The following is a 56,770-nucleotide window of genomic DNA, read 5'->3' as shown; positions in this document are numbered from 1 at the left end:
CCGCGAAATCGGTGTTTCCCGCTTTCCACCCTGATAAATGGCTCCCCCATAGACGCGTTTCAACTGACGTTCGCGTTCGAGTTCCTCTAAGTAGCGTCGTACCGTTTCTCCCGAGACGTCGAGACGTTCGATCAAATCCTTCGTCATGACTTTCCCTTCTTCTTCTAGCCATTCCATGATGCGTGATTTCCGCTCTTCTCCTAACAACGACACGTGCGCTTCCCCCTTTACAGACAAGTCCTATTTCTAGTGTAGCGAACGTCTGTAAAGGTCTTGTAAATCCGATGTAAATAAACGTGTAGTTCCTATGAAATGTCGTTGAATTCGTCCGTTATCCGACTTTTTAGGCAAATGAAAGACGCTCCTGACATCCTGTTAGAGGACACAGTAGCGTCTACGTGATTCATTCTGACGGTTTCTTTGCAAAGAGTGGAATCTTGGACTCTGTTCCTTGGCGAATCCGCTGGATATTATCGCGGTGTTTGAAAATGACGAACAGGGCAAGAACCGTAAAGAATGTCGGTACGATCCAGTCGTTCGTCAAGACACCGATCGTAATGGAAACGACGATTCCGACGCTTGCTGCCACGATCGAACTGAGCGACACCATTCGGCTCAGACGCAGTGTCGTCAAAAAGGATACGAGCAGAAAGACGAACAGGACCGGGCTCGTTACGAGCAACATACCTCCGGACGTAGCGACTGCCTTGCCTCCTTTGAACTTCGCAAAAATCGGATAGATGTGTCCGACGACCGCTGCCAGTCCAGCAAAGAGCGGATGCACATCCGCGCCCATTAAAATCGGAATAAGACTCGCGACGGCTCCTTTTCCAAGATCACCGATCAGGACGATGATACCTGCCTTTTTCCCCAAGACTCGAAACGTATTCGTCGTTCCGAGATTCCCGCTGCCATGCTCACGGATGTCGATTCCGTGTCCCCACTTTCCGACGAGCAAGGCGAACGGAATCGCTCCCAGCAAATAGCCAAGAACCAAAATCCCTATGATTTCAATCATAGTCAACCTCCAACCTCTTAGTGACCGACTTTCATATATTCCTCAAGAGTCTGTCCGTTATTTTTAATTTGCGTCGCGACATCGACACCGACATAACGAATGTGCCATGGCTCATACGTGTATCCAGTCCGGGACTGGAAACCGCGGTCGTAGCGGACGATGAAGCCGTACTTCGCTGCGTTGTTCACGATCCATTTTCCTTCCTTCGTATCACCGAGAGCAGCCGTTAATCCGTTTCCGACACTCGGTGACGAAATATCAAATGTCAGACCGGTCTGGTGCTCACTGTGACCCGGGCGTGCGGAATACTGATCGGCAGCTGCCTTACCGTCACGTGCGACATAATTATTATACAATACTTTTTGGCGTGCGCCGGACCGGAATCCGCTGACGGCATTCAACGTGACTCCCTCTTTTTTCGCAGCCGCGAACATCTTCTCCATCTGTTTCGCAGCTGGTGCCCGCATGTAACTCTGCTCTAACACACCTGAATAGGAAAAGCTGACGTTCGGCACGACGAGATCCGACGGCTTGTAGTCGATTGGCAAGCTGTACTTCTTGTTGACGACGACAAGCGTCCCGAGTGATAGATCGGCTTTTGCTTCTGCTGATTTATCGACATCCGGTGTCTCACTTTCCGGTTCCGACGGTTTTTCCTGCTCCGGATCTTGGGACGAACTGTCCGGTTTATCCGCCGATTCGTCCTTTTTGTCTTCTGTTGCTGGTGTATCGTCCTTCTTCTCTGCCTCATCCGAAGATCCTTGATCCTCTTGTGTTGTCTCATCGGATGATTTGTCTTCTTGTTTTGCTTCTTCCGACGTATCATCTTTCGTTGTTTCGTCTGTTTTGTTTGTTTCTTCTTTGTTTGTATCTTTTGCTGTGTCTTCGTTTTTCGTTTGTTCGTCTGATTTAGATGTCTCATCTGATTTCTGTTCTGTTTTTGTCGTATCGTCTGCTTGCTGATCTCCAGGATTACAACCTGCAAGGAGAAGCGCTAACGTACTGACCGTTACGATTTTCTTCATGTTAAGACCCCTCTTCCCTTTATGCTCCTCTATGTTACCGCTAATCGCCACATCCGTCGAGTCTTCTTAAGCTGGATGGATTAGTCCATACCTTACTGTAGCTTCTTTATTTTCGCAAATGATTCCGGCTTTGTCATCGGTCATTAGTACCAAGTGCTAATTTTTCGGATGACCTGTAAGTTATAAGAAAAAGCAGAACCGATTCCAATAATCGATCCTGCTTCTCATCACGCTTCCGTTAAGAGAGCTGCGTCCGTCTCGCTCATCTTTTCATAAATGGCATGCCAGTTCGGGAATACCTTCGGCAAACGAATCGGTCGGAAGTTTTCCTTCTTGACGACGACATGGGTCGTCTTTGCAGAGACCGCAATTTTTCCGTCCGGGTGTTTGACCGTATAGCCGTAAATCGTCCGTAATCCGTCATAATGATCAATCCAGACCGTGACGATCGCCGTATCACCGTACGTCAACGACCGTTTGTAATCGAGATTGACATTCGTGACCGGGGAGACATAACCGGCATCTTCCATTTCCTTGTAATCAAGACCCAAGGACTGGATCAGTTCCGTCCGCGCCAGTTCCAAATAGACGAGATAGTTCGAATGATAGACGATGCCCATCATGTCCGTCTCGGCGTAGCGGACCGGTATTTCTATCGTATGCATGTAGCTTCCCCCTTAAAAATCCTCTTTTTCAAGATAGGACCATTCTGAACCGGACAAGCTAACTTTGTCAATTAATCGCATCGACTGTTTGGCGATTGCTTGCTCGACGATCGTAATCGCAGCCCGTGCATTTCCGTTCGGAACGACATCGATTTTCTCTGAAAGCGACTGACGGGCGTCCTCGGTCAGCTCGTATCCGAATCGTGCCGCATACCCTTCGATGATGGTAATCAATTCTTCCGGCGTATAGTTCGGGAAATGGAACGACCGCTTGAAGCGTGATTTTAACCCTGGATTACTGGCGAGCAACGCGTTCATCTGTTGCTCATACCCGGCAAGGACGACGACGAGATTATCCTGGTGTTTCGTCATCTCATCGACGAGCGTATCGATCGCTTCCTTCCCGAAGTCGTTCGCCCCGCCGTTTAAGGCATAGGCTTCATCGATGAACAAGACGCCACCCAGCGCGTCGCGGATCGCATCGCGCGTCTTTTGCGCCGTCTGTCCGACGTATCCCGAGACGAGATCCGCCCGGCTGACGATTTTTAAGTGTCCGCGTTTCAAGTAGCCGCACTGCCGTAACACATCGGCATAGAGCTGGGCGACCGTCGTTTTCCCGGTCCCGCTATTGCCGCTAAAGACAGCGTGTAATTCGACTGGCAACACTTGATAGCCCGCTTCCCGGCGACGTTTTTGCATCGATAATAACGCTTCGATCTGCTTCAGTTCGTCTTTTAGTTCAGACAAGCCGACGAGCGAAGCGATCCGTTCCTCAACCGTCGCGTCCGGTTCCTGCACCATCTCGAAATCCGCTTGCTCGAGTAAGGCAAAATCCTCGTGGCTCGCACTTTCTCCTAGACTCGCCCCTTTTTTGAAAATCGCATCGAGCACGATGTTGCGGACGGCGCGACCGTTTCCGAAACTCGCGTCGACCCGTTCTCGTTCCAAACGACCGAGCAAGGCGCGTTCTGCTTGTTCCGTCAGGACATAATCATTCGCGGTCGCGATCGAGCGTCCGATCGCAAGCAGTTCCTGATCTGTATAGTCCGCGAGCAGATAGTGATTCGATTCCGGGAAGCGGCTCCGGAGTCCCGGGTTTGCTTTCAGGAAATCGCGCATCTCTTCCGGGTAACCGGCGAGAACGACTGCAAACCGACCTGCGTACTCGCCACTCGTCATCGCGGCGACGAGCGTATCAATCGCCGCCTGACCGTAATCGTTACCGCTTTGTCCGGCACGTTTCAAAGCGTAGGCTTCGTCGATGAACAACACGCCCCCGACGGCTTCGCGCACCTTACTCATGACTTGTTCTTCCGTCTGACCGACGAAGGCGCCAACAAGCGACGAACGGTCCGTCTCGACGACTTCCGGCCGCTCTAAGAGTCCGAGCTCATGATAAATCTTTGCCATCAAACGGGCGAGCGTCGTTTTTCCGGTTCCGGGATTTCCCATGAAGATCATGTGTAAGGAAGGTTGATCACTCGAACGATAGCCATCTTCCGTCCGTTTTTGCTGATACTTCAAAAAGCGATACATGTGGTGGACGCGCTGTTTGATGTCTTCAAGCCCGATCATCGCATCGAGTTCCTCGAGCGCTGATCGTTCGACCTGTTTACTTTCGACAGGCAGTAAGGCGACGACACGCTTGAGGTCCTGGATCGTTGTTGCTTTCAATTCCGTCATCTCGCGGAATGCTTCTCGGGAGTAGAAGCGCCCTTGTAAACTATCGACGAACGTTTGTGCCGTCTGCTCAAGCGTTGCGCTCGACCGTAACAGCGCCGTCCCCGCATCGAATAACTCCGTCCAGCGTCCAGCGTCCAAACGGCGCAGACGTTCTGTCAACTCGACGACTTGATCCGTCTCCTCGACGATTTGGCTGGCTTGTAAAATCAATTCGTTCGTCGCGGAGCGTTTTGCGTTCGCATTGTCCGTTTCGCGAATCGTCGGGAACGTATGCGCGACCAGCCGTTGATATATACTTTGTAATTGTTGTTCTGTCATCAATTGCTCAAGTCGGACGGGAAGGCGTCCGTGCTGACGAATTTCTTGAATCCAGCTTTCAGAGAGTGCATCAAGGCGCCCCGTCATGATGTAGCGGTGTTCGACGAGTAACGCTAAAATACGGACGAGCGCTTCCGTCTCTTCCAGTAGTCGACTACTTTGGGCATACCGGAGGGCAAGGACCTCTTCGACCTTTGCCCCGTCCTCCCATGCCTCGATTTGTTTGAACATCTCCTCTTTCGAGAATGCTTCCATGGTGAACCTCCTACGTCTCGAAAAAACCGACTTTGCCCGCTACCGTTTCGTAGCGTCATCGCCGGTCATTTCCTTATTCTTTTTCTTTTAACCAAGACGGATCAAAGGAATCGAGCGATTCGATGCTCTTCATCTTGACGGAGTAGAACAATTTGCCGTTATTGCGCGATTCTGCACCGAGCACTTTAGATCGGTCGGACGCAACAAAATAGGTCGCCTGTTCTTGGTTGTTCTCTTTATCAAAGATTGATGGGTATTGTTTGATCCAGTCTTCCGGAACCGTGCTTGCCGGCTCCTTTTTGACATAGACGTCTGCTGCCATCCCGGCAATGTCCGCTTCCCCTTCTACCTGACCAAAGTCGCCCTTATTGATGAAGGCAAGAATTTGTTCATTGAAACCACGTGAGAGGAACGGACGCGGCGCACTGACGCTCTTAGCGGCTTTCGTCTCATTGATCAGTTTGCCTGTCGCATCGTACTCTCGGAACATCGATCCATCCCAGATCGCAAGCGAGCCTTTCGATGGACCATCGATGACTTCCGTCCGGAAATGACCTTTGTCATTAAAAACGACTTCATACGTCCGGGCTTCGAGTTCATCTTTTTTCGTCGCTAGCTTCTTCTCGACATATTGAATGCGTGTCATCGTATAAAACGGTTTGACCGTTGCGGCTTTTTCGTCGCTTGCGGTCTGCGTCTTGTTCAAGAGATAAAAATTGTAGGCAAGGAGGATCGCCATTGCCACGATTGCTACTGCAATCCACGTGCTCGTTCGTTTCGTCATGCCATGTACACCTTCCTAGCTCAAGTCTCTATTCCCTATCATCGTATCGGTTTTAAAGGGGAAATACAAAGGGTTTGTCCAAGAATTCACGATTTCTGAGTAAATTCGTCAGACTTTTGAACAAATCAGAAACTTGACGGTCGAACGAAAAAAAGACGAACCGATCAGCATCGGTTCGTCCAGTCTTATAGCCTTGGCGCTTTCGGCGTTAAGGAAACGATCAGCGAATCGTCGACCAAGTAATAGCTATGATGGGGCATTTCACGTAAATACCCCTCTTGAAAAAGTTTGGCACAATCCACCTGCATCGTCTTCGTATGCGCCTTTAGCGGCAATTTCTTAAGATGGTGCAGATACTGATCGACCGCAACCTGGACATGATCCATCTCATAGATGAGCTCGCGATCTGCTTCTTCCATGATGGCGAATGTTTCGCGGGACATGTAAAACACTTGTGTCGAGCGGGCCTTTAAATAGGACTCTAGCAACTTTAAGTCGATTCGCTGTTCCTCATCCAGAAGTACCGTCCGATTCGTTCCTTTTGGCAGTTCGGATTCAAAGGCATGCGTCGCTTGTTTGACTTCTTCAAGCGTCACATCACGCATCGGTAACGGTTGGCCCTCCTTTTGTTGAAACCATTTCTTGAATCGGTTCACCTTTTTCCTCCTCTCGTCAAAAAAAGGTGGGGTTTCCCCCACCTTTGATTAGACACCTTACGCTTGTTGGAGACGTTCACGAAGGACCATCGGTAAGATTCCACCGTGACGGTAGTAATCGATGTCGACTTCTGAATCGAAACGAGCGATTGCTTCGAATTCAGTAACTTTTCCATCTGCCGCTGTTGCCGTGACTTTGACGATGTCACGCGGACGAACAGACTCATCGATTGCGATGCTGATCGCTTCTTCACCTGTTAGACCAAGTGTTTCAGCTGTCGTGCCTGCCACGTATTGAAGTGGAAGAACACCCATCATGACGAGGTTTGAACGGTGAATCCGCTCGAAGCTCTCCGCGATGACCGCTTTGACGCCGAGCAGGTTCGTTCCTTTTGCTGCCCAGTCACGTGAAGAACCCATCCCGTAGTCTTTACCAGCGAGGATGACGAGACCTGTACCATCTTCTTTGTACTTCATCGCAGCATCGTACATCGCCATCGTTTCGCCTGTTGGCCAGTACGTCGTGAAGCCACCTTCTGTACCTGGTGCGACTTGGTTACGGATGCGGATGTTCGCGAACGTTCCGCGCATCATGATTTCGTGGTTACCACGACGTGAACCGTATGAGTTGAAGTCTTTTGGTGCAACACCTTTGTTGACGAGGTATTGACCGGCTGGTGTCGTTTTCGAGAACGAACCTGCTGGTGAAATGTGGTCCGTCGTGACCGAATCAGCGAACTTACCGAAGACACGGAGTCCGTTGAGGGCTTCGACTTGACCAGCTTCCTTCGCCAAGTTCTCGAAGAATGGTGGGTTTTGGATGTATGTCGACTCACCGTCGAAGTCATACTGATCTCCTGTTGGCACGTCCAAGTTGTTCCAGCGTTCGTTTCCTGTGAAGACGGAGTCGTATTCTGCACGGAAGCTTTCTGGTGTGACGACTGTATTGATGATCGTTTGGATCTCATCACGTGACGGCCAGATGTCAGCGAAGAAGACTTCTTGTCCGTCTTTGCCTGTTCCGAGTGACGCGTTCATGATATCGACGTCGACTGTTCCTGCAAGTGCATACGCGACGACAAGTGGCGGTGAAGCCAAGTAGTTCGCTTTGACGAGCGGGTGGACACGACCTTCGAAGTTACGGTTACCGGAGAGGACAGACGAAACGAGTAAGTCTGAACCAAGGATTGCGTCTTCGACTGCGCGGTCGAGTGGACCAGAGTTCCCGATACATGTCGTACAGCCGTAACCGACCGTGTTGAAGCCGAGTTCGTCAAGGTACGTTTGGAGTCCTGATTTCTCGAGGTAATCCGTAACGACCTTCGATCCTGGCGCAAGTGATGTCTTGACGTATTTCGGAACCGAAAGACCGAGTTCGATCGCTTTTTTCGCGACGAGTCCCGCACCGATCATGACGTATGGGTTTGATGTGTTCGTACAGCTCGTGATCGCAGCGATTGCCACGTCACCCGTACGCATTTCAACTGCTTCGTCTTCGAACTGGACGACAGCGACTTTGTCCGCTTCTTCTTTGGCAAGTCCGAATCCAGCGTTTCCTTGTGGAGCCGTCAACGCTTTTTTGAACGATGTATGGACATCCGTCAAATCGATCCGGTCTTGTGGACGTTTTGGTCCAGCAAGGGCAGGAACGATCGTCGAAAGATCGAGTTCGACTGTTTTCGTGAATGTTGGATCTTCGTTTTGTGGCGTGTAGAACAAACCGTTTGCTTTCGAGTAGTTCTCGACTTTTTCGATCAATTCTTCATCGCGACCTGTCAGACGAAGGTACGTCAATGTCTCTGTGTCGACTGGGAAGAATCCACATGTTGCACCGTATTCTGGCGCCATGTTTGCGATGGTTGCCCGGTCAGAAAGTGACATCAAGTGGAGTGATGGACCGAAGAACTCGACGAACTTACCGACGACGTTCTCTTGACGGAGCATTTCCGTTACACGAAGGGCAACGTCTGTTGCTGTCGTTCCTGGGTGCATCTCACCTGTGATGCGTACACCGATGACTTCAGGTACTGGGAAGAATGACGGCTGTCCGAGCATGCCCGCTTCCGCTTCGATCCCACCGACACCCCAACCGAGGACGCCGAGACCGTTGATCATCGTCGTGTGCGAGTCTGTTCCGACGAGTGTATCCGGGTACACATCAACTGTACCGTCTGCTGTTTCCTTTTCAAGGACGACAGATGCCAAGTACTCGAGGTTAACTTGGTGGACGATCCCTGTCGCGGGTGGTACAGCACGATAGTTATCGAATGCCGAAGTCGCCCAGCGAAGCAATTTGTAACGCTCTTCGTTACGCTCGAATTCGAGATCCATGTTTTCTGCAAGTGCACCAGCAAAACCGTAAGCATCGACTTGAACCGAGTGGTCAACGACGAGGTCTACTGGTACTTCTGGGTTGATGACCGATGGGTCTCCACCGAGATCTTGCATCGCTTTACGAAGTGACGCGAGGTCAACGACCGTTGGAACACCTGTGAAATCCTGAAGGATGACGCGTGACGGTTTGAACGGAACATCGACATCGTTCGAAACTTGAGCTGTTCCCCATTTCGCCAAGTTCTCGACGTGTTCACGTGTGATCGAACGACCATCTTGTTGACGAAGTACTGACTCGAGTAGGACACGAATCGAGTATGGAAGACGTTTGACTTCCGTCAATCCGAGTTCTTCCAATTTTTCAAGACTATAGTACTGATAATTCTTACCGTTTGCTTCAAACGAACGGCGTGCGCCAAAGACATCTTGCGACACATCTGTTTGCTTCATGGTAATTCCCCCTTTAAGTGTTCACGACATCAAGCCCCTGATACCGCTTACTTGTACAGTTCTATCATAGTATAATATGGATTCGGTTACAATTTGAAAGAACAAAAGACTTTCGATAAGTTTTACTTATTGCCGATATTAGAAAATTATTCTGTTGTCCTGTTTTTCTCATATTTCCAGTCAGGCGTTTCCATTTAGAATGTTCAGGGTACTTAAAAAGTGTAGTACGATATCCGATTCTTGTGGAGGCGTTTATTATGGCGAAATATAAAAGCGATGCAACGCACGTTATTACGACAATCATTTTTAGTGATTTAGAAAAAGCAAAAACAGGCTTTGCGATGATTAAGGATCTCGAGGCAATCAAGGAAATCGAGATGGATCAGATGGTTCTCGCAAAACGTGACGAAGCAGAGGGCTTCTCTTTCATCGATGCCATCGACTTCACGCAACAGGACCAATCCTTCAAAGGCTCATTGATCGGCATGGCGATCGGTGTCGTCGGTGGTCCGTTCGGTATGCTCGTCGGTTCCGTTGCTGGTTATTTGATCGGTGCGAACCGGGATGAGAAGAACGAGCGGGAATCGTTTGATTTATTCAACCGGACGCTGAATCAGATCAATCCTGACCATTACGGTGTCATCTTGATCAGTGAAGTCAACGAAGATTCAGAAGCCGTCAATGCGATCGCCGCTGAACTTGGCGCGACGATTCGCCGGACAGGTGAGACATTACCGGATGGAACGGTCTAATCAAATCAGCGGTGTCCTCTTTACGTTCTCGTTTTAAACGGGAACGTTTTTTGATTCGTGGATTACCTGTTTTACTGCCTCTTGTGTCGACGGCATGTCAATCGTCCCGTCAACAGTCAACCAACGTCTTTTTCCAAAACTCAAGGATTGGTCGACAATCGTGAAGTCTGTACCCATCGTGCTTGCCTTCAAGTGAAACTGATCCATCTTCAAGTGTTCATTCATATGCTTGAACAGCTTTTCATACTGAACTGGATTTAAGATGTGGTGTTTCGTTTGATTCGTCTTCTGATTCGTATGAGTAGCGGTTTTAATTTCTACTTTTTTTCTGTTCCGTCGTGACCACCTCATCCGTGCAGCCAGCGATCAAAAACACACTTGAAAACAGAATCAACGTAATCCCTTTATAGTTCATAAAATACCCTCGCCTATTGATGATCCCCTTTCATCACTTCGCCTTAAAATTGTATAGCGGTTTAATGATTTCGACGACATCGACCGTTTCTTTCGTATTGCGAATGATTTCGTCCATCGGTTTATAGACGAACGGCGACTCGTCACGTGTCGATGCGACGACTGAGCTTGACCAGACATCGGTCATCGTCTTTTCGAACGCATCCAGTTTAACTGTTTTGAATGCTTTTGACCGCGACATGATACGTCCTGCTCCGTGTGGGGCGGAGTAGTTCCAATCGGGATTTCCTTTTCCGACGACGATCAAGGAGCCGTCACGCATGTTCATCGGAATGATTGCCCGCTCGCCTGCTTTCGCAGAAATGGCACCTTTTCTTAGAATCATTGCGTCAAGATCGATGTAGTTGTGGATCGTGTCGAACTGATCCGCAATCGTCCACCCCATCGCCTCGAAAATGACCTCGGTCATTGCTTGCCGATTTAGTGCCGCGTAACGTTGCGCAATCTTAAGATCATGCAGGTAGCGTTTCATCGCTTCGCCGGAAACAGATGCTAAGTCTTTGTTGAACGTAGATCGTTGTTCTTTCAACTGCTGTAAGGTCGCCTGAATATCCGACTCGCGCCCCTGTTGCTTTAATTCCGCGATCACTTGGTCCGCGTCAAACTGGAAACGCGTCGTTTCCGCTTCTGCTTGATACTGTTCAGCAATTGTCTTACCAAGATTACGGCTACCCGAATGAATCACGAGATACAATTGCCCCGCTGCATCCTGATTCAGTTCGATGAAATGATTTCCTCCACCGAGTGTGCCAATCGATAATCGTGCTCGTGTCTCATTGAACGGTGCAAGCACTTGATCAAACGGTACCTGTTCTGATAATGGATGGGCTTGCTGGCGTACCGACATGCCACTTGGAACGAGACGCTGAATCGTCGCGTCAAGTTTCGCATAATCGATTGGTTCTTGTTCAGCAAGTCGTGTACATAACATGCCACATCCGATATCGATACCAACGAGATTCGGTACGACCTCGTCCGTCACATGCATCGTCGTTCCGATGACGGACCCTTTTCCAGCGTGACAATCCGGCATGATCCGGACACGACTGCCTGTCGCAAATTGTTTCTCTAGCATGGCTGTGACTTGCTTAATCGTCATCTCATCGACGTTATCCGTGAAAATCTTTGCTTCCCCATACGTGCCTTGAATTGTTTTCATACGATCGTTCCTTTCTATCCTATTCATTTGGTTATTCTGCTGTCTCTTGTATGATTTCAATGAATTGTTTCGTCAGTGTCGTCGGTCCCGTCTCGGTCAACCAAACGAAGGCTGTCGTACTTGATGCACCCGACAGGTATGTCTGTTGCAGTCCTGTCATATCCAGTTCCCGCAACGTACTTTCAGGTAAGACGGTTACGGCTTGTCCACTGCGGACAAGTCCGATCAGCGTCAAAACGTCGGAACAGGTCTCTTGCGATACGACACCGAGTCGTTGACTTAACGTCTGAAAGACACCAAGTCCTTCCTGACTCGGAATGATCAGATCCGCGGTCAGATGATCCGGGTGCCACACTTGATGAAACGGTTCTTCCTCCATCCATTCGATTGAGATCCCTTGCGCATCAATCGGGAGACGGACGAAAGCCGCATCAAGCGACCGCTCCTTCAACCGTTCGATGAGCGCACTCGATTCTCCTTGGTGGACTTGCAAGATGATGCCGGGATGTCGCCGCTTCATCTGTTCGATCCAGTCGACTAAACGACTGACAGATAACGTGTTGACACCAATCCGCAAAATTCCTGTTCGTCCGGCTTCAATGTCGCTCACTTCCATCCGTGTCTCTTGCTCGAACTGTAGCAAGGAAACCGCCCGTTCATATAAACGGCTGCCGCTTAGCGTAATCCGGATCCCGCGCCCTGCTCGTTCGACGAGGCGAACCCCGAGATCTTCTTCCATCCGCCGGATTTGCTGGGTTAAGGCAGGTTGTGCCATCCGTAAGCGCTCTGCCGCTCGCGTAACGGATTGTTCCTCAACGACCGCACAAAAATAACGATACTGACGTAAATCCATATTCATCATCTCTTTCATATGTTTTCATGTATAAAGATATATGAATCATAACATCAATCATATGCTATGATGCAGGAATATCTGAAGTGAAAGAAAGGAGCTTTTTCATGAAACAAACGACTTCTACCTTCCAGTGGATCATCTTTTTACTCGCGAACACGATTGCCTTACCAATCGTCGTCGCTAGTCTGTTCGACCTCTCCTCGGTCGAAACAGCTGCCCTTGTCCAACGGTCGTTCTTTGTAGGCGGGATTGCCTGTTTCCTACATGGCGCTTTCGGCCACCGGCTTCCGATCGTTTCGGGACCTGCCGGATCATGGGTCAGTATTTTCGTCGTCATCGCCGCCTTACCGGTCGATTCAAAAACAGCCTTTACGATTGCGATGGCAGCTGTCGTCATTGCTGGCGTCGTCCTCATCATCCTTGGTCTGACAGGATGGACGAAATACTTATTGCCTGTCTTCACACCGCTCGTCAGCGGAACGTTTTTGCTCTTATTATGTATTCAATTAACAGGTGTCATGCTCGGTGCCGTCCTCGCTGTTGAAGCGACTCGCGTTGCCGGCATCATCACGTTCTTACTCGTCCTCGGACTCAGTCAATTCGGCCCGAGCCGCTTGCGACCGTTTGCCTTAATGATCGGAATCATCGTCGGTTGGCTCGTCAGCCGTCCGTCGCTTCCTACGTCGTCTAATTTGTTTGCCCCACCGCAAGCGTTACCTTTCGGGTGGCCACAGTTTGATGGCAGTGCATTTCTTGTCGCGATTCCGTTCGCGATTTTGCTCGTCGTCAATTTGATTGCTGCCTTAAGTGCCGTCGAAGCGACGCTTCAAAAACAAGGACGTCTCCATCAAGGATTATCGATCGAAGGGGTCATTCACTTACTTGCCGCTACATTCTCGACGCTCGTTCCCGTGCCTTTACCGATCACGAGTGGGTTCATCGCGCAAACCGATAGCCGAAAACGTCGCCCGTTCTTGATTGCCTCACTCGTCATCGCGTTGATTGGTTTCTTCCCAAGCTTGATCGGGATCATCGCGACATTACCGCGTAGCGTCGCGAGTGCCGCATTGCTTGCGACATTGCCGCATATGTTCCTGATTGCCTGGCAGTCAGTGGAAAGTAACATGGAGAACAGTCGTCGCCGCCATGCGTTTGCAATCAGTGCCGTCATCGGCATCAGTATCTTGTTGCAATCGACCGTCATCGCGGAAGTCCTACCTTTGACGCTTCGTCCGTTCCTCAGTAATGGGTTGCTCGTCGGAACGATGCTTGTGCTCGGTTTCGAGATCATCGAAAAAGTACGTTCCCGTCGCGCAAAACAAGCGGATCGATTGGCGAGCTAAATGATATTGTACGACCGGACGATGTCATCATCCTCGCTTTCCTTAGACGGGAAGTAAACCGCGGCAACTCGCATACGTGATCCTGCCGGATCTTCCCTTGTTCTGTAGGGGTCGAGGATGAACAGATCGTCTGTTCATTTAGCTAAAAACAGCCTTTCCGAGATGATTCGGAAAGGCTGTTATTATACCTTCAAACAAAAAGCTCTCTTAACGCACTTCCCGCCACCATTTTCGTGTCGTGCTCTCGGGTGTCACACTCTCTCCGATCATGGGTGTCAGAACCGGGATCTCATCGCGTTTCGCTTCCTTGAGCAACCGTTCGACTGGTTCAAACCACGCATGAAACGCGAGAATGAAAGCGGACCAGTGAATCGGCATCAAAACGCGACCTTTGACGTCACGATGTGCTTGAACCGTCTGTTCCGGTAACATATGTGAATTCGACCACCGGACATCATACTGCCCACATTCCATCATTGTCAGGTCAAACGGACCATATTGTTCGCCAATCGATTTGAAGTGTGGACCATATCCACTATCGCCACTAAAGAAGACTTTTTGCGAGCCTTCGATGACCCATGACGCCCACAGCGTCGAAAACTGATCGAGACCATTTCGTCCTGAATAATGGCGTGACGGAGCCGCTGTCAGTTTGATACCACCGACTTGTGTCGATTCATGCCAGTCGAGTTCCGTGATTCGGTCCGCTGCTACGCCCCATCCTCTGAGACGACTGCTGACACCGAGCGGTACGATGAAGCGACCGACTCGATTTTTCAAGGCGAGAACCGACGGATAGTCGAGATGATCGTAATGATCATGCGAATAAACGACGGTATCGATGAAAGGAAGCCGTTCGAGATCAAGTGTCCGTGTCGTTTGAAAACGCCCTGCTCCGAGTTTCGGGAATGGGGACGGTGCGCGACCGAGCATTGGGTCAAAGAAAATCGTTTGCCCATCAAGTTCGAGTAAAAACGCCGAATGTCCAAACCATGTGACACGCGGCGCTTCACTATCGTCTTGCCGTCGTTGGTACGGAAGCGTCGGTAATGCTTTGGCGGGACGCAGATTCGGAATATTTCTTCCGTAGTCCTTTAAAATACTTTTCATCGAGTCCCATTCCATCTTCAACTGGAAATCCGTCTCATTTTTGAATTTCCCATCGATAAAACGGTCTGATCGCTCAAAACTCCCTCGCTCCGCTTGGCTTGGTCGTTTACCGAACACCGGGTACCGGTTGATGAACCACGCACTGGCAAGACCGATCCCTGCTAGAGCTGTCACTATTTTTTTCATGTCTTATCACCTCTTCGATGCTTTTAGTATAGCACCTTGATGATTTCCCCACTCACTTCATGCTTTTGCAATACAAAAAAAGTGAAGTGCGCCGCTTCCGACGCCTTCACTTATTGTTTCAGTCGATATCGTCCGCTTTCCATTTCGCCCGGTCACTCTTCTCAACATCCCCGTTGTGATCCGTTTCGTATGCGTTATGTCCCGGATTTTCGACTTTATTGTCATCATGCCGATGATCGTGGTCATGATTATGATTATGATGATGCTCATGGTCATGATGGTGGTCGTGATTATGATTATGATGATGCTCATGGTCATGATGGTGGTCGTGATCATGGTCGTGATCTTGATCCTTGACGAACAATGCCAGACCGCCCCGCTCGACTTCCGCGTAGTGCCGTTCTGCCTCATCATCCGAATGGCCAATCCGCTCTAATGACTCCCGGAGTGGCGGTTCATGAGAGAATTTTGATTTAATCTGATCAATCCAACTTGCACCAGATGCTTCATCTGCCGCATCGTCGCGCCCGACGACGGAAAAATCCGAATCATGATGCCCCTGTTGCTTCAATTCCTCCATTTTTCGTTCCAGACTCGATTGGTCCTGATAGACCCCAACAAACCGTTTCGCCATCACATGACACCGTCCTTTTTCATATGAATTCAAACACGCTCTTTTTTTACCCTCGTTCGCTCAGCATCAAACGAGAATTCAGGAACGAAAAACGGACCACTTCGAAAAGTAGTCCGTCAAAAACTTACAGTTGTTGCGGTGAATCGACCAATGTGATCGTTCCTTCGTTTTTCTGAACGAACCGTTCGTAGACGAAATCATTCGCGAATAACAAGACGGCATTTTCCCAGCGGTCATATACCAGAACCGTCCGTGAATCCGTCAATTGTTTGACAGCAGCGACTTCTGCCGGCTTAATCCACTTCGCAACCTGGAAGTTCGCCGCATCCTTGAGGATATCCACGCCATACTCACCTTTGAGCCGGTGCTCGAAGACTTCGAATTGGAGTTGACCGATCGCTCCAAGGATGATTTCGTTGTATTCCGTCTTGTAGACCTGGATTGCACCTTCTTGCGCGAGCTGCTCGACACCTTTTTGGAACTGTTTCGACTTGAGGGCGTTTTTCGTATAGACTTTCAAAAAGAGTTCCGGTGCGAACGTTGGGAGTGCTTCGTATTGCAATGATGGATCACCGTTTGTGATCGTATCACCGATTTGATAGTTGCCTGAATCGTACAATCCGATGACGTCACCTGCGAAGGCTTCGTTGACTGTCTCCCGCTCATCCGCCATGAATTGGGTCGATTGCGACAGTTTCATTTTCTTCCCTGTCCGTGTCAGGACGACGTCCATCCCACGGTCGAACTTACCGGTACAAATCCGGACGAACGCAATCCGGTCGCGGTGGTTCGGATTCATGTTCGCTTGAATCTTGAAGACGAAACCACTGAAGAAGTCTTGCGCCGGTTCGACCTTCCCTTTGTTCGACTCACGTGGTGTCGGCGAAGGAGACAGGTTCAAGTAATGTTCAAGGAGTGGTGTGACACCGAAATCGACGAGGGCTGATCCGAAGAAGACCGGAGTCAATTCGCCTTTTGCGATCAATTCTTCATCGTATTCGTTTCCGGCACCGTCGAGTAAGTCGACTTCATCCATCAACGTCTCGTACATTTCCGAGTTGATCGTCGTCGCGAGTTCTTCGTTCGCGAGACCTTCTTCGCCGAGTTCGATCGTTTTCCGATCGTTCTTGAAGCAATGGAATTGTCCTTTGACGCGGTCGTAGACCCCTTCGAACTGTTGACCTGATCCAGCTGGCCACGTCACAGCAACCGACGGAATGCCGAGCACTTCTTCGAGTTCTTCCATCAATTCAAGTGGATCACGTGATTGACGGTCCATCTTGTTGATAAAGGTAAAGATTGGAATACCGCGCATCCGGCAGACCTGGAACAGTTTCTTCGTTTGTGACTCGATCCCTTTCGCCGCATCGATGACCATGATCGCTGAGTCAACCGCCGTCAGGATCCGGTACGTATCTTCACCGAAGTCCGAGTGACCCGGTGTATCCATGATCGAGACGATTTTTTTGTCATATTCGAACTGCATGACGGAAGACGTAACAGAGATGCCCCGTTGTTTTTCAATTTCCATCCAGTCGGATTTCGCAAATTTCGAGTTTTTCCGTGCTTTGACGGATCCTGCCTCACGGATCGCTCCTCCGTGCAGAAGGAATTTTTCAGTTAATGTCGTTTTACCCGCATCCGGGTGGGAAATGATGCCGAAAATCCGACGTTTTTCGACTTCCGTTTGTAGAATGTTTGTCATGTATGGTAATTCCTTTCACCGATATATTCAAAAGTCCGATCAATCTTTTTCGCAACTAGTCTATCATACCGAATTTTCGGAGTCTCGTCCATTTCACATCATTGACTTAATTTTCAGATTAATAGTTGACAAATCAAGCTATTTTTCATTACGATGACTAGGAAGTTCACTATTACAGAAGGAGGAGACGTACAATGCTATTCCATCAAGCTCGGACATCTGTCCACACTGTTTTTGTATCGGTTACAACTGTACGTCACCCAATCGTTTAATTTTTAATTAAGCAGGGTGTGCGTATGCGTATACGTACATGCTGCCCTCTTATATTTGGACGGGTATGCCCATATTTGTGCGTATCCGTCTTTTCTATTGTCTAAAAACGGAAATATAAGGGGTTTTCACTATGTTTAACGCACTCAAACAGCTTGATCGCAACATCTGGATCCGGTTCGTCGGGGAAACGATCACGGGAATCATGATGTTCATGATTGCACCATTTTTAGTTTTGTATTATGCGGATCGACTCGATTCCTATTTCTTGGTTGGTGTCATCATGGCGACCGGACCGATCATGTCACTCGTCGGCGCCGTCCTCGGTGGTCACTTCGCCGATAAGTTCGGTCGAAAACCACTGATGGTCCTCTCGATCATCGGTGACGTCATCGCCTTAATCGGTTTCTCGTTCGCCGATTCCTTCTGGCCACTGCTCATCCTGAACGCGATGCTCGGTCTGTCGAGTTCCCTGTTCCATCCGGCAGCAAGCGCGATGGTCGCTGACGTCACACCACCGGAACGGTTGAACGAATCGTTCGGTCTGCTCCGGATGGGGCATAACGTCGGGGCGGCATTCGGTCCACTTCTCGGAAGTGCCGTCTTGTTCATCGACCGTTCTCTCATCTTCTATTCCGCCGCCTTCGTCTTTTTCCTATATGGTATGGTCCTTTATTTCTTCATCGAAGAGACAAAACCGGAGTATATTGAAAAGGTGGACGAAGTCAAACTGTCACCGCTGACCGTGTTGCGCAAGGATCATGTCTTCCTGATCTTCATCGGTGCGGGTGTCTTCATCTCGATGGGGTTTGCCCTCGTCGAGAGCATGTTACCGGTTTTCTTGAAGGAAGCATTACCAGGTTTACCAACGAAACAAAATCCGTTCCCTTATTTGATGGCACTGAACGGGATCATGGTCGTCTTGTTCCAGTTCCCGATCGCTGCTCGCTTATCTGGTAAGGCATTCGGAAAAGTCATGTTGCTCGGCGCTTCCATCTTTGGAATCGGGATGATTTTCCTTGCATTCGTGCCGTCTTATCTGTTCTCACTTGGAACTAACTATGTCGTGCTCGTGACGATTTTACTTGCAATCTATGCATTCTATACGCTTGGTGAGATGATCATGTCACCTGTCCAGATGACGTTCATCGCCTTGATTGCACCGGAACATCTACGAGGTACGTATAACGGGGCTGCGAGTCTGCAGTGGTTGATTGGTGGCGTCACCGCACCACTGCTCGGATCGCTGTTCCTCGATACCGGAAAAGGTGACTTCGCCTTAGCGTTCGTCGGGCTCCTCTGCTGTGTCTCGGGTGGGGTTTACCTTGCACTTGACCGTTCCATCCAGCGGGCAAAACGAATGACGAAATCCGCTTAAAAAAAGCGATGTGTAATGCTCCGACTTCCGTCAGAACGTTACACGTCGCTTTTCTCGTTAAGAAGGTAATTGGTTTGCCGCTACGAACGGACCGAACAGAACGGGTAACGGATCAAGTCGTTGCTGAATTTCTTCAATGAAGTTCGTCGAACCACTGACAAAGACGATCGGATCGTTCACCGTGATCATCGTCAGAAACTCATGCATCTGTTGCTCCCAACCTTCTTGTTGCATTTGATGAAGAATCATCCCTTTTGTCGTCAGGGACAGGACATTCGAAAGCATTCGGTCCGCCAGTTCCTCAGCCGAGACATGCAGAAGTGTCGTCTTCCGACCGCTAAGAAGTGCATGCCGGGCTTCATCGATGACGGAACCAAGATGATGATTTTCCGCAATCAACAGAATGTCCTGCTGTCGCCAATTTTCCGTATGACGGTACTTGCAAAAATGACGGCACGTATCGACGAGTTGATGGTGGACGATCGCCCACGCTTGTAACAAAGGCGAACTTTCTTCGATTGCATATTCGATCTGGATGGCTTGTAGGATTTCACGACTAATGATATCCGGGTACGTCAATAGAAACGATTTCGTCTGATCGATTTCATTTAGTAAAATCAATTTAAACAGTTCACTCGATTCATGCTGATTGGTAACCTGGTTCAATAATTGATGCAAACGTAAAATCCGGAGTTCACGACTTCCGTACTGAGCCCCCGCTTCCCGAAGCGCGCGCAGTTCTTCTTCGTACGTCGCCTCAAGCGAGTCATAGAAGCGCGTCGCGATCCGCAAACCCTTTTGCTCCATCGATGGACCGAGCTGTTGCAAGAGGTGTAATGCCTGATCGAAATGCATACTTTAACCTACCTTTCACCGTCCATTATGCGGTAATCCATCCGTAAAAACAATCCGTAAAATGCATCTTATATTTTGCACATTGATAGTTGTAAAAGCTTGCGACGCCCCCTAATATTTGTGTTAAGTAGGTGATGTAAATGCGCATGACACGTTATACGGATTATGCGATCCGGTCCCTGCTGTTCGCAGCAGCCCACCCTGATCGTTTAGTCCGAATCCAGGAAGTAGCGGATTGTTACGACATTTCTAAGAATCATTTAATGAAAGTAGTCTATCGTTTAGGTCAGAGTGGTTTGATTGATTCTGTCCGTGGTCGTGGAGGAGGGTTCCGTTTAGCAGGTCCTCCGGATGCAATTCATATCGGTGACGTCGTACAACTGTTTGAACCAACCGTTCATTTTCTCGATCCGCAAGAAGGTATTCACGAAGTTCCTTCGCTCAATCCGGCGCGAGATGCTTTCGATGATGCTATAGCAGCGTTCCATCAAGTACTCAACGGCTATACTGTAAATGATTTGCTACATCCGACAAAAGACACTCCTGTACAAATACTCGAAATGATTCCGAATCGCGATTGAGCCGATTGGAATCATTTTTTTGTGCTCCGTTCGCTCAATTGCGATTTCTCGAATCGCTCGTGGTATACTTATATAAGAAAGGAGGGGTACAGATGAACCCTCAAGAAGAACTCCATCTCTTATATCTTCGCCTGAAGGAAGAACAACCCTCCGTCACACGCGGCGAGGCCTTATGGGCCATCTTTGAGGAAACAGCTGATGATTCACTCCGCTTCCTCTCCTTATGGACGTTTTCACAAAATCAATTCGATTTGGGACATTTCCGCTCATTCCTCGTATCCTTCACCCTTTTAATGGAATGGATCCGGAAAGACGAGATGACACTGACTAAAAAACAAGAACTTGATCTGTACTGGAACTACAAGTCCTATTTGATCTATATGGCAGAACAAGAAGACGTAACGGTCTCACTGCTTGAAGAAGATCTTGACCGTTTCATCGACTTCTGTGACGCACATGGGTTTTCGCGGACGCGTGACTATATCAGCTTCATGGTCTACAGCAAACTTGGTGATGAAGAACAAGCCGATCATTATCTCTCGGAATGGGTCGATGCCCCGAGTGACGAACTGAGTGACTGCCCATCCTGTGAAGCGTTTAGTCGGATGACGTACGCGATCGAGCGTGGATTTGAAGATCGCGCATTGCTTCTCTATGCAGCACTTCGGCATGAGCGGGGTTGTTCACGGATGCCGGATCAGGCACACCCATATATCCTACCGCTATTTCTCAGTCGTAAAAAAGAACGCTTTGATTGGAGTGAACGGTTGATCGAAGAAGTCAAACGTGGCGAACCCCTCTTTACTGGCGGAGATGAACCGTATCATTTGTATGCGAAGATGTACTACGACACGAACTATACCTGGTCAATGGAAGAGAAGAAAAAACTCATTCCTTTCCTGACGGATCGCGGTTATCTGCAGTTCCTGCTCGCACACTACGCATTTGCTCACCGTCAGTCACTCGGCGAGGAGGCCTCTTACCTTGCAGCACTCCGAACGAATTTGTATGAGATCGCCCAGTCTCTCGATCTTCGAATCGAAGGTGCTTTCTACCTGAATCTTGTTGAACGTGAATTAAAGCGGATCACGCAATTCGTTGCTTGAATCTCATTCGTAAAGGAAGTGTGTCTATGTTAGATCATGTCCAGCTTGCCATGCCGAAAAACGAAGAAGAGCGTGCCCGTGCATTTTATGCCGGGCTTTTACATATGAAGGAAGTCGCTAAACCCACCGGTGTTCAAGCGAGCGGCGGTGTCTGGTTCGAAGATCATGGTGCAGCGATTCACCTTGGTATCGAGGATCCATTCTCTCCTGCTAAAAAAGCCCATCCCGGATTAACCGTCACCGCATTTGAAGCGTTAAGTGACCGTCTAAAAGCAGCAGGATACCCGGTCGAACTTGATACGCGACTTGCGCCACGTCGTCGTTTCTTCACAGCGGATCCATTCGGTAATCGTATTGAGATCATCGCTGCCCAGCTTCCGACGTTAACGCCGAAGAAGCTGACGGATGGTTCCCATGTCCGCTTAATAGCACCTGCCTCAAGCCTATCGACGGTCGAGATGAAGATCATCGATGGTGCGATCCAAACGCTCGAATCACTCGGATTACGTGTCTCGATCAGTCAACATGCGCGTGCCGTCAATCCATTCGGTTCCAGTGATCCTGAGTTACGCGTCGCGGACCTCCACGCTGCATTCGCTGATCCAAGCGTCGATGCGATTCTGTGCGTTCGTGGTGGCTTCAGTACGAATGAACTCGTCGACTTACTTGACTATGAATTGATTCGGACACATCCGAAAATCCTTTGTGGCTTCTCCGATATTACAGCACTCAGTCATGCCATTCTGACGAATACCGGATTAGTGACGTACTCTGGACCGATGTTACGCGCTTTCCGGGATCGTGATGCCTATACGATCGATTACTTTAAACAAGTCCTGTTCGGAACAGATCCCGTTACGATTAAGCCGTCCGTGCATTGGCGTGATACCGATCGTGGACACGTCATCACGTTACCGAATAAAGGACCACTTCTCTTATCGCCGGGGCAAGCAAGCGGTCGTCTGCTTGGTGGAAATCTTTGTACGTTGAACCTCCTGCAAGGCACACCGCATTTTCCGGACTTACGGGATGCGATCCTATTCCTCGAGGACGATTACGAAGTCCATCCAGCGACGTTCGCCCGTGATTTTGCCTCGTTGATGGCACAACCAGGCGCCGAAACGATTCGGGGTCTCGTCTTCGGACGGTTCCAACTCGCAACGAAAATGACGGAAGAGCATCTGCGTTATCTGATCTCGCTCTATCCATCCCTAGAGCAAGCACCCATCCTTGCGAATGTCGACTTCGGACATACGAGTCCCTTGTTTACATTCCCGATCGGTGGTCAGGTTGAACTGCATGACGAGGTCATCCGACTTCATATTTCCTGAACATCAAAAGAAGGAGACGCGGCAATCCGCATCTCCTTCTTTTTTAATAGTCGAGCAATCTCGAAGCGTCAATCTGACGTTTCGACCCGTCTGCGAACATCTCGAGTGTCGCGAGAATCTGGTCATTTGCCCATTCATAGTGAAGTAATGTGAAGTCTTCAAGCGTCGAGACCGTCTTGAACGTTTTTCCGACCGTAAACGCACGCTTCCGGCTCGCATCTTCTGCCGGAACGGTAACGAAGATGACGGTGATCGCTTCACCTTTTGTATCATAATAGAATTCAACGACCCGACCGTCCGCTGTTTCAGGTAAGACACCTTTACGGGGCTGTCCGGTTTCGTCCAATTGTACATATGGTTGCAGCATTCTTTCGCCTCACTTTCTCCGTCATTCATCATAGCACGTCCACCTGATTTATGCTAATCTATATTTGATGTGAAAGGGGGATGAGACGCGCATGGAATGGTTCATGAACGGGATTCTGCTCTGGGGCTTTATCATGATTACACTCATGGCAATCGGCGGATTTTTCATGTTCCGGAAGTTCCTCAAGAAGTTACCGAAAGAAGACGGTAAATCGATGATGGACTGGGAAGATGAGTACATCGACCAGACACGACATCTTTGGACGGATGAGACGATGGAGTTATTGAACGCACTCGTCATGCCGGTTCCATCGGCATTTCGTGATGTTGCACGCCGGAAGATCGCCGGACGGATCGGACAGTTCGCACTTGAGGAGCAGGCGTCCGAGATGACATCTGAACTGGTCGTCAAAGGATACATTTCCGCTACGCCGAAACGCGATCATAAATTTTTGAAAAAAGCACTGACGGAGCACGCCATCGACTGGCGAGACTACGCATTATATTTCCAAAACTGAAGGATGTACGAAAAAACCGCCGAAGTCGCCTTCAGCGGTTTTTTTAATGAGGTAAATGTGCGACTGGCACTGTGCCCGCCTTCACCCGTTTGTATTTCAGATACATCGCGAAGCGCCACGGAGCAATCATTCCGAAGGCGACGAGATAAAAGATTCCGCCTGTCTCGAAGATGTCAATCTGACCTCCGATGAAGAATTTTGCAACCGTCCGAATGAACAGAATACCAAATAAAACGATGAAAAATGCTTTTGAACGTTGCAGGTAAATCTGTCCTTCTGCTTCATAAAAATTGGACGTCTTGATTAAAAAGATACTGAAGATGGCTCCGACGAGCAACGCTTCGGCTACTTCCGTCCACGTCAGACGGGATGCCGGATATAAAAACTGCAGCATCCCCGTCGACATCGCAAACGGCGGAATCAAGATTTTTTTAGCATTCGTCGGTTTGGCCGATGCCTTCACACGAATGAAGCTGATCAGCAAGCCCATGACGAGCGCTACCCCAGTTGATATCCAAATCATCCGATCACTTCCTTGATTAAAATCCTGTGAATCCGACGATGTCGCTCATCCATGCCGCGAATTTGCTGAGTCCATCAAAATACAGCATGACACCGAAGACCATCATCAAAGCTCCACCGAATTTCGTTAATTTCAGACTATACTGTACGAACAAACGTGAACGACCGACGAAAAACGCCATCACCAAAAACGGAATCGAGAAGCCGAGCACATAGGCGAGCATGTAAAACATACCTTGACTCGGATTGGTCGCAGCTAATCCGATGACTCCTGCGAGAATCGGTCCTGTACACGGTGTCCAACCGGCCGCAAAACCGATGCCGACAAGCACCGTTCCGACGTACCCCCCTTTTCGTTCCCCGAGGTTCAGTTTCTTTTCACGCATCAAGAACGTCGGTTGCCATAAGCCGACGAGCACGACACCAAATACGAAGATGACGAGTGCTCCGACCATCCGCAATGTATCCCGATACGTGATGAAGACATCTGCGAACAAGGATGTCGAGAGTCCGAGGACCGCAAAGACCATCGCAAATCCAACGAGGAACGCTAACGTGTGAAACAGGGAACGTTTTTCCCGGACTCCTCGTTCCTTCAAATCCGTCACCGATACACCTGTAATGTACGAGAGAAATACAGGATACAGCGGCAACGTACACGGAGAGACGAAGGATAACAGACCGGCTCCGAACGCTAACCATAATGAGAGCTCCATATGAGCATCCCCTTTCTTTACTACTATAGAAGAAGTTCCTCCTCTATTTTGCCAAACTCCTCTGCATTTAGCACCTATTATCTCACAGAAAGTTGCAAAAGATTCGTGTCCGCCAAAATTACAAAAAAATTACATTTCATCGATTTTACTGAAATCTCGTTGCGCCTCGTAAATGGACTTGCTAGAATATGGATACGACACCAATGTAAGGGAGACTGCTATGACGACACAACAACTATTGACGTTAGCGATTGAAGCCAAACGTAGCGAACTCTATCATCAAGCCGATCAGTCCAGCTTCACCTCCCCACGTGTTCTTCAACTCAGTCATGAACTTGATATCCTACTTTTAGAATATTCACGTACGGTCCAAAACTACACGCTTCATACTTCCAATGAACCGCTTTTATCATAATTAATCATCCGGTCAGCATTCAAATGTGAGTGCTGACCTTTTTAGTGTTCTTGATTCCGATGGAGATGCTTTACGTCCGCGCTCTTCCGTTCTTAGTCAGGTTCTGTTCCTTCTATCTACTGGACGATCTCCCTTAATTATACGCCGATGAAACCGAACCGCTTGAAGATACCCTATCGATAGACGATTGAAAGTGCCGCTCAAAAGGAGTTCTTGATTCATATTGATTTGAATATCTTCCGTTTCACTTTTTCGTCACTAGACGATAGAAGGATGACATAGTTTCTATTTTTAATACTTTTTTCTGTTGAATTGTGCGAATCTTTCAGCGGAAGTAATTCAAAAGACCTATAAACGTCCGTTTTTCATAATCAGCATGTCCTATCGATGACAAAAACTGCTCTTTTGCAATCTTGTTGTCATACAAGCCCGGTTTGTAACTCGAATGACATTGACCTGTAAACGCACAGGTCAGTTTTGCCGTGTAAAGTAGGAACAGTAAACACAGCATATGTCAGGAGGACATCAATAATGAAAAAAGCAGTTTTCGCTGCCGGTCTTGCAGCAACAGCTCTATCAGTAGGATTTGCCCAAGAGACAGAGGCTGCCTCAGAAACGGTAACAGTAAATACACCAGTACTCAACGTACGCACAGCACCTACAACTGCTTCAGCAGACGTAGGCAATGTATATAAAGGTCAAACATTAAATGTCGAAGGACGTTCTGGCGCATGGATCAAAACAACAGTTAACGGTCAAAAACGTTATGTCCACGGCGCGTATACGTCTGCAGCAGGCTCATTCGACTTTAAAAAAGCGACAGTTACTACGGCAGTACTAAACGTCCGCACACAACCAACGACAAGCTCGAAAGATGTCGGTAACCTCTACAAAGGCGAAAAAGTCAACGTAGAAGGTAAAGTCGGTGCATGGATCAAAACTACAATCAACGGTAAAACACGTTACGTACACAGTGCGTATACAACACTCGGTAGCGTAGCGAAAGCACCAGCAGCACAGCCAGCTGCTAAACCAGCTGCGAAGCCAGCTCCAAAAGCAGCAGCTAAACCAGCTACTGCCACAAAACAATCAACACCTGCAAAATCAGGCACAAAAGTAACGATGAACGTCAGTGCTTACACGAACGACCCATCAAGCAACGGTAGCCAGCTTTACAACGGTCGCGCATTGACAGCAAGCGGATATGACGTTACGAACACGATCACGTACAATGGTATGCGTATCGTAGCAGCATCGTCACAATACCCAATCGGTACGCGCATGCATATCGAAGGCATCGGTGAAGCAATCGTACTCGACCGTGGTGGCGCAATCCAAGGCAACAAACTTGACCTTCTCGTTGGTTCACAACAAGAAGCACTCAACTGGGGTCGCCAAAACGTCACAGTTACAGTCTACTAATCCAAACAAACAACCTGCCGGGCGAGACCGCCTGGCAGGCTTTTTTTATGTTCATTTTTTACGAGACCGTGACATGACCGGACTGCAACTGGTACATCTTCTTATAGAGTCCGTCTTGTGCAATCAATTCCTGGTGATTTCCTTGCTCAATCACTTCCCCTTGATGGAGAACAAGAATCAAATCGGCATCTTGGATCGTCGACAGTCGATGGGCGATCGCAATCGTCGTCCGTCCTTGACGCATACGTTCGAGTGCGACCTGTACTTTTTCTTCTGTCTCCGTATCAATTGAACTGGTCGCTTCATCGAGAATCAGGATTTTCGGGTCCCGTGCCATCGTGCGCGCAAACGAGATCAACTGCCGCTCACCGGCAGAAAACGTCGCGCCCCGCTCCGCGACCGGACTATCGTATTGATGATCGAGTTGATTGATGAATCCGTCGGCTTGTACGAACTTCGCTGCCGCTTCGACCCGGTCAAAGGAGATCGAACTATCGAATAACCGAATATTGTCCGCGACCGTTCCCGTGAACAGGAATGAATCCTGCAGGACGAGTCCGACGTGTTGCCGTAGTTCTTCTTCTGATAACTGTTCGAGTGGTTGACCATCAATTAAAATCCGACCTGATTGATAGGCGTAAAAGCGCATCAGGATATTGATGATCGAACTTTTCCCGCTTCCGGTATGACCGACCAGGGCAATCGTCTGTCCTTTTTTCGCTTCAAACGAAATCCCTTTCAGGACATCCTTCTCGCCGTCATAACTAAAACGGACGTCGTCAAAGACGATATGTCCTTCCGAGACACGCGCATCCCCTTCGAGTTGTTTCGTCGGTTCTGGCTCATCCGTATCAAGGACCTTAAAGACGCGGTCTGCTGAAACGACAGCCTGTTGGAACTCAGACAGACGTTGCATGATTTGCTGGACCGGTTGGAAGATCCGCTCCATGTAACTGATGAAGGCATAGACGACACCGACTTGGACCGTTTGCGAGAACGATAAGATACCGAAATACGTCACAAGTGTCGCAATCGAGACTGCCAGTAACAATTCGATGATCGGCCGTAGCAGCCAGCTATCGAGCTTCAGGTTCTTATAGCGCCCGGTCTGGTGGGCAACGTTCGTCTCTTCAAATTCTGCCATCAACCGTTTTTCTTGGCGGAACTGCTGGATGATCGCCATCCCGTTGATCGATTCATTGAGTTGGGCATTGATTTTGGATAGTAAATCGCGGACTTCCGCGTAATATTTCGTCGAATACTTCCGGTAAATCCAAATGATGAAATAAAACAGTGGTAACAACAGTAATGCAATCGTCGCGAGTTGCGGCTCTAGTAGATAGAGGAAGATATACGTCCCGATCAACTGGACCCCACTTTGGACGAATGTCGACAGGACACCGATATAGAGTTCCTTGATCGCTTCCGTATCGTTCGTGATCCGGGAAACAAGTACCCCGGCAGGCGTCCGGTCAAAATAGGCAAGACGCAGATGCATGACGTGACGGAACACATCGATGCGTAAACGTTGAATGACTTGCAGGGCAATCTTTTGGAACTCGAATGCCTGCAGATAGTCGACGATGATCCCTGTCGTATGCAGTAACAAATACGCCGTAAACAGCAGTGCCACTTCCTGGACCGGGTATGTACCGGGTGCGACGTATTCATCAATGAAAATCTTGACGAGATACGGTCCGCCGAGTTTGGCTGCTGTCGTGATGAACAGCAGGACGAAAGCGATACTGACCTGCTTCTTAAAGGGTTTGACGAAATCAAGCAATCGTTTCAGGACGGCTTTTTCATTGATATCATGATTCATTCGGAACGCCCTCCTTGTTCGACGAGTGATTCCAGCTGTTGACGGTCGTAGGTCTCTTTGTACCAACCGTCGTGCGTGAGCAATTGCTCATGTGTTCCCCGCTCGATGATCCGACCGTCTTCAAGGACGATGATTTCATCGGTATGCGATACCGCGGACAGGCGGTGAGCTACGATGATCTGCGCCTGGTCATGATCAGCCGTGCGGAAGTGATGAATGATTGCTTCCTCGGTCTTGGCATCAACCGCAGAGAGTGCATCATCGAGTACTAAAATCGGACAGTCCGCTAATAACGCCCGAGCAATCGAAATCCGTTGTTTTTGCCCCCCGGATAACGTCACCCCACGTTCCCCGACCATCGTTGCATAACCATCCTTGAAACCGAGGATATCCTCATGGACCGCTGCGATACGCGCCGCTTCCATGATCTCTTCCATGGACGCGTCCGGTTTCGCAAAAGCAATATTATCCGCAATCGAAGCGGAGAACAAGAAATGATCCTGGGGAACGACCGCTACTTGACGGCGGACGGTCTCCCGCGTCAATTGTTTGATATCCCGTCCACCGATCGTGATCGCTCCTTGTTTCACATCGTACTCACGCGATAACAAGCGAACGAACGTTGATTTTCCGGCACCGGTCTTCCCGACGATGCCGAGCGACTTGCCGGGCTTCAACGTCACATCGATGTCTTGAAGGACCGGTTGTGTGTCATAGAAGAAACGTTCAATTCCGACATGAAGCTCTGGTGACGAAACGCTTGTCGCTGCTTCCTTTGCATCTTTGATTTCCGGTTCGATCGCAAGCATCCGCTCGATTCGGTCATAGGAAGCACGACCACGTTCGACGATGTTGAACAACCAGCCGAAAGCGAGCATCGGCCATGTCAATAAACCTAGATATGTAGTGAATGAGACGATGTCACCGATCCGGATTTCGCCTTGCTGTAACAGATACGCCCCGTATCCGACTGCGATGATGTACGATAGACCGACTAATCCGAAGATCGTCGGATCAAACAAAGCATCGATTTTGGCCACACGTCGGTTTTTTTGAACGACGTCGTCGGACAGATCCGTAAACGTCTGTACATCAGACTCGACTTCGCCTGTCGCTTTCAAAACCCGGACACCACTGATACTCTCTGCAACCTTGTCGTTCAAATCCGAGAAGGCTTCCTGCGCATCATGAAAACGCGAATGTAACATCTTACCGTAGCGTGACGTCAAATAGACCATCAGCGGCATCGGCAGAAGGGACACGAGCGTCAACTTCCAACTGATCGTCGTGACCATCGTGATGATGACGAAACTCCCCATCGTCACCGAGTCAACGAGCGTCAGAATACCGGCACCTGCTGTCATCGAGACGGCTTGTACATCGTTCGTCGCATGTGCCATTAAATCCCCGCTCCGGTATTTCTTATAGAACGATTGATCCAAATCTGAAAAATGACCATACAGTTGACTGCGTAACAAGCGACCGAGACGAATCGATGCACCAAAGATATGAAAACGCCAAAAATAACGAATGAAATACGTCGCGACCCCGATGAGTAACAACGTTCCGGCTAGACGAATCAAATCATTTTTCGTCAAGCTTCCCTCACTCAGACCATTGACTGTCGTTCCGATGATCTTCGGTGGAATGAGTTCTAACCCCGCCACAAAAATCAAACAGATGACCCCAAGACTATATGCTTTCCATTCCCGGCGGAAAAACCAACCGAGTTTCCTGAAGACTCCCATTCAAGTCTCCCCCCTTTTTTAAATCCTGCGATTATTTGAAATAGTCTCACATTTTAGATTAGTTCTCTTTCTAAAAAATAGCAAATAAAAAGGAGACCATTTGGCCCCCTTTTCGTACAGCTTATTTTTTAGGTGATTTCATTGAACCACTCATCGAACGCATCACTTGGTTGACTTTCTTTTGTGATGGCTTTTGACCCATTTGCATCATCAATGTCTTAATCATATCTTCGTTGATTGGTGGGTTTTGCTCCAAGTAGTTCATCATGTATCGACGAGCGATATAGAAACCAAGGGCGACACCTGCTACCAAGCAAAGAAGGGCAATTAAAATCCAAATCCATGTAGCCAAGTTGCTTCCTCCTCTAACTTAAAACGTCGCTTTTTACTATACTATAATTCCAATTGTTTGCATAGATGATAATAGATGAAAAACGAGTCCGTCATAAGATCGGACCCGTTTTTCCGGAACTGATTACCCGAGTTGCTTGACTGTCGCTAAAACGTTCTCAATAGACATGCCATATTCTTTCAAGAGGAAGTCTCCAGGAGCAGATGCGCCGAAGCGATCAATTCCGATGACCTGTCCTTCTGTCCCTACATATTTGTACCAACCGAGCGAAGCACCCGCTTCGATGGCTACACGTTTCGTGATGTGTTTCGGAAGAACCGATTCTTTGTACTCCGCTGACTGAGCTTCGAATACTTCCCATGATGGAAGAGAAACGACAGCTACTGATTCACCAAGCTCTTTTTGTGCTTCAACAAGAAGATGGACTTCTGAACCTGTACCGAGTAAGAGTGTATCGGCTTTCGTGACGTCACCCGCGATGACATAACCGCCTTTTTCAGCACCCTCTGTCGTCGTGCCTTCGAGTTCAGGAAGACCTTGACGCGTTAGGACGAGAAGTGTTGGTTTGTCTTTTGCTTGAACAGCTGTTTTCCATGCTGCGATCGTCTCTTTCCCGTCAGCTGGACGGTAGACCGTCACGTTCGGCATTGCACGGAAGCTCATCAAGTGCTCGACCGGCTCGTGTGTTGGACCATCTTCACCGACAGCGATCGAGTCATGCGTCAAGACAAAGATCGATGGAAGACCCATCAATGCAGCAAGACGAACTGCTGGACGGAGGTAATCCGAGAAGACGAAGAATGTCGCACCGTAAGGAATGACACCACCGTGGAGTGCCATACCATTGACAGCTGCTGCCATTGCGAATTCACGTACACCGAACCAGATGTTACGACCGCTTGGGTCGATGTCGAAGTCTGCTTCGCCTTTGAGCATCGTGTTGTTTGATCCTGCAAGGTCAGCCGAACCACCGAATAATGTCGGAACATTCTTCGCAAGACCGTTCAAGACTTCACCACTCGTTTGACGTGTCGCTTTTTTCGACGACAAGTCGTACGTCGGAAGGTCAGCTTCCCAGTTGTTTGGCAATTCGTTTGCAATCGCGCGAACGAGTTCCGCATGCAATTCTGGGTGAGCTGCTTCATATTGTTTCATTGTCTCGTTCCAAGCGTCTTCTGCAGAAGCACCACGTTGCACGATGCGCTCGTCAAACAATGATTTGACTTCTTCCGGGACGTAGAACTCTTCGTGATCCCATACGTAGCTCGCTTTCGTCAATTTGATTTCCGCTTCACCGAGTGGTGCCCCGTGAGAAGCCGACTTCCCTGATTTGTTCGGTGAACCGAAGCCGATGACGGTCTTGACTTCAATCAATGTCGGTTTTGTCGTCTCAGCTTGTGCCGCCGCGATTGCTTTCGAAATCGAATCGATATCCGTTCCGTCTTCTACGCGAATGACTTGCCAGTTGTACGCTTCGAAGCGCTTCTGGACGTTTTCAGAGAATGATTTATCGAGATCTCCGTCAAGTGAGATATCGTTTGAATCGTACAATACGACCAATTTCCCGAGACCGAGGTGACCTGCGAGTGAAGCCGCTTCTGCTGAGACACCTTCCATCAAGTCCCCGTCTCCGCAAATCCCGTATGTGAAGTGATCGACGACGTTGAGATCGTCACGGTTGTATTTTGCTTCAAGGTGACGCTCTGCCATCGCCATACCGACTGCCATCGCAATCCCTTGACCAAGTGGACCAGTCGTTGCATCGACACCAGCCGTGTGGCGGTATTCTGGGTGACCTGGTGTTTTTGATCCCCATTGACGGAATGATTTTAGATCTTCCATTGACAGATCATATCCCGATAAGTGGAGGAGTGAGTAGAGAAGCATCGAACCGTGTCCGGCTGAAAGTACAAAACGGTCACGGTTGAACCATTCTGGATTTTTAGGGTTGTGGTTCATATGATCCGCCCAAAGCGAGAATGCCATCGGCGCTGCTCCCATTGGCATACCTGGGTGACCCGAGTTCGCCTTTTGTACGGCATCAATCGATAAGGTACGAATCGTATTAATTGCTAATTGTTCTACTGTCGTCATGTTCGTCAAAACAATCATCCTCTCTCTTTTTCACAAATTCCTACTCATTTTAGCATACTCTCAAATGTGATACAACTTTTCTAAATAGTATGTCACATTAAAATGAATGCGCTATCTATAGCCGTTCCACCGACTTATACAGGATGTCTGAATCGATGAAAGGTCCCTATTAAGACGTATTGCTATCGCACAATGTCTCCTCTTCTAACCGCTCCAATAAAAAAAAGAGGTCAACCTGACGTGAGACCTCTTTCTTCTATAGAAGAAACAAATGATTATTGTTTGTTCCGTTCTTCTTCTTGTGCTTGTTTTAACTTCTCTGGTGTCACGTCCGTTCCCTCTTCATCGACGATCTTCATGCCCATGAGTTGGTTTTTGAACGATCCTCGGAATGCTTCAAGATACGCAGCACGTAATTCTTTTTGCTCCGCTGTTTCCGCTTCGGACAATGGCTCGACTTTTGATTTATTCGCTAGTGCATTGATTCGATCTAACTGTTCTTGTGATAACATGGAATCCCTCTTTCTCTATGACTCAAAACTTGAGTTGTTCAATTGTATCCTTACTGTAAAAGAGCCTACTAAAAAAAGCAAGTTAACCGCGTCAGCAGACGGGTCACTTGCTCTTAATCAGATGTAGGTGATAGTTCACGGTATTCAAGGTAACGTCGATTGACGGTGGCTTTTGAAATATCGTGCCCCATTCCCCGCAGCGTGATCGCAATATCAGAAAACGTCAATCCAAGTTCACGAAGACGAACGATTTCTTCAATCGGAACATCCTTTCGGCTCCGTCCGGCATTCTCCCCTTGCCGGTTGAGATTACGTTCCGGCCGAAATCCCTGTTCGACCGCCCGTCGCATACCACGCGCGATTTTTGCGTTATGCAGTTTCCGCTGGTATTCTTCCACGAGTGAGACGATCTCAAGGACCATCGCTTCCGCATCCGCAAGCTGATATTCACCATCGGAATCAAGCGTCATCAAGCGGACACCATGTTTTTTAAACGTATGCAAAATGGCAATTTTCGCATTTCCTCGCCCGATTCGGGTATCATCCGTCACGAGGACCGCATCGACCGCGTCACGTGTCACGTAATCAAGTACCGTTAACATCCCTTCACGATCAACATCGTATCCACTCTCTTTTTCAGAGACGATCTCTACGACATCAAATCCTTTATGCGACGCAACTTTTGAAAGTTCCATCCGTTGGCGTTCGATTGAACTATCTTGTGCTTCTTTGTCGGTCGACACCCGACAATAAATCACGACCTTCATCGTACCTCACATCCCTGTTCGTTCTTTCACAACTTTTCCATTTTGTCATTGTTGTGCGATTGGTACAACGATTTTGCTTTTTGAGATGACATGTTTTGTCTCGACATCATTATTTTTGATCAACCAATTGACGTATTCTTCATCAGACATCGAACCGTCGTTGTAAACTTCAGCAATTTGTTCGACTGTAGCGTTCTCGTCAACCGTTACGGACGCTGTCATCAGCTGTGCCACTTTTTCATCCGGACGCGGCGTGAGTAAAAAGATCACGAAGGCAATACTTAAAGCATAGAAGAGAATTGAAAAAGCATGAGTACGAATCGTATGAATCATCATGAATCCCTCCAGATATGAAATGAATGAGTTAGAATAAATGTTCGCGGAACAATTGTTCGCATAACTCATAATAAACACAGAACCCGTGTTCGGTCAACACAAAAATGTCGAACAATTGTTTGTACGCTCATTCGTTCTATGTTATAGTGAATTTAGAAACATATATTCTTACATTTCAAACTTCAATCCAGAAAGAGGTGGCAATTCGTATGCGGAAAATGTCTAAGCGCCAACAAGAGATTCTCGACTACATCGTCTCTGAAGTGAAACTGAAGGGGTATCCACCATCAGTTCGTGAAATCGGAGAAGCAGTCGGACTCGCGTCTAGCTCGACGGTACACGGTCATTTGGATCGACTCGAGAAACGGGGAATGATTCGCCGTGACCCGACGAAACCACGTGCGATTGAGATATTGCTTGATAAGCCTGAAGAAATCACGGAAGCTATCGTCCATGTTCCCGTCATCGGGAAAGTCACAGCCGGTCTTCCGATTACAGCAATCGAAAATATCGAAGAACAGTTCCCGCTTCCTGCACATTATGTAGGGAATGAAACGGTCTTCATGTTGACGATTGATGGTGAATCCATGATTAACGCAGGTATTCTTGACGGCGATCGTGTCATCGTGCGCCAACAAAACACAGCAGAAAACGGAGAAATCGTCGTGGCTATGACCGAAGATAGCGAAGCGACGGTGAAACGGTTCTTCTTAGAAGATCAACAGGTACGTCTACAGCCAGAAAACGACTCGATGGATCCGATGTATTTCGATAATGTCTCGATTCTTGGTAAGGTAATCGGCGTGTATCGGACGATTCATTGACGGAGGGACCAGTTTACGACTGGTCTTTTTTCATGCCTTCAGGAAATGTACATGATACCGTCAACACCGTTGCACTGACGGGTTACGTTGCGTATTCGGTCGCAACACAGCAAACGGACTGGTTACCGACTGCCATCGGGATTGCTGTCGGCACTCTTTGGTTGTCACCCGACCTCGATTTAAAGTCGGAACCCTACTATCGCTTCGGACCATTTCGAGTCTTATGGATGCCTTATGTCAAAATCATGCCCCACCGCTCGATCTGGTCACACGGATTGATCATCGGGGATGTCATCCGGCTTCTCTACAGTGCCGCGATTCTGATTCCTTTGCTGTTTCTCAGCCTATATTTTCAGGTTTTAGATGCTGACACGATTGACACCTGGTTCGCTTCCTTACCCGCTTTTATCGTCGGGATCATGGTAGCAAGCACGATTCATATCCTACTAGATTATTCCAGTAGCTGGTTTCGTCCTAAAAAACGAAAAAAGCGTCGCCGCTGACACCTCTTTTTCCTCACAGTAGGTAGGAAGAGGTTTTTTCTTATCCACTTTTACGTATTTTTAAACATCAAAATAAAAAATTTCCATTCCTATATTTCAATTATATGTATTGAAAACGTTCTCAATTCGGAGTAGTTTAAAGGGGAAAGGCCATTATCTGCTTTAATCCAAAGGGAGGGTTTTTGCATGAGCAACTTTGTAAGTGAATTGATTGGAACGATGATTCTCATTCTGCTTGGGGATGGTGTCGTCGCCGGTGTCGTCTTGAAAAAGACGAAATCGGAAAACAGCGGATGGATCGTCATTACGCTCGCTTGGGGTCTTGCCGTCATGACGGGTGTTTATGTGGCTGCAGCAAGTGGTGCACATTTAAACCCGGCTGTCACGATTTCTCTGGCTCTAAACTCAGCTTTACCATGGAGTGAAGTTCCGGTTTATATCGCGGCACAATTAATTGGAGCTTTCATCGGCGCCGTTCTTGTTTGGCTTCATTACATGAAACATTTTGAAGCGACTGATGATCAAGCTGCAAAACTCGGTGTATTTGCTACAGGACCAGCGATTCGCCACACGCCGTCGAACTTGATTTCCGAGATCATCGGGACATTCGTTCTCGTCTTCGGTATCTTAGCATTGGGCGCTAATCAGTTCGCAGACGGATTAAACCCACTGATCGTCGGTTTACTTGTCGTCGTCATCGGTCTCTCGCTCGGTGGTACGACAGGGTATGCGATCAACCCGGCCCGTGACCTTGGACCGCGTATCGCACACGCTATTCTTCCGATTCCGAATAAAGGAACTTCGGACTGGGGATACTCATGGATTCCTATCGTGGGTCCAATCATCGGCGGGGCAATCGCCGTGTTCCTTTACCAACTTTTATTCTAATCCGGATAAAGACATCATTCATTCAAGGGGGATTTCGAAATGGAAAACAAGTATATCCTAGCACTCGACCAAGGTACGACTAGCTCACGTGCGATCATCTTCGATCATGATGGGAAAATCGTCAACTCGGCACAACGGGAATTCAAACAGTACTTCCCGCAACCAGGCTGGGTCGAACATGATGCCAACGAAATCTGGGGTTCGATCCTCGCTGTCATGTCTGAAGCACTCGGAACAGCAGACATTAAACCTGACCAAATTGCCGGAATCGGTATTACGAACCAACGGGAAACAACTGTTGTCTGGAACAAAGAAACAGGTAAACCGGTCTATCACGCACTCGTTTGGCAATCACGCCAAACGTCAGGCATCTGTGATGATTTGAAGGAACAAGGCTTGAATCAGAAATTCCGTGATAAAACAGGACTCCTGATTGATGCCTACTTCTCCGGTACAAAAGTCAAGTGGATCCTCGACAATGTCGAAGGTGCCCGTGAGCAGGCCGAAAAAGGTGAATTGCTCTTCGGTACGATCGATACGTGGCTCGTCTGGAAACTGTCTGGTGGAAAAACGCACATCACAGACTATACGAACGCTTCTCGGACATTGATGTACAACATCTACGAACAAAAATGGGATGAAGAATTACTTGATATCCTCGGTGTTCCGGCTTCCATGTTACCTGAAGTTCGTCAGTCGAGTGAAGTTTATGACAAAACAGTCCCTTATCACTTCTTCGGTTACGAAGTACCGATCGCCGGGATCGCCGGTGACCAACAAGCCGCACTCTTCGGTCAAACGTGCTTCGAAGCCGGTGAAGGGAAAAACACATACGGTACAGGTTGCTTCATGCTCATGAACACGGGTGAAAAAGCCGTTTCTTCTGACAATGGACTGTTGACGACGATCGCTTGGGGCGTTGACGGAAAAGTAGAATATGCGCTCGAAGGTTCCATCTTCGTCGCCGGGTCTGCAATCCAGTGGCTTCGTGATGGACTCCGGATGCTGAAACATGCGAAAGATTCGGAAGGTTATGCAGCGAAAGTCGATTCGACAGACGGTGTTTATGTCGTTCCTGCCTTCGTCGGTCTCGGCGCGCCGTACTGGGATTCCGATGTCCGTGGTGCAATCTTCGGATTAACACGCGGAACAGATAAAGAGCATTTCGTTCGCGCAACGCTTGAATCACTCGCTTATCAAACACGTGACGTCTTGACTGCGATGGAACAAGATTCCGGTATCGAACTGAAGACGCTCCGCGTTGACGGTGGTGCTGTAGCAAACAACTTCTTGATGCAGTTCCAATCGGACATTCTTGGCGTTCCAGTCGATCGTCCGGAAATCAACGAAACGACAGCACTCGGTGCAGCATATCTTGCCGGTCTTGCAGTCGGTTACTGGAAAGATAAAGCGGAAATTAAACAACAATGGAAGCTCGATCACCAGTTCAAACCAGAGATGAAAGAAGACGATCGTGAACAACGCTATGCGGGATGGCAAAAAGCAGTTGAAGCGACTATGGTCTTCAAACCATCTAAATAAGATAACTGACCCGGGCCCTTTTTCAGAGGGCCCGGGTTTTTGATATCTTATAGAAAATATGCTGAGAGGTGCCTCATGAATCCTGCTTATTCAGATCAACAATTAAAAGAACGCATTCAACTCGCGCTTGATGACAATATCACGCATGAAGAACTAGCAGATTGGTGCTCCCGGTATATGACCGACGTCTACCGTAACGACCACTATCTTATTACGACCGACGGACGCGGTCCTTATCCCTTGAGTGAACAAGCGACTGAAGTAGCGAACGATATCGATGCACAATGGGATCTTTATCTTGCTAACCGTTATTCTCGAACCGAATGGCAGACCATTGATTTGGCTACAATTCGTTTGCCTAGAGAATGGCTAGAAAAGTGGTTGATCGATTTGACTCGTAATTGATCATCTATATTTTATCAACAGCATAATCCAAATAAATCCCTCTTCGCCTAGTCGCAAAGAGGGATTCGTCTCTTATTTACCAAACTCTTTTTTCAATCCGTCTTCAATCTCATCGACGGATTTCGACTGTCCACTGAGGACTGCCGCTAAAAATGCACCTTCGACGAGTGGTGCGTCGATAAAACGTACCGTCCGTTCGCCGCTATATAGTTCAAGTGCTAGTTCCGTGTTCATCGTCGCAGAACCGATATCCGTTAAGACGACTCCGTCATCATCGAGTGTGTTCAACGTTTCTTCGATGCGTGTGGCGTCTGTTCCAATACTACCATCCTCAAGTCCTGCTGCCAGTAAAACCGGCGTGTCCGGTGCCATTTCAGCGAGTAATTCCTTCAGCCCGGTCGCAAGCTTTTCGCTATGGGAAACGAGTACAAGATTAACCATGCAGCACCTCCGCGATTTCACCGAGTAACAAAGCACTTGATAGACTACCCGGATCCTGGACGCCTTCTGTCGCTTCACCGAAGTACGACGCGCGTCCTTTCGTTGCGATACGTCCTTTCGTATCAGCAAGCGCTTGGTCGATTGTTGCTTTCAAGTCACCTTCTTGCGAAAGTGCTTCTTGGAATGGTGTCCAAATATCGACCATCGTCTTTTGACCGAATTCTGACTTTCCGCGCGACTTGATGCCTTCCGTCGCCTCGTGGAAAGCATCGGCAAGCTCTGCACCTTCGACCTCTGTTTTCCCTTTAAACGCACCGGCAAACTTGACGAATGCCGTTCCATATAAAGGACCGGATGCCCCACCGACCGTCTTGATCAACGTCATTCCGACTTCTTTGGATAAAGCTCCTAAGTCCTCATATTCGCCGTGTTCTTCTAACGTTTTTTGAACGGCTTGGAATCCTCGTGACATGTTTATGCCATGATCCCCGTCACCAATTTCCCGGTCAAGATCCGTCAATTCCTCTTTATGCTGTTCAATCTGTTCCGCCGCTTTAATCAGTGCGCTTCGCAACTGTTCTGTCGTCAACTTCATCTTCGTACACCCCGTTTTGTCTAAATTAGAATCCAATCGCTTTCGTTTCCGCATCGAGATAACCGAGCAGTTCATCGTCCACCGGTAGCAGCGTGATTGAGAAACCATGCATCTCAAGCGACGTCATATAGTTCCCAACGAACGAACGGGCAATCTCATATCCTTTTGCTTGCAGTTCTTCCGCCACGTATTTATACGTGATATACAACTCGGATTCAGGTGTCCCACCCATTCCATTAACCATGACCGCCACTTTTTTATCGGACACTTCTGCCGTCAGGCGTTCGGTCAACTCCTTGACGATTGCATCTACGGAAGCGACCGCTTTTCGTTCGAGCCCTTTTTCGCCATGAATCCCGATTCCGATCTCCATCTCGTCATCGTGCAACTCAAAGCCCGGCTTGCCGCTCTCTGGCATGTAACATGGCGAGAGTGCCATTCCGATTGAACGAACGCCATGGATGACTTTTTCCGCGACTGCTTTGACTTCACTCAGTGATTTCCCCTCTGCCGCAGCAGCTCCGGCAATCTTATGAACGAAAACGGTCCCTGCGACCCCACGACGGTCTTCCTCTTTTTTGATTGCAATGTCATCGTTGACGATGACCGTATCGACTTCAATGTCTTCGAGTTCAGCAAGTTCCTTCGCCATATCGAAGTTCATGACGTCGCCCGAGTAATTCTTGACGACGAGTAGGACGCCTTTTCCACCATGGGCTGCCTTGATTCCTTCAAGTACCATGTCAGGCGTTGGTGACGTAAAGACCTCACCACAAACTGCCGCAGCAAGCATGCCATCTCCGACGAATCCAGCGTGTGCCGGTTCGTGACCGCTTCCCCCACCTGAGACAAGACCGACTTTTCCATCCAGCGGTACTTTCCGTGCGACGACGTTGACGCCTTCGACCTTTTTATACAAATCAGGGTGAGCTAGTACGAGTCCATCGACCATGTCTGAAACGAACCGGTTTGAATCTTTCATTAATTTGTGCATGAAAAACGCTCCTTTACCTAACTGATTTTTGCCGTACCACTTACTCTTTACCACCAAATCAAGTCGAGTATGTCGAAAAAAACGATGAAAATATTGACCAGTTAGTGACGATATTCCGCATGAATGCTATGCTCTTTTAAAAAGAGGAGGAATCGAATGTCATCCGCTTTTCAAGCAGGTGTCCGTGCCTGTCTGCCTACCGTCCTTGGCTATATCGGCATCGGCTTTTCAGCCGGAATCGTCGGTCGTGCCTCAGGTTTATCTCCCCTTGAAGTCGGATTCATGTCCGTCTTCATCTATGCTGGTGCCGCCCAGTTCATCATCACGAGTCTCTTGCTGCTGAATAGTCCTGCCTCTGCCATCATTCTGACGACGTTCATCGTCAATCTGAGGCACTTGTTAATGAGCCTGACGCTTGCGCCACATGTCGAGACACGTCATCTCCGCGACCGCCTTGGTACCGGGACATTACTGACAGATGAGTCGTTTGCTGTCGCGATGAATACTGCCCAACAAGGGAAACTTTCCCCATCCTTCATGCATGGCTTGAATCTGACGGCTTACTTCAGCTGGATCGTTGCAACCGTTCTCGGCGCCCTTGTCGGTAGTTGGTTCCCTGATCCCGAGCGCTTTGGTCTCGATTTTGCCTTGACGGCGATGTTCATCGGCTTATTATACTTACAGTTCGAAGGAAAACGTTCCCGGATTGCTGTGAATGGTTGCCTCTTACTGATCGTCCTGTTTTTGCTTTACATCACCATGCGCTACTTTTCTCCAGAAGTCGCTGTTCTTTGCGCGACGCTTGGTGGCGCAAGTATAGGAGTCGTGATCACACGATGGAAATCCGTCCAGAATTAATCGCGCTTTTTTTAGCTTGTGGACTCGTCACTTGGATTCCACGCGTCTTACCGTTCCTTGTTCTTCACGGACTGACGTTACCGCGCCTCGTAACGGAATGGCTCTCCTTCATTCCGGTCTGCCTGCTTGGTGCCCTCTTCTTTCAAAATCTACTTATCGCGCAAGACGACGCGTTTCCGACCATTTCAACGCTTCATGTCTTTGCAGCGCTACCGACGATGGTAATCGCAATCTTCAGTAAAAGTCTCTCTTGGACGGTCGTCACCGGTGTTATCACGATGGCGTTTCTGCGATTATATCTGTAAGCACCTCATTCATCTTGAGCATGTTTGGATGAACCCCTTGTGTTATCCTTAAATTGGAAACAAATAAATGATAAAGGAGGCTTTATGATGCCGAGCAAAAGGCTAATGTCCTTTTTGATACTGTTATGCGCTAGTTTTCTACTCGCAAGCCAAATGGATACCCCCTACATACTGAAACAAGGACTGATTGTGCTCTATGTCATCGCTTATTTCGTGGCAATCGTAGCTTATCGGAAAAAGACGATCCGACCTCACAAACAATGACTCGAAAAAATCTCCTCACGTCTTGAGAGACAGGAGGAGATTTTTAAATTCACGCATTCGCTTGTACGTCCTCATAACTTGATTGTTGTTCAAACTCTTTTTTCGCAAACGGACATAACGGCAGTAGCTTGACGTTTGTTTCGCGTGCCCAGTTGACGATTTCGGCAACGAGCTGTTCCCCGATCTGTTGATTCCGATGCGCGGGATCAACATACGTGTGATCGATGATCCACATGCCGTTATTCGTATCGCTGTACGTGATTTCCCCGATTACTTCACCCTCGTGATGGGCTTCGATTTTACGTTCCGCTCGTTTCAGCTCCATTTACTTCCCTCCGTTCGTAAGATAAGGCGCCGCTCGGACAACCGTCGACAACGCGCATGACGTCTTCGACCGGTGCCCCGTCCGCTTCAATCCACGGACGTCGTTTGACATCAAAGACCGTCGGCAGACTTTGTACACAATGACCGGAGTGAATGCAGACTTCCGGATCAAAATAGACCGTGATCTCTTTGCCCTCATATCCCTTCTTCATTACGTCTCGCCTCCCTAATCTCTTGCTGTTGTTACTTTTCCACGTCCTTTCGTCAATCCCTGTTTTTCCATTACAAATAAAAAAGCACTTCCGGACCGAAGTCCGAAAGTGCTTAAGTATTAGAACAAGACCATGTATTGATCGCGTTCCCATTCCGTGACTTGCGTCCGGAACATATCCCATTCGATTTCTTTCAATTCAACGAAGTGCTCTGCGATGTGATCGCCGAGAGCGTGCATGACGACGTCATCCGCTTTCAAGACTTCGAGTGCGTGGCTGAGTGTTGATGGAAGATCATCAATGCCGTTTGCAACACGTTCCGGTTTGTCCATGACGTAGATGTTACGGTCGATCGGAGCTGGTGCTTTCAAGTTGTTCTTGATTCCGTCAAGACCTGAAGCGAGCAATGTCGCAAGCGCAAGGTACGGGTTCGCTGCTGGGTCGACTGAACGAACTTCGATCCGCGTCGAGAGTCCACGTGCTGCAGGAACACGGACGAGTGGTGAACGGTTACGTGCTGACCATGCGACGTAGCAAGGTGCTTCGTAGCCAGGAACAAGACGTTTGTATGAGTTGACTGTCGGGTTACAAACCGCTGTGAACGCACGAGCGTGTTTGAGGATACCTGCCGTGAAAGCACGTGCATCATCCGACAATTGCATGTCTTCGTTGCCTTCATCAAAGAAGACGTTCTCGTTGCCTTTGAAGAGCGACATGTTCGCGTGCATTCCTGATCCGTTGACACCGAAGAGTGGTTTTGGCATGAATGTCGCGTGCAAGTTGTGCTTCGCAGCAATCGTCTTGACGACGAGTTTGAACGTTTGGATGTTATCCGCTGTCGTGATCGCATCCGCATATTTGAAGTCGATTTCGTGCTGACCTGGCGCGACTTCGTGGTGTGATGCTTCGATTTCAAAGCCCATGTTCTCGAGCTCGATGACGATTTCTTTACGGCAGTTCTCCCCGAGATCGACCGGTGCGAGGTCGAAGTATCCACCTTGGTCGTTCAATTCAAGTGTCGGACGACCTTTTTCATCTTTCTTGAAGAGGAAGAATTCTGGCTCTGGTCCAACGTTGAACGATGTGAAACCGAGCTCTTCCATCTCTTTAAGTACCCGTTTGAGCTGACCACGTGGGTCTCCTGCGAACGGCGTGCCATCCGGATTGTGGATGTCACAGATTAAACGTGCAACTTTCCCTGTTCCATCTTCTGTCCATGGGAAGACGACCCATGTGTTCAAGTCTGGGAAGAGATACATATCTGATTCTTCGATCCGGACGAATCCTTCGATCGATGAACCATCGAACATCATTTTGTTATCAAGTGCTTTTTCCAGTTGGCTTACTGGAATCTCAACGTTCTTGATCGTTCCGAGGATATCTGTGAACTGTAAGCGAATGAAGCGTACATCCTCAGCTTTAGCGATTTTCAAAATGTCTTCTCGTGTAATGTTGCGACGTGTCATGTGACAATTCCCCTCTCCGATTCGTTTTTATATGGTTACAGGTCCTTACTTGAAGAAACGCCCGAGCTCACCTTGGATGAGCGACGTCTTTCCATGTCGTCCTGCTTCCTTCAATTCATTTTTCAGGAGTTTATACAATTCGCCGTCAGATAGTTCCGGGCGCGTCTCGACGACGCTCTCCGCAACGCGTTCGCGTTTGACGAGATCGTTTTCAAAAATCAATTTGATCCCTGCGATATTCAGTCCCTGATCCAGGTATTCCTTGATCGACAACAAGCGATCGACATCGTTGAACGAATAGAGGCGACGCTTCGTCTCTGTCCGCTCCGGTTTGATCAGTCCTTGTTCTTCGTAGTATCGGATCTGGCGGGCAGATAACGCGGTCAACTCTTGAACGACTCCGATGGGAAATAGTGGCTTGGACTGGCGTGATGAGTCTGCCATGTGGTTCCTCCTTTTTCCTTACTCCATGAGAATAAACCTCTGTCAGGCAACTTGTCAAGCGATGTAAGAAAAGTTAACACAACTTTTTTAATCACTTTACATGAAGTCGTTCAGAGGTCTTTTCACGAGATATTCTAGTATTAAACGTTTTTTTCTGGAATTAATTGTTTTTCCATCAAGTGATTGACGGCTGAGATGATGGCAATCTTGACGTGGCTATACGTCAAACCACCTTGGACGTATGCGGTATACGGCGCCCGGATTGGACCGTCCGCCGACAACTCGATCGATGAACCTTGTACGAACGTCCCTGCTGCCATGATGACGTCGTCCGCATATCCCGGCATGTAATCCGGAATCGGTAACGCATGCGCATTGACGGGTGAAGCGGCTTGAATCGCCTGACAGAAGGCAATCATCGGTTCCGGCGCATGGAACGAGACCGATTGAATCAAATCCGTCCGTTCTGCTGTATGATGCGGTGCCGTGTCAAAACCGAACTGTCCGAGCATGCTCGACGTGAACATCGCGCCCATCAATGCTTGACTGACCGTATGCGGTGCCATGTAGAAACCTTGATACATATCGGGAAGTGCCGATAACGACGGACCGGCTTCTGCACCGATCCCAGGAGTCGTCATCCGGAACGACGCCCGTTCGATCAAGTCCGTCCGCCCGACGAGATAACCACCAGTCTTCGCAAGACCACCACCCGGGTTCTTAATCAACGATCCGGCCATCAAGTCTGCCCCGACATGCGTCGGTTCAATCGTCTCGACGAACTCACCGTAGCAGTTATCGACGAAGATCAGTACGTGCGGATGAACGGCTTTGATGGCAGCGATCGCTTCACCGATCTCGTTGACCGGTAGACTGCGTCGTGTCGCATAGCCTTTTGAACGCTGAATTCCGACGACCTTCGTCTGCGGTGTGATCCGTTCGAGAACGGCCGGTACGTCGATCATCTCGGCGTTTTTCATCTCAACGACATCATACTGGACGCCCAGTTCCTTTAATGAACCGCGTCCGTCACCACGAATTCCGACGATCTCTTCAAGCGTATCGTATGGTTTTCCTGTGATATAAAGCAATTCATCGCCCGGCAACAACAAACCGAACAACGCGATACCGATCGCATGGGTTCCACTAATGATTTGCGGACGACAAAGACCGGCTTCCGCACCGAAGACATCGGCATAGATCCGTTCAAGCGTATCGCGTCCTTCATCGTTGTAGCCGTAACCTGTTGACGGCATGAAGTGAAAATCACTGACCTTGTGACGTCGGAACGCATCAAGGACACGGAATTGATTATATTCCGCGACCTCTTGCGCTTTCTTGACGTACGGGGCGATCTGTTCCTCCGCCCGGTCAATGAGCGGGCGGAGCGTTTCGTAATGGGTTAATTCTGAAAACATGTTTACACCTCGTATTGTTTCAATGTCGCGTATAGACGCGTATCTTTACGCAAGTAACCTTTAAGAATGACGGAACCATCTTCTTCGAATGATTCCTTCAAGTTCATCATGACTTCCTTCGCTGGATTATAGTGAGCAAAAGCGTCAACCGGAATGCGGATCTCGAGATACTCAAGGATTTCGCTGATCGAACGTTCGATTTCTTCGATCAAGCGTTCGATATCCTGCGGGTCAAGGGCAGAGATCAGCAGCTTTCCGCCTGTGAACAAGCGGTTCAGTTGATCCTTCTTGTTGTAGACCTCAAGCTGCGGTATATCACCGGCACCGAGTTCATCGAGGACATCGTTCGTCGTCTGCATCTGATTCAAGTAATGCTCACTCGACGCATCGACGACGTGAAGGATCAAGTCCGCTTCTAGCACTTCCTCGAGGGTCGAGCGGAACGCCGCGATCAACTTCGTCGGCAGATCTTGGATGAAACCGACCGTATCCGTCAGCAGGACTTGCCCGCCTTCCGGCAAATCGACTTGACGTGTCAACGGATCGAGCGTCGCGAACAACTCATCCTTCTCGTACGTGTCGGCTTGTGTCAATCGGTTGAAGATCGTTGATTTGCCGGCATTCGTATAACCAACGAGCGCGATTTGGAACGTCTGGTTCTCTTTGCGACGTTCCCGGTAACGGGCACGGTGCGCAACGGATGTCTCGAGTTGTTTCGAGATCTCATCAACCCGGCGCCGGATATGACGGCGGTCCGTCTCAAGTTTCGATTCACCTGGTCCACGCGTTCCGATTCCGCCACCAAGACGTGACAGTTGTGTACCCTGCCCGGCAAGACGTGGTAACAGATAACTCATCTGTGCCAGTTCGACCTGTAACTTCCCTTCGCGCGACTGGGCACGACCAGCAAAGATATCGAGAATCAATTGCGTCCGGTCGATCAATTTGATTGCTTCCGGATCCGATAAGGCGATCCGAATATTTTTCATCTGACCGGGTGTGACTTCAGCATTGAATATGATTAAATCAGGTTCAAGTTCGTCCGCTAAAGCAACGAGTTCTTCAACCTTTCCTTTTCCGATGAACGTACGGCGGTCAATCGCTTGTCGTTTTTGATCCAAACGACCGACGACGACACCATGCGCAGTCGTGACGAGTGCTTCGAGCTCCGCGACCGATTCCTCATAGACATGGTCCGGGACATCGGGGAGCTGGCAACCAACGACGATGACGCGTTCTGACATAATATCATTCCTTTCACGAGTAAAGACGTACTGCGCCCCTTATCATACCACAGGCACCGGTTCGTCTGAACTTTTTTGGACAGGAAACATTCGTTCGGTTTATGATGGAAGAAACACCATGAGGAAAGGGAGGAAAACGATGGCACGCGAACAGTCGTATACGCTTCCAGAGTTCATTGAACGCTACCTGTTTTATCTAACGACAAGTGGACGGCAACTTTCGACCGTCCGGCGCTATCGCTATGATCTCATCGAAGTCCATCGCTACATGACGGATGTCGACCAACCGCTCGAGACGATCGACGATTTTAAGGCGATTTCGATCGAGACGTGGAAGACATTCATCAATGAGTACTTGATCGAAGAGAAACTCTACCAGCAAGCGACGGTCGCCCGAATCGTCACCGTCATCAATCAAGTCAATTACCAGATCCGGCAAACGAAAGCGAAGCTGATTGAATACGCACAACCGACGCACGAACTGACGGCAAAACATGTTGCTTCCTTCAAGGAATACGAGCAACTCGTTCGGACGAATCAATCCGACCGCGGGCTGACAGAACATCAATTGAAGGCACGTCCGTTTTTAATCGATCGAAACGAACTGATCCTTCGATTGTTTTATCGCTACGGCTTACGTGTTCATCACATCATTGGTTTGAAGATGCACGACCTCAATTTCGCCCAGCAAGAGATGACCGTCCACGACCGGCTCGGCAACCGCTACTTGCTGCATCTCGAGCGGGAAGATCAAGACATCATGTTGCGTTATTTGAAGACGATTCCGGAACCGGTCCGTCCCCGTTATCACAGCACCGACCCCTTTTTCGTCGCCTTCGACTTCGCTCGGATGACGTTCCGCTGGGTCTACAGCAAAAATGCACCGAAGCAATTGTCGATCGTCATGATCACGAAGATGATGCGTCAGCTGAATGAACGGTCCGATAATAAACGGGTCTTGACACCGTCGATGTTACGCAACAGTTTCATCCTGAAAACATATCAGGACGAGATGACGAAGGAAGAACGTCTGCAGAAGACGTGTCTTTATAAGGATGTCTCGCTCCGACGTTATGAAGAGGCGGTTGAGGAGCTAACGCCGTTATTGTAACGACACGTTTACGATGGGAGTGAGAGCAACTGTCATTTTTCTCATCAATGAAAAACGTACATTTTCTGTGTTCGTCTCGAATTTTCAATGCGACTTTCCTATGAGTGAAACCTAAAAAAAGACGACCCCCCGGTCGTCTTTTTTACTTAGCGAGAGACTTCTTGTGTCTCTTCTTGCTCATATAACGTCACGTTGCGCGCTGGTGCGAACGTCGAAATCGCGTGTTTGTAAATCAATTGCTGTTTACCTTCCGATTCCAAGATGACCGTGAAGTTGTCGAATGACTTGATCAGCCCCCGTAATTGATACCCGCTGATTAAGAACACCGTCGTCGGAACGGCATCTTTCCGTAATTGATTTAAAAAGACGTCCTGAATGTTGTATGTCGCTTTCATGATTCCCCGTGCCCCCTCTTTTTATCTGTTTCTGTCTTCGGGCAACTCTTATTTAACCGCTTTCAGAAACTCTACAGTTCTATCATAGATAATTTTGAACGTTTCTTCAAATGAAAACTTTCCCATATCTACCCAAACCCCGTCAAACTGGTGACGGAACCATGTTAATTGACGTTTGGCGAAGCGACGTGTATTGCGTTTCAGCATATCAACGGCAGGGTCGAGCGGTGCTCCGTCAAAGACCGGCACCATCTCTTTGTAGCCGATCGCTTGCATCGCCTTCGTCTGTCGGTACCCGGCAGCGTCAAGACGCGCCACTTCCTCAAGAAGTCCACTTTCGACCATCATGTCGACCCGCTGATCAATCCGTTCATACAACCGGTCCCGGTCTTCCATGTGCAGGACGAACAACAGACTCTCATAGAGTGCCGGCTTACTGCCGGTCGTTTGTGTCTGACCCGTCCGCGCGACCTCGATCGCCCGGACGACCCGCTGGATATTATTCGGATGAATCGCTTCCGCACGCACCGGGTCGAGTTCCTTTAACTGGTCATGCAGTGCATTCGCTCCGTGTGTCGCTGCATACGCTTCGAGTTCCGCCCGCAAGGCTGGATTCTCCGCCTGCTCAGTAAACTGGTAATCATATAAAATCGATCGGATATAAAGCCCTGTTCCACCGACGATGATCGGTAACTTGCCCCGACTCGCAATCTCATCGATTGTCGCCCGGGCCATCGTCTGAAAACGGGCTACACTCATCTCGTCGTCCGGTGTGACGAGATCCAGCAGATGATGCGGCACCCCTTCCATCTCTTCGGTCGTCACTTTTGCCGATCCGATGTCCATCCCTTGATAGACTTGAACGGAGTCTCCCGATAAGACTTCTCCGTTTAGTCGTTTCGCTAGTTCAATGCCCGTCTTCGTTTTTCCGACTGCCGTCGGTCCGACGATGACGATAACTGGTTGTTTCTTCATTTCATCTCACCCATTCTCTATCTTTTCGTTCTGCTTCGAGTGTACCACAGCCATTTACTCGGGTTAAAAAAATCCATGAAAAAACCGCCCACTCGGACGGCTCACGTTTGCTCGTCTTATACGCGACGGATGAAATCGTCATAGATGGCACTGAAGATGCACCATCCACAAATGACGACGCCTGTCAGCATGATGCCCCAATCTGCCATGGTCGTTCCTCCTCTAGTCATCGTTATTGTGTCTTTTGACTTTTTAAACAGTTTGTAAACCCTTTCGAGCAGGTTTGACACCAATTCTTGGAATCAGTATGATAAAAGTACGATTGGTACGTAGCGCGGAGGCTGACCTGCATCGGCTTCCCATAGAGGCACTGCCTCTCGATTCCATGCCTTGTGCTTGCGCGAGGCAACATAGGAAGAATTCATTCTTCCACACGACAGGTCCGGCATCGTGTCCGGGCCTGTTCTGCGTGCCGGTACACTATTAAAGAGGAGCTGATTCTCGTGCGCATTCAAATTATTGGTGGGTCTGGTACTGGAAAAAGTACACTCGGTGCATTCATCGGACAATCGGAACGGATTGCGTGGATCGATACCGACCATTATCTCTGGAAAGACACGAAGTTCACTGAAAAACGTGATGTCCCCGATCGATTTTCCATGTACGAAGCCGATGTAATGTCTTTTCGCGACTACGTCGTCTCCGGTTCCGTCTTCGCTTGGCATCCGGATGGTTTCAGCAATCGAGACTTGCTCGTCTTCCTATCTCTCGACGAATCGATACGGATGGAACGGCTGATCGCACGAGAAAAAGCACGATACCCGGATTTTACAGGGTCGAGTGCATTCCTCGACTGGTGCCGGACCTATCATACGGCGACGGATCCGATGATGATCGGCACGTTCGCGGAACACCAACATCAAATGGAGCGGTCGCTCTCCCCTGTTCTGAGACTCGACGCTTCATTACCGACACAGCTTCAGTATCAAAAAATAATGGAAACATACGACACGTTGTCTTATAAACAATGAAAAACGGGTCCCCCTCTTCAGGTGGACCCGTTCGTCTTAATACATATCTTTTTGTGTGAAGTTCCAAAACGCAACGATAAGTGCCGCCATCGTCCAACAAGCGAGGACAGCAAGCGAAAACGGAAGTGTCATCCCTTCGATTGGAGGTGCTTGACCATCGAGGTAATTGATCAACCCGAAGTTGACGTTGACGAGATACTTCGAACTTGTCCAGCTTGAGCCGAGGGTCGTCAGTAACGTACCGGAAATCAATACGGCCATCATGATGCCGATCCCTGTCGCTGTATTCTTGACGAGAACGGAGACCATCAAGGCGATCGTCCCGACGACCGCCGTGACGATCCAGGCTAGACCGATCGCCATCAACAGATATTCCCACATCGGTAGCGTGTGCACGAACTCGGTCGAGAACGTGCCGCTCGGTGAAGCCTGAAAACCGGTCAGGATCGGTGCGGTCCAGCCGTCATAACCGAGGACGATCCCGGATATCGCGTAACAGACAATGGCGGTCAATGCCATCAGCATCGACGTGTACAGCAAGACGGTCAACCATTTTGCCATGAGGATTTTCCAGCGCCGGACCGGTCGCGACAGCAATGTCTTGATCGTTCCGTCATTTTGTTCCCCGCTGACGATGTCCGCCATGATGACGATGATGAACAGCGGCAAGATCAGCGTCAGCCCTTGCGAGAAGAAAATCCGGATAAACGTCGGTGCCCCCGGATAGTTCGGGTTGATATCGTTATCGAGATAGTATTGGTTTTGTTTTAAGTCGAATTCAAGGAACTGACGGAACTCATCCTGAATACTGCTCGAAGCAAGACGATTCTGTGTATCGACGATATCTTGTTGAAGTTCAACCCGCCAATCAAGCGTTCCCTGTTTTTTGATTTGTTCTTGGATGTCACGGTACTGTGCGTACGTAAACATTGAAACGAGGACGACGAGAATGATCGCAACAACTGCAAAACGACGCTTCGAAGCGATTTTCGTGACTTCATTTCGGACAAGACCGAGCATATTTGGATTACGCAATATGATCGCCTCCCGTTAACGTGATGAACAGATCTTCAAGCGTCTGGACTTTCCGTTCGATCGTCCAGACTTCAACGCCTGCTTCAAGCAGCTGTTTGTTAAGTGCCGGTGTCTTACTGGCATCCATCAAGGTGTGGACTGTATTCGCATCGACGACTTCCGATACTTGGACTAAATCAGAAGCTGACAAAATCTCGTTCGCCTTGAAGGCATCATCGACACGCCAGTCGACGCCTGGAGCAAGCGACTCGACCAGCTCCTTGACCGTTCCGACTTGAACGATTTTGCCATAACTCATGATTGCGACCCGGTCGGCAAGCATTTCGATTTCAGCCAAGATATGGCTCGAGACGAGGACCGACAGTCCCGTTTCCTCGACGAGCCGACGGATGAATTGACGTAAATCCCGAATTCCCATCGGATCAAGACCATTCGTCGGTTCGTCGAGAATCAAGACGCTTGGTCGTCCGAGTAATGCCTGCGCGATGCCGAGACGCTGACGCATCCCGAGCGAATAAGTCCGGACTTGATCGTCGACGCGCGCTGTCAAATCGACGAGATCGATGACTTCCTGAATCCTTGCCTCGTCGACATTCGGCAACATCCGGGCAAAGACTTGTAGATTTTCGCGACCTGTCAAATATTTATACAGCTCCGGGTTCTCAACGATCGAGCCGATTCGTTCCATCGCTTGGACGAATTGTTTTCGGACATCAAAATCACAGACCGTGATTTTCCCGGAGGTTGGTTTGATCAAGCCGACGAGCATCCGGATTGTCGTCGTTTTACCTGCTCCGTTCGGTCCGAGGAAGCCAAAGACTTCACCCGGCTGGATTTCAAACGAGATATTATCGATGATCGTCTTTTTTCCGATCACCTTTGTTACACCCTCTAGTTTCACTGTTGGTTTCACGTCTCTCACCTCTTATTGTCTATTCTAGCGGAATAATGAATCATTTGACTTGTCAGAACACTTCATTTCCGCACATTCTTTCGACTTTTGCTACAATCAGGATAGAACCATGAAGGAGGAACGTTCATGAAGCGATTACGCTGGCCCCTGTTTTTAACCGTTTCACTCTTACTGACCGCGCTGTTCGGTTACGGTTTCGTCAACGCCTATAGTGACGTCGTCAATCCGCCGAAACGCGCTGTCCTGACACCAACGAAGGAAGAACCTGTCAAAAAAGGTGGAACGTATGTCGCGCTCGGTGACTCTCTGACGCGTGGTGTCGGAGCATCCAACGGCAATAGTTATGCCGCTCTCGTCGGAAACGATCTCGTCAAGGAAAACACCGTCGAGCGTTTCCAAAACCTTGCCGTCAGTGGAGCGCGGACGGAGGATCTATTAAAACAACTTAAACAAAAAGAAGTACTACGCTCCATCAGCCAAGCGAAAGTCATCTCGTTGACGATTGGCGGGAATGATTTGTTCAACCGTGGTGAAGGAGTGACGAACTTCGATGCGAAGAAGACGGCTGAGACGATCAAGACAGCACAGGATAACTTAAAAAAGACGTTCCGTATACTGCGGGAACAAAATCCGGATGCTGTCATCTTCTATGTCGGTCTCTATAATCCTTTCCGTGCGACGGAAAACGGTGACGCCTTCGATGCAATCGTTCAGGACTGGAATGCCAAATCCCGGACGCTCGGTCTCGAGTACGACGTCGAAATCATCGATACGTTCAATCTCGTCCGCGATGTCAAACGTGATTTATCGAGCGATCAGTTCCATCCGAACGATTCAACGTACGAACAGATTGCAAGAGCCGCATTATTAGCTGTCAACAAACGTTTCTAAGAAAAAAAGCCGCCACTCGGGCGGCTTTTTGTTCCAACTCATTTCAGGCGTTTTGCTAGAGCAACGAGTCCCCATTGAAGCGGCAACCGTGTCCAAAGTAACCAAGACGGAAGCCGTTTCCCGTTGACCGGCTTCGGATTGACCGCCATGTTGACGTTCGCCGGTAAGACAGCATACAAGAAGGCAGGCAGTGTCTTGCGAACGAGATGCACGCCTTTTCCTGTCAACAGCATAAGACCGTAAGCAATCTCGATGACACCTGTCACTTGGACGAAGAAACGCTTGAACGGAATGAACGACGGCATGATGCTGACGAATCCTTTCTCATTACGGAAATGACCGACTCCAGCGAACAGTAACCCTGCTCCATAGACGAGACGTAAGATCATTATGTTTCACACTCGCTTTCTTTCTGATGTATAAATCGTTTCGAAACAGATTCAGTGTAACGAAATGACACGGTTATCTCAACTTTTAGAAATTGTCGACGAATTATGGGGAATGATGAGTCATTTCGGGATATCTCCCGTATTCATGAGACCGTACGATTCATTTGCTATGATGAAGTCAGAAATCACACAGGAAGGGATGACGACTTATGGCAGGAAAAACAAAAGGATTATTACCCGGATTGACCGGAGGCATCATCGGTGCCGTCTTAACGGCGACGATTGCGTTTCCGATTCTACTCGATCAGGAACAACAAGTAGCTGACACCCCACTCTCGAACGGCATGCCGAAGCAAGTCTCGACGACTTCGAATGATCCCGTGACGAATGCAGTCGCAACGGCGCAAAAATCAGTCGTGACGGTGACGAACTACCAAGCAGGTAATTCGATGTCACAACAAGAAGCAGCTGCCGGTTCCGGATCTGGCGTCATTTATAAAAAAGAAAATGGTAAAGCATACATCATCACGAATCATCACGTCGTCGATGGCGCCTCGAAGCTCGACGTGACGTTGAACGATGGCAAAACACTTCAAGCCAAATTACTCGGTAGTGACGAAACCTATGACTTAGCGGTGCTCGAGGTCGACGCAAGTGATGTACCTGGTGTCATCACGGTTGGTAAATCGGCTGACTTGAAAGCCGGACAAACCGTCCTTGCCATCGGGAACCCGCTCGGTGAATTCCAGAACTCAGTCACACGGGGCATCGTCAGTTCAAAAGACCGGACTGTCCCGGTTGATACGAACAAGGATGGACAAGATGACTTCAATACGACAGTCATTCAGACCGATGCTGCCATCAACCCTGGTAACTCAGGTGGTGCCTTGATCAACGAACAAGGACAACTCGTCGGTATCAACTCGATGAAAATCGCTGAGTCTGGTGTCGAAGGGGTCGGCTTCAGCATTCCGATCGATGACGCGTTACCGATCCTCAAACAACTGGAGACAAACGGAAAAGTCGAGCATCCGACGCTTGGAGTTTCCTTACAAGACGTCGCTGCGTTCCCTGCCGGTTACTTGAAAGATCAAGTTAACTTACCAGATAGTCAAAAAACAGGTGTTGTCGTCATGTCCGTCGAACCGAACAGTCCTGCTGCTGCAGCTAAACTGAAAACCGGTGATGTCATCACAAAAATCAACGACTCCGAGATCAAAGGATTCGTTGATATCAAAACAGCCCTCGTCAAATCAGACGGTCCACTCTCATTGACGATCATTCGCGATGGGAAAACGTTGACAGTCGAAACCAAAACGACGACGACGGACCAGCTCTAACGAGCAGTCCGACGTTTCATCCGCCTCCCTTTTCGGGTATTGTTTTAGAACAATATCGAATTGGGAGGCTTTTTTTATGTATGACTTAATCGGCATCGGCATCGGACCGATGAATTTAGGCTTGAGTGCCCTTGCCCATCCAACTGAATTAAAGACATTATTTTTTGACGAAAGTGAACAATTCTCCTGGCATCCGGGGATGATGATCCAAGACTCGATGATGCAAACAAGCTTTATCTCCGATCTTGTCACACTTGCTGATCCAACGAGTGCGTTTTCCTATCTGAATTATTTACGCTCCATCCACCGTCTCCATACTTTTTATTTCTACGAAAAACTGTTGATCTCACGCCAGGCTTATAATGATTACTTACGCTGGGTCGCGACTCAGCTTGAAGACCTACGCTTTTCGACACGCGTCATCGATGTGCAAGACACCGGGGATAGTTTTGAAGTTCTCGTCGAAGATGTCACGACCGGCAAGCGGGAAACGTTCGAAGCTCGAAACGTCGTCATCGGTACGGGTTCAAAGCCTGCTATTCCGGATACGTTTGACGAACATGTCATTCACAATACGCAATACGTCATGAACAAAGCCGATTTATTGCAACATGACAAAGTCAGCATCATCGGTTCCGGACAAAGCGCTGCTGAAATTTTTCTTGATCTCTTGACGACATCCGCCCCGGAACGTCCTGAACTCGAATGGATCGCTCGTTCGACGCTGTTTGAGACACTCGAGACCGGAAAACTTGGAGAAGAAATTTTCTCACCGAGTTACGTCACCTACTTCAATCAGTTGCCGCTCGAAGTACGACAAGCATCGGTTCAAAAGTTTGCCCGTTCCCAAAATGGGATCAGTCCCGAAACACTGCAATCGATTTACGCTCATCTCTATGATTTGTCGGAAGAGGAGCAACAGCGCGTTGCGATCCGGGCTAATCTCGAAGTTGAACAGGTCACTTACGACGGACGCTTCTCCATCGCGATGCAGCATCAGGAACTCGGGGAGGAACGCTCATCCGTCACCGATGCGGTCATCGCAGCAACCGGTTTCTCTCCTTCCCTTCCGCGTTTCATCGATCGGCTCGACATCGTGTTCGAGGCACCGGGCGCTTGGAAGGTCGATGCGAACTATCAAATCGAGCGGTCCGTCAACACGACGCACCGTCTTTACGCGACGGCGAATCTCGAACTTTCACACGGTCCGGCTGCCGACAATCTCGGGATGTCCGTTTCACGTAACCAGTTGATCTTAAACGCTGTCGCCGGCGCTGAACTATATCCGGTCGAACGACATGCGACGTTTACGACGTTTGATTGAATGACAGAGCCCCATCTCAAAAATGGACGGGGCTGACTCAAAATTCAGTTTCTACAAAGATAAGGGTGGCAGAATGATGATCTGCCACCCTTATCTCGTAAAAAAGAATGACGCATTACAC

At 48.8% G+C, this 56,770-nt stretch carries 60 protein-coding genes (1 of these 60 cut by a window edge); 21 read left to right on the top strand and 39 right to left on the bottom strand.

Annotated elements, in window-relative coordinates; translation table 11 throughout:
* From ACRPK8_RS06080 to acnA, 8 genes are all read right to left on the bottom strand, one after another.
* A protein-coding gene (locus ACRPK8_RS06080; protein WP_432237391.1) for a DeoR/GlpR family DNA-binding transcription regulator crosses the window boundary here: on the bottom strand, positions 1-213 show its start. It extends 552 nt beyond the left edge of the window; the window shows 213 of its 765 coding nt (coding positions 1-213); the start codon lies at positions 211-213; its stop codon lies off the left edge, out of view.
* A 190-nt stretch (positions 214-403) separates the two neighbouring features.
* Positions 404-1,018 carry a glycerol-3-phosphate 1-O-acyltransferase PlsY gene (plsY, locus tag ACRPK8_RS06075; protein WP_432237390.1) on the bottom strand — a complete coding sequence of 205 codons (615 nt, stop codon included), beginning with the start codon at positions 1,016-1,018 and terminating at the stop codon, positions 404-406.
* A gap of 17 nt (positions 1,019-1,035) precedes the next feature.
* A complete protein-coding gene (locus tag ACRPK8_RS06070) occupies positions 1,036-2,043 on the bottom strand; it encodes a D-alanyl-D-alanine carboxypeptidase family protein (protein WP_432237389.1) in 1,008 nt (335 codons plus the stop codon).
* 227 nt (positions 2,044-2,270) lie between these two features.
* Positions 2,271-2,708, bottom strand: coding sequence for an acyl-CoA thioesterase (locus ACRPK8_RS06065; RefSeq protein WP_432237388.1), 438 nt, complete (start codon positions 2,706-2,708; stop codon positions 2,271-2,273).
* A gap of 12 nt (positions 2,709-2,720) precedes the next feature.
* Entirely contained in the window at positions 2,721-4,964 is a 2,244-nt protein-coding gene (locus tag ACRPK8_RS06060; protein WP_432237387.1) for an AAA family ATPase, read from the bottom strand.
* Positions 4,965-5,037: 73 nt separating this feature from the next.
* Positions 5,038-5,748 (bottom strand): hypothetical protein, encoded by a 711-nt coding sequence (locus tag ACRPK8_RS06055; RefSeq protein ID WP_432237386.1) that lies wholly within the window; start codon positions 5,746-5,748, stop codon positions 5,038-5,040.
* Positions 5,749-5,933: 185 nt separating this feature from the next.
* The gene (locus ACRPK8_RS06050) at positions 5,934-6,404 is read right to left on the bottom strand and encodes a DUF3939 domain-containing protein (protein WP_432237385.1); all 471 of its coding nucleotides are present in this window, start codon (positions 6,402-6,404) and stop codon (positions 5,934-5,936) included.
* Between the two features lie 57 nt (positions 6,405-6,461).
* On the bottom strand, positions 6,462-9,188 hold the full coding sequence (acnA, locus tag ACRPK8_RS06045; protein WP_432237384.1) for an aconitate hydratase AcnA: 2,727 nt from the start codon (positions 9,186-9,188) through the stop codon (positions 6,462-6,464).
* Positions 9,189-9,445: 257 nt separating this feature from the next.
* Here acnA and ACRPK8_RS06040 point away from each other — a divergent pair, with 257 nt between their 5' ends.
* Positions 9,446-9,940, top strand: coding sequence for a hypothetical protein (locus ACRPK8_RS06040; protein WP_023467796.1), 495 nt, complete (start codon positions 9,446-9,448; stop codon positions 9,938-9,940).
* A gap of 33 nt (positions 9,941-9,973) precedes the next feature.
* Here ACRPK8_RS06040 and ACRPK8_RS06035 read toward each other — a convergent pair whose 3' ends face one another.
* The 3 genes from ACRPK8_RS06035 to ACRPK8_RS06025 all read right to left on the bottom strand — a co-directional run bounded on the left by ACRPK8_RS06035 (position 9,974) and on the right by ACRPK8_RS06025 (position 12,426).
* Positions 9,974-10,165 (bottom strand): hypothetical protein, encoded by a 192-nt coding sequence (locus ACRPK8_RS06035; RefSeq protein ID WP_432237383.1) that lies wholly within the window; start codon positions 10,163-10,165, stop codon positions 9,974-9,976.
* Positions 10,166-10,388: 223 nt separating this feature from the next.
* A complete protein-coding gene (locus ACRPK8_RS06030) occupies positions 10,389-11,573 on the bottom strand; it encodes an RtcB family protein (protein ID WP_432237382.1) in 1,185 nt (394 codons plus the stop codon).
* Between the two features lie 31 nt (positions 11,574-11,604).
* Positions 11,605-12,426, bottom strand: coding sequence for a LysR family transcriptional regulator (locus tag ACRPK8_RS06025; protein ID WP_432237381.1), 822 nt, complete (start codon positions 12,424-12,426; stop codon positions 11,605-11,607).
* Positions 12,427-12,533: 107 nt separating this feature from the next.
* Here ACRPK8_RS06025 and ACRPK8_RS06020 point away from each other — a divergent pair, with 107 nt between their 5' ends.
* A complete protein-coding gene (locus tag ACRPK8_RS06020; RefSeq protein WP_432237380.1) occupies positions 12,534-13,772 on the top strand; it encodes a purine/pyrimidine permease in 1,239 nt (412 codons plus the stop codon).
* A gap of 207 nt (positions 13,773-13,979) precedes the next feature.
* Here ACRPK8_RS06020 and ACRPK8_RS06015 read toward each other — a convergent pair whose 3' ends face one another.
* The 3 genes from ACRPK8_RS06015 to ACRPK8_RS06005 all read right to left on the bottom strand — a co-directional run bounded on the left by ACRPK8_RS06015 (position 13,980) and on the right by ACRPK8_RS06005 (position 17,407).
* Positions 13,980-15,068 (bottom strand): MBL fold metallo-hydrolase, encoded by a 1,089-nt coding sequence (locus ACRPK8_RS06015; RefSeq protein ID WP_432237379.1) that lies wholly within the window; start codon positions 15,066-15,068, stop codon positions 13,980-13,982.
* A gap of 118 nt (positions 15,069-15,186) precedes the next feature.
* Positions 15,187-15,702: a hypothetical protein gene (locus ACRPK8_RS06010; protein ID WP_432237378.1), complete on the bottom strand. Its 516-nt coding sequence runs from the start codon at positions 15,700-15,702 to the stop codon at positions 15,187-15,189.
* A 124-nt stretch (positions 15,703-15,826) separates the two neighbouring features.
* Positions 15,827-17,407 (bottom strand): peptide chain release factor 3, encoded by a 1,581-nt coding sequence (locus ACRPK8_RS06005; protein ID WP_432237377.1) that lies wholly within the window; start codon positions 17,405-17,407, stop codon positions 15,827-15,829.
* Between the two features lie 403 nt (positions 17,408-17,810).
* On the opposite strand from ACRPK8_RS06005, the gene ACRPK8_RS06000 reads away from it, so the two are divergent.
* Positions 17,811-19,055, top strand: a complete 1,245-nt coding sequence (locus ACRPK8_RS06000; protein ID WP_432237376.1) for an MDR family MFS transporter — start codon at positions 17,811-17,813, stop codon at positions 19,053-19,055.
* Positions 19,056-19,112: 57 nt separating this feature from the next.
* Here ACRPK8_RS06000 and ACRPK8_RS05995 read toward each other — a convergent pair whose 3' ends face one another.
* Positions 19,113-19,910, bottom strand: a complete 798-nt coding sequence (locus ACRPK8_RS05995) for a hypothetical protein (RefSeq protein WP_432237375.1) — start codon at positions 19,908-19,910, stop codon at positions 19,113-19,115.
* 140 nt (positions 19,911-20,050) lie between these two features.
* On the opposite strand from ACRPK8_RS05995, the gene ACRPK8_RS05990 reads away from it, so the two are divergent.
* From ACRPK8_RS05990 to ACRPK8_RS05980, 3 genes are all read left to right on the top strand, one after another.
* On the top strand, positions 20,051-20,491 hold the full coding sequence (locus ACRPK8_RS05990) for an RrF2 family transcriptional regulator (protein ID WP_432237374.1): 441 nt from the start codon (positions 20,051-20,053) through the stop codon (positions 20,489-20,491).
* A gap of 92 nt (positions 20,492-20,583) precedes the next feature.
* The gene (locus ACRPK8_RS05985; RefSeq protein WP_432237373.1) at positions 20,584-21,597 is read left to right on the top strand and encodes a hypothetical protein; all 1,014 of its coding nucleotides are present in this window, start codon (positions 20,584-20,586) and stop codon (positions 21,595-21,597) included.
* A 26-nt stretch (positions 21,598-21,623) separates the two neighbouring features.
* A complete protein-coding gene (locus ACRPK8_RS05980; protein WP_432237372.1) occupies positions 21,624-22,928 on the top strand; it encodes an LD-carboxypeptidase in 1,305 nt (434 codons plus the stop codon).
* A gap of 43 nt (positions 22,929-22,971) precedes the next feature.
* Here the strand turns inward: ACRPK8_RS05980 and ACRPK8_RS05975 are convergent, their stop codons facing one another.
* Positions 22,972-23,295 (bottom strand): hypothetical protein, encoded by a 324-nt coding sequence (locus tag ACRPK8_RS05975; RefSeq protein ID WP_432237371.1) that lies wholly within the window; start codon positions 23,293-23,295, stop codon positions 22,972-22,974.
* Between the two features lie 91 nt (positions 23,296-23,386).
* Between ACRPK8_RS05975 and ACRPK8_RS05970 the strand changes: the two genes are divergently transcribed.
* Complete coding sequence (locus ACRPK8_RS05970; RefSeq protein ID WP_432237370.1) at positions 23,387-23,812, top strand: DUF2621 family protein; 426 nt, start codon at positions 23,387-23,389, stop codon at positions 23,810-23,812.
* A 43-nt stretch (positions 23,813-23,855) separates the two neighbouring features.
* On the opposite strand, the gene ACRPK8_RS05965 is transcribed toward ACRPK8_RS05970, so the two are convergent.
* Together ACRPK8_RS05965 and ACRPK8_RS05960 are read right to left on the bottom strand one after the other, a co-directional pair.
* Positions 23,856-24,335, bottom strand: a complete 480-nt coding sequence (locus ACRPK8_RS05965; RefSeq protein WP_432237369.1) for a CcdC family protein — start codon at positions 24,333-24,335, stop codon at positions 23,856-23,858.
* Positions 24,336-24,351: 16 nt separating this feature from the next.
* On the bottom strand, positions 24,352-25,050 hold the full coding sequence (locus tag ACRPK8_RS05960) for a cytochrome c biogenesis CcdA family protein (RefSeq protein ID WP_432237368.1): 699 nt from the start codon (positions 25,048-25,050) through the stop codon (positions 24,352-24,354).
* Between the two features lie 220 nt (positions 25,051-25,270).
* Between ACRPK8_RS05960 and ACRPK8_RS05955 the strand changes: the two genes are divergently transcribed.
* Together ACRPK8_RS05955 and ACRPK8_RS05950 are read left to right on the top strand one after the other, a co-directional pair.
* Positions 25,271-25,465 carry a Spo0E family sporulation regulatory protein-aspartic acid phosphatase gene (locus tag ACRPK8_RS05955; protein WP_432237367.1) on the top strand — a complete coding sequence of 65 codons (195 nt, stop codon included), beginning with the start codon at positions 25,271-25,273 and terminating at the stop codon, positions 25,463-25,465.
* A 531-nt stretch (positions 25,466-25,996) separates the two neighbouring features.
* A complete protein-coding gene (locus ACRPK8_RS05950) occupies positions 25,997-26,887 on the top strand; it encodes an SH3 domain-containing protein (protein ID WP_195865416.1) in 891 nt (296 codons plus the stop codon).
* A 58-nt stretch (positions 26,888-26,945) separates the two neighbouring features.
* Here ACRPK8_RS05950 and ACRPK8_RS05945 read toward each other — a convergent pair whose 3' ends face one another.
* The 7 genes from ACRPK8_RS05945 to yneA form a co-directional block, all read right to left on the bottom strand.
* Complete coding sequence (locus ACRPK8_RS05945; protein ID WP_432237366.1) at positions 26,946-28,709, bottom strand: ABC transporter ATP-binding protein; 1,764 nt, start codon at positions 28,707-28,709, stop codon at positions 26,946-26,948.
* Positions 28,706-30,457 carry an ABC transporter transmembrane domain-containing protein gene (locus ACRPK8_RS05940; RefSeq protein WP_432237365.1) on the bottom strand — a complete coding sequence of 584 codons (1,752 nt, stop codon included), beginning with the start codon at positions 30,455-30,457 and terminating at the stop codon, positions 28,706-28,708. The genes ACRPK8_RS05945 and ACRPK8_RS05940 overlap by 4 nt, the downstream gene beginning before the upstream one ends.
* 121 nt (positions 30,458-30,578) lie before the next feature.
* Positions 30,579-30,809 carry a YneF family protein gene (locus ACRPK8_RS05935; RefSeq protein ID WP_012370001.1) on the bottom strand — a complete coding sequence of 77 codons (231 nt, stop codon included), beginning with the start codon at positions 30,807-30,809 and terminating at the stop codon, positions 30,579-30,581.
* Positions 30,810-30,932: 123 nt separating this feature from the next.
* Positions 30,933-32,903, bottom strand: a complete 1,971-nt coding sequence (tkt, locus tag ACRPK8_RS05930; protein ID WP_432237364.1) for a transketolase — start codon at positions 32,901-32,903, stop codon at positions 30,933-30,935.
* Between the two features lie 275 nt (positions 32,904-33,178).
* Entirely contained in the window at positions 33,179-33,415 is a 237-nt protein-coding gene (locus ACRPK8_RS05925) for a DUF896 domain-containing protein (protein ID WP_432237363.1), read from the bottom strand.
* Positions 33,416-33,528: 113 nt separating this feature from the next.
* Entirely contained in the window at positions 33,529-34,182 is a 654-nt protein-coding gene (locus tag ACRPK8_RS05920) for a YneB family resolvase-like protein (RefSeq protein ID WP_432237362.1), read from the bottom strand.
* A gap of 45 nt (positions 34,183-34,227) precedes the next feature.
* A complete protein-coding gene (gene yneA / locus ACRPK8_RS05915) occupies positions 34,228-34,515 on the bottom strand; it encodes a cell division suppressor protein YneA (RefSeq protein ID WP_023467771.1) in 288 nt (95 codons plus the stop codon).
* Between the two features lie 212 nt (positions 34,516-34,727).
* Here yneA and lexA point away from each other — a divergent pair, with 212 nt between their 5' ends.
* From lexA to ACRPK8_RS05890, 5 genes are all read left to right on the top strand, one after another.
* Complete coding sequence (lexA, locus tag ACRPK8_RS05910) at positions 34,728-35,342, top strand: transcriptional repressor LexA (protein WP_023467770.1); 615 nt, start codon at positions 34,728-34,730, stop codon at positions 35,340-35,342.
* A 32-nt stretch (positions 35,343-35,374) separates the two neighbouring features.
* Positions 35,375-35,845: a metal-binding protein gene (locus ACRPK8_RS05905; RefSeq protein ID WP_432237361.1), complete on the top strand. Its 471-nt coding sequence runs from the start codon at positions 35,375-35,377 to the stop codon at positions 35,843-35,845.
* A 186-nt stretch (positions 35,846-36,031) separates the two neighbouring features.
* Positions 36,032-36,733, top strand: a complete 702-nt coding sequence (locus tag ACRPK8_RS05900; RefSeq protein ID WP_432237360.1) for an MIP/aquaporin family protein — start codon at positions 36,032-36,034, stop codon at positions 36,731-36,733.
* Between the two features lie 39 nt (positions 36,734-36,772).
* Positions 36,773-38,275, top strand: a complete 1,503-nt coding sequence (gene glpK / locus ACRPK8_RS05895) for a glycerol kinase GlpK (RefSeq protein ID WP_432237359.1) — start codon at positions 36,773-36,775, stop codon at positions 38,273-38,275.
* Between the two features lie 75 nt (positions 38,276-38,350).
* Positions 38,351-38,680, top strand: coding sequence for a hypothetical protein (locus tag ACRPK8_RS05890; protein ID WP_432237358.1), 330 nt, complete (start codon positions 38,351-38,353; stop codon positions 38,678-38,680).
* A 72-nt stretch (positions 38,681-38,752) separates the two neighbouring features.
* Here ACRPK8_RS05890 and dhaM read toward each other — a convergent pair whose 3' ends face one another.
* From dhaM to dhaK, 3 genes are read right to left on the bottom strand one after another with little or no spacing between them, the layout of a single operon-like run.
* Positions 38,753-39,121, bottom strand: a complete 369-nt coding sequence (gene dhaM / locus ACRPK8_RS05885) for a dihydroxyacetone kinase phosphoryl donor subunit DhaM (RefSeq protein ID WP_432237357.1) — start codon at positions 39,119-39,121, stop codon at positions 38,753-38,755.
* Entirely contained in the window at positions 39,114-39,716 is a 603-nt protein-coding gene (gene dhaL / locus ACRPK8_RS05880) for a dihydroxyacetone kinase subunit DhaL (protein ID WP_432237356.1), read from the bottom strand. Before dhaL ends, dhaM begins: the two co-directional genes overlap by 8 nt.
* A gap of 25 nt (positions 39,717-39,741) precedes the next feature.
* Positions 39,742-40,710 (bottom strand): dihydroxyacetone kinase subunit DhaK, encoded by a 969-nt coding sequence (gene dhaK / locus ACRPK8_RS05875; protein ID WP_432237355.1) that lies wholly within the window; start codon positions 40,708-40,710, stop codon positions 39,742-39,744.
* A gap of 156 nt (positions 40,711-40,866) precedes the next feature.
* Here dhaK and ACRPK8_RS05870 point away from each other — a divergent pair, with 156 nt between their 5' ends.
* Positions 40,867-41,568 carry an AzlC family ABC transporter permease gene (locus ACRPK8_RS05870; protein ID WP_432237354.1) on the top strand — a complete coding sequence of 234 codons (702 nt, stop codon included), beginning with the start codon at positions 40,867-40,869 and terminating at the stop codon, positions 41,566-41,568.
* On the top strand, positions 41,547-41,873 hold the full coding sequence (locus ACRPK8_RS05865; protein WP_432237353.1) for an AzlD domain-containing protein: 327 nt from the start codon (positions 41,547-41,549) through the stop codon (positions 41,871-41,873). The genes ACRPK8_RS05870 and ACRPK8_RS05865 overlap by 22 nt, the downstream gene beginning before the upstream one ends.
* A gap of 313 nt (positions 41,874-42,186) precedes the next feature.
* Here the strand turns inward: ACRPK8_RS05865 and ACRPK8_RS05860 are convergent, their stop codons facing one another.
* From ACRPK8_RS05860 to hflX, 6 genes are all read right to left on the bottom strand, one after another.
* Complete coding sequence (locus ACRPK8_RS05860; protein WP_432237352.1) at positions 42,187-42,462, bottom strand: GNAT family N-acetyltransferase; 276 nt, start codon at positions 42,460-42,462, stop codon at positions 42,187-42,189.
* Positions 42,437-42,673: a (4Fe-4S)-binding protein gene (locus ACRPK8_RS05855; protein WP_432237351.1), complete on the bottom strand. Its 237-nt coding sequence runs from the start codon at positions 42,671-42,673 to the stop codon at positions 42,437-42,439. Before ACRPK8_RS05855 ends, ACRPK8_RS05860 begins: the two co-directional genes overlap by 26 nt.
* Positions 42,674-42,792: 119 nt before the next feature.
* Entirely contained in the window at positions 42,793-44,139 is a 1,347-nt protein-coding gene (glnA, locus tag ACRPK8_RS05850; protein ID WP_053452953.1) for a type I glutamate--ammonia ligase, read from the bottom strand.
* 45 nt (positions 44,140-44,184) lie between these two features.
* Positions 44,185-44,583 (bottom strand): MerR family transcriptional regulator, encoded by a 399-nt coding sequence (locus ACRPK8_RS05845; RefSeq protein WP_023467758.1) that lies wholly within the window; start codon positions 44,581-44,583, stop codon positions 44,185-44,187.
* Positions 44,584-44,723: 140 nt separating this feature from the next.
* A complete protein-coding gene (locus ACRPK8_RS05840; protein WP_432237350.1) occupies positions 44,724-46,001 on the bottom strand; it encodes an aminotransferase class I/II-fold pyridoxal phosphate-dependent enzyme in 1,278 nt (425 codons plus the stop codon).
* Between the two features lie 2 nt (positions 46,002-46,003).
* Positions 46,004-47,245, bottom strand: coding sequence for a GTPase HflX (hflX, locus tag ACRPK8_RS05835; RefSeq protein WP_195865427.1), 1,242 nt, complete (start codon positions 47,243-47,245; stop codon positions 46,004-46,006).
* Positions 47,246-47,384: 139 nt separating this feature from the next.
* Between hflX and ACRPK8_RS05830 the strand changes: the two genes are divergently transcribed.
* Positions 47,385-48,356 (top strand): tyrosine-type recombinase/integrase, encoded by a 972-nt coding sequence (locus tag ACRPK8_RS05830; protein ID WP_023467755.1) that lies wholly within the window; start codon positions 47,385-47,387, stop codon positions 48,354-48,356.
* Between the two features lie 146 nt (positions 48,357-48,502).
* Here ACRPK8_RS05830 and hfq read toward each other — a convergent pair whose 3' ends face one another.
* Positions 48,503-48,751: an RNA chaperone Hfq gene (gene hfq, locus ACRPK8_RS05825; RefSeq protein WP_023467753.1), complete on the bottom strand. Its 249-nt coding sequence runs from the start codon at positions 48,749-48,751 to the stop codon at positions 48,503-48,505.
* A gap of 48 nt (positions 48,752-48,799) precedes the next feature.
* Complete coding sequence (miaA, locus tag ACRPK8_RS05820) at positions 48,800-49,726, bottom strand: tRNA (adenosine(37)-N6)-dimethylallyltransferase MiaA (protein WP_432237349.1); 927 nt, start codon at positions 49,724-49,726, stop codon at positions 48,800-48,802.
* A 503-nt stretch (positions 49,727-50,229) separates the two neighbouring features.
* Here miaA and ACRPK8_RS05815 point away from each other — a divergent pair.
* Positions 50,230-50,757 carry a hypothetical protein gene (locus tag ACRPK8_RS05815; RefSeq protein WP_432237348.1) on the top strand — a complete coding sequence of 176 codons (528 nt, stop codon included), beginning with the start codon at positions 50,230-50,232 and terminating at the stop codon, positions 50,755-50,757.
* A gap of 36 nt (positions 50,758-50,793) precedes the next feature.
* Here the strand turns inward: ACRPK8_RS05815 and ACRPK8_RS05810 are convergent, their stop codons facing one another.
* Positions 50,794-51,792, bottom strand: a complete 999-nt coding sequence (locus tag ACRPK8_RS05810) for an ABC transporter permease (protein ID WP_432237347.1) — start codon at positions 51,790-51,792, stop codon at positions 50,794-50,796.
* Positions 51,785-52,705 (bottom strand): ABC transporter ATP-binding protein, encoded by a 921-nt coding sequence (locus ACRPK8_RS05805; RefSeq protein WP_023467748.1) that lies wholly within the window; start codon positions 52,703-52,705, stop codon positions 51,785-51,787. The genes ACRPK8_RS05810 and ACRPK8_RS05805 overlap by 8 nt, the downstream gene beginning before the upstream one ends.
* Before the next feature lie 126 nt (positions 52,706-52,831).
* On the opposite strand from ACRPK8_RS05805, the gene ACRPK8_RS05800 reads away from it, so the two are divergent.
* Positions 52,832-53,596, top strand: a complete 765-nt coding sequence (locus ACRPK8_RS05800; RefSeq protein ID WP_432237346.1) for an SGNH/GDSL hydrolase family protein — start codon at positions 52,832-52,834, stop codon at positions 53,594-53,596.
* A gap of 38 nt (positions 53,597-53,634) precedes the next feature.
* On the opposite strand, the gene ACRPK8_RS05795 is transcribed toward ACRPK8_RS05800, so the two are convergent.
* Positions 53,635-53,985 carry a DoxX family protein gene (locus ACRPK8_RS05795; protein WP_432237345.1) on the bottom strand — a complete coding sequence of 117 codons (351 nt, stop codon included), beginning with the start codon at positions 53,983-53,985 and terminating at the stop codon, positions 53,635-53,637.
* Between the two features lie 209 nt (positions 53,986-54,194).
* Here ACRPK8_RS05795 and ACRPK8_RS05790 point away from each other — a divergent pair, with 209 nt between their 5' ends.
* Both ACRPK8_RS05790 and ACRPK8_RS05785 read left to right on the top strand, forming a co-directional pair.
* The gene (locus tag ACRPK8_RS05790) at positions 54,195-55,325 is read left to right on the top strand and encodes a S1C family serine protease (RefSeq protein WP_432237344.1); all 1,131 of its coding nucleotides are present in this window, start codon (positions 54,195-54,197) and stop codon (positions 55,323-55,325) included.
* A 76-nt stretch (positions 55,326-55,401) separates the two neighbouring features.
* Entirely contained in the window at positions 55,402-56,649 is a 1,248-nt protein-coding gene (locus ACRPK8_RS05785) for a lysine N(6)-hydroxylase/L-ornithine N(5)-oxygenase family protein (protein ID WP_432237343.1), read from the top strand.
* The last annotated feature ends 121 nt before the right edge of the window (positions 56,650-56,770 follow it).

The organism is Exiguobacterium sp. TDN 0502, from assembly GCF_050846835.1.
Lineage (GTDB): Bacteria > Bacillota > Bacilli > Exiguobacteriales > Exiguobacteriaceae > Exiguobacterium_A.
This window is presented reverse-complemented; position numbering and strand designations above follow the sequence as displayed.

Coding starts and splice junctions, on each gene's coding strand:
- plsY (WP_432237390.1), bottom strand. CDS start 1,018: ATGATTGAAATCATAGGGATTTTGGTTCTTGGCTATTTGCTGGGAGCG.
- ACRPK8_RS06070 (WP_432237389.1), bottom strand. CDS start 2,043: ATGAAGAAAATCGTAACGGTCAGTACGTTAGCGCTTCTCCTTGCAGGT.
- ACRPK8_RS06065 (WP_432237388.1), bottom strand. CDS start 2,708: ATGCATACGATAGAAATACCGGTCCGCTACGCCGAGACGGACATGATG.
- ACRPK8_RS06060 (WP_432237387.1), bottom strand. CDS start 4,964: ATGGAAGCATTCTCGAAAGAGGAGATGTTCAAACAAATCGAGGCATGG.
- ACRPK8_RS06055 (WP_432237386.1), bottom strand. CDS start 5,748: ATGACGAAACGAACGAGCACGTGGATTGCAGTAGCAATCGTGGCAATG.
- acnA (WP_432237384.1), bottom strand. CDS start 9,188: ATGAAGCAAACAGATGTGTCGCAAGATGTCTTTGGCGCACGCCGTTCG.
- ACRPK8_RS06040 (WP_023467796.1), top strand. CDS start 9,446: ATGGCGAAATATAAAAGCGATGCAACGCACGTTATTACGACAATCATT.
- ACRPK8_RS06035 (WP_432237383.1), bottom strand. CDS start 10,165: ATGAATGAACACTTGAAGATGGATCAGTTTCACTTGAAGGCAAGCACG.
- ACRPK8_RS06030 (WP_432237382.1), bottom strand. CDS start 11,573: ATGAAAACAATTCAAGGCACGTATGGGGAAGCAAAGATTTTCACGGAT.
- ACRPK8_RS06025 (WP_432237381.1), bottom strand. CDS start 12,426: ATGGATTTACGTCAGTATCGTTATTTTTGTGCGGTCGTTGAGGAACAA.
- ACRPK8_RS06020 (WP_432237380.1), top strand. CDS start 12,534: ATGAAACAAACGACTTCTACCTTCCAGTGGATCATCTTTTTACTCGCG.
- ACRPK8_RS06015 (WP_432237379.1), bottom strand. CDS start 15,068: ATGAAAAAAATAGTGACAGCTCTAGCAGGGATCGGTCTTGCCAGTGCG.
- ACRPK8_RS06010 (WP_432237378.1), bottom strand. CDS start 15,702: ATGGCGAAACGGTTTGTTGGGGTCTATCAGGACCAATCGAGTCTGGAA.
- ACRPK8_RS06005 (WP_432237377.1), bottom strand. CDS start 17,407: ATGACAAACATTCTACAAACGGAAGTCGAAAAACGTCGGATTTTCGGC.
- ACRPK8_RS06000 (WP_432237376.1), top strand. CDS start 17,811: ATGTTTAACGCACTCAAACAGCTTGATCGCAACATCTGGATCCGGTTC.
- ACRPK8_RS05995 (WP_432237375.1), bottom strand. CDS start 19,910: ATGCATTTCGATCAGGCATTACACCTCTTGCAACAGCTCGGTCCATCG.
- ACRPK8_RS05990 (WP_432237374.1), top strand. CDS start 20,051: ATGCGCATGACACGTTATACGGATTATGCGATCCGGTCCCTGCTGTTC.
- ACRPK8_RS05985 (WP_432237373.1), top strand. CDS start 20,584: ATGAACCCTCAAGAAGAACTCCATCTCTTATATCTTCGCCTGAAGGAA.
- ACRPK8_RS05980 (WP_432237372.1), top strand. CDS start 21,624: ATGTTAGATCATGTCCAGCTTGCCATGCCGAAAAACGAAGAAGAGCGT.
- ACRPK8_RS05975 (WP_432237371.1), bottom strand. CDS start 23,295: ATGCTGCAACCATATGTACAATTGGACGAAACCGGACAGCCCCGTAAA.
- ACRPK8_RS05970 (WP_432237370.1), top strand. CDS start 23,387: ATGGAATGGTTCATGAACGGGATTCTGCTCTGGGGCTTTATCATGATT.
- ACRPK8_RS05965 (WP_432237369.1), bottom strand. CDS start 24,335: ATGATTTGGATATCAACTGGGGTAGCGCTCGTCATGGGCTTGCTGATC.
- ACRPK8_RS05960 (WP_432237368.1), bottom strand. CDS start 25,050: ATGGAGCTCTCATTATGGTTAGCGTTCGGAGCCGGTCTGTTATCCTTC.
- ACRPK8_RS05955 (WP_432237367.1), top strand. CDS start 25,271: ATGACGACACAACAACTATTGACGTTAGCGATTGAAGCCAAACGTAGC.
- ACRPK8_RS05950 (WP_195865416.1), top strand. CDS start 25,997: ATGAAAAAAGCAGTTTTCGCTGCCGGTCTTGCAGCAACAGCTCTATCA.
- ACRPK8_RS05945 (WP_432237366.1), bottom strand. CDS start 28,709: ATGAATCATGATATCAATGAAAAAGCCGTCCTGAAACGATTGCTTGAT.
- ACRPK8_RS05940 (WP_432237365.1), bottom strand. CDS start 30,457: ATGGGAGTCTTCAGGAAACTCGGTTGGTTTTTCCGCCGGGAATGGAAA.
- tkt (WP_432237364.1), bottom strand. CDS start 32,903: ATGACGACAGTAGAACAATTAGCAATTAATACGATTCGTACCTTATCG.
- ACRPK8_RS05925 (WP_432237363.1), bottom strand. CDS start 33,415: ATGTTATCACAAGAACAGTTAGATCGAATCAATGCACTAGCGAATAAA.
- ACRPK8_RS05920 (WP_432237362.1), bottom strand. CDS start 34,182: ATGAAGGTCGTGATTTATTGTCGGGTGTCGACCGACAAAGAAGCACAA.
- yneA (WP_023467771.1), bottom strand. CDS start 34,515: ATGATTCATACGATTCGTACTCATGCTTTTTCAATTCTCTTCTATGCT.
- lexA (WP_023467770.1), top strand. CDS start 34,728: ATGCGGAAAATGTCTAAGCGCCAACAAGAGATTCTCGACTACATCGTC.
- ACRPK8_RS05905 (WP_432237361.1), top strand. CDS start 35,375: ATGCCTTCAGGAAATGTACATGATACCGTCAACACCGTTGCACTGACG.
- ACRPK8_RS05900 (WP_432237360.1), top strand. CDS start 36,032: ATGAGCAACTTTGTAAGTGAATTGATTGGAACGATGATTCTCATTCTG.
- glpK (WP_432237359.1), top strand. CDS start 36,773: ATGGAAAACAAGTATATCCTAGCACTCGACCAAGGTACGACTAGCTCA.
- ACRPK8_RS05890 (WP_432237358.1), top strand. CDS start 38,351: ATGAATCCTGCTTATTCAGATCAACAATTAAAAGAACGCATTCAACTC.
- dhaM (WP_432237357.1), bottom strand. CDS start 39,121: ATGGTTAATCTTGTACTCGTTTCCCATAGCGAAAAGCTTGCGACCGGG.
- dhaL (WP_432237356.1), bottom strand. CDS start 39,716: ATGAAGTTGACGACAGAACAGTTGCGAAGCGCACTGATTAAAGCGGCG.
- dhaK (WP_432237355.1), bottom strand. CDS start 40,710: ATGCACAAATTAATGAAAGATTCAAACCGGTTCGTTTCAGACATGGTC.
- ACRPK8_RS05870 (WP_432237354.1), top strand. CDS start 40,867: ATGTCATCCGCTTTTCAAGCAGGTGTCCGTGCCTGTCTGCCTACCGTC.
- ACRPK8_RS05865 (WP_432237353.1), top strand. CDS start 41,547: ATGGAAATCCGTCCAGAATTAATCGCGCTTTTTTTAGCTTGTGGACTC.
- ACRPK8_RS05860 (WP_432237352.1), bottom strand. CDS start 42,462: ATGGAGCTGAAACGAGCGGAACGTAAAATCGAAGCCCATCACGAGGGT.
- ACRPK8_RS05855 (WP_432237351.1), bottom strand. CDS start 42,673: ATGAAGAAGGGATATGAGGGCAAAGAGATCACGGTCTATTTTGATCCG.
- glnA (WP_053452953.1), bottom strand. CDS start 44,139: ATGACACGTCGCAACATTACACGAGAAGACATTTTGAAAATCGCTAAA.
- ACRPK8_RS05845 (WP_023467758.1), bottom strand. CDS start 44,583: ATGGCAGACTCATCACGCCAGTCCAAGCCACTATTTCCCATCGGAGTC.
- ACRPK8_RS05840 (WP_432237350.1), bottom strand. CDS start 46,001: ATGTTTTCAGAATTAACCCATTACGAAACGCTCCGCCCGCTCATTGAC.
- hflX (WP_195865427.1), bottom strand. CDS start 47,245: ATGTCAGAACGCGTCATCGTCGTTGGTTGCCAGCTCCCCGATGTCCCG.
- ACRPK8_RS05830 (WP_023467755.1), top strand. CDS start 47,385: ATGGCACGCGAACAGTCGTATACGCTTCCAGAGTTCATTGAACGCTAC.
- hfq (WP_023467753.1), bottom strand. CDS start 48,751: ATGAAAGCGACATACAACATTCAGGACGTCTTTTTAAATCAATTACGG.
- miaA (WP_432237349.1), bottom strand. CDS start 49,726: ATGAAGAAACAACCAGTTATCGTCATCGTCGGACCGACGGCAGTCGGA.
- ACRPK8_RS05800 (WP_432237346.1), top strand. CDS start 52,832: ATGAAGCGATTACGCTGGCCCCTGTTTTTAACCGTTTCACTCTTACTG.
- ACRPK8_RS05795 (WP_432237345.1), bottom strand. CDS start 53,985: ATGATCTTACGTCTCGTCTATGGAGCAGGGTTACTGTTCGCTGGAGTC.
- ACRPK8_RS05790 (WP_432237344.1), top strand. CDS start 54,195: ATGGCAGGAAAAACAAAAGGATTATTACCCGGATTGACCGGAGGCATC.
- ACRPK8_RS05785 (WP_432237343.1), top strand. CDS start 55,402: ATGTATGACTTAATCGGCATCGGCATCGGACCGATGAATTTAGGCTTG.